Source organism: Pseudomonas sp. MRSN 12121, from assembly GCF_000931465.1.
In the GTDB taxonomy this organism is placed as follows: domain Bacteria; phylum Pseudomonadota; class Gammaproteobacteria; order Pseudomonadales; family Pseudomonadaceae; genus Aquipseudomonas.
Genome location: NZ_CP010892.1, coordinates 2,871,935 through 2,928,411 on the forward strand (window position 1 = coordinate 2,871,935; position 56,477 = coordinate 2,928,411).

A 56,477-nucleotide genomic window follows, 5' to 3' on the forward strand; every position below is an offset into this window, starting at 1 on the left:
GCGTAGTCCCAGTCACCGAGGCTGGTCTTGCCGCCGCCCTCGGGGTAGGTCACGGCGCTTTCGCGACGGGTATAGATAGCGGCCAGGCCCGTGGTCAGCCACAGGTCGTCGGCGATCTCCAGGTCGTTGCCCACGTGCAGCACGCTGTCCGAACCCTGGTAGGTGAAGTTGCGCATGGCCGTGCCGGGGGCGAAGCCGGCGGTGTTGCCGGTGGGGATGCGCACCTGCTCGCTGGCCCCGGCGTTGGGCAGGTGCTTGGTCACTCGCAGGCCCAGGGTGCTGCGGCTTTCCAGGCCCCACAGGGTGTCGCGGCGCTTGTAGTCGAAGGTGCCGCTGACATCGGTGTAGGCCACCTTCAGGCGGTTCGGGCCTTCGCGCAGGTCCATGGGGTAGTCGTGGTAGGCCAGGCCGGTCTGGATGCTCGAATCGTCGTCGAGGTACCAGGTGGTCTTGTTGCCGATAAAGGTGCTGCCCGGCTGGTCGCGACTGTCGTCGCGCTTCACATAGGCCGGGTTGGCCGCCCGCGGGTCATGTTCGATGGAGCCTTTGCTGACCCGCCCGGCGAGGTCGTTGTCGGTCTGCCGGTGGCGAATGTAGAAGCGGGTTTCCAGGTTCGGGTTGAAGCGATAGCCGAAGTTGGCGACGACGCCCTGGCTGGTGCTGGCGGTGTGGTCCTGGTAACCGTCGGCGCGGGCGTCGGTCAGGGCCAGGTAATAGTCGAAGTCGCCCAGCACCTGCCCGGAGCTGACCTGGCGCTGCTGGTAGCCGAGGCTGCCGGTGGCGTAGCGCACTTGCAGGCGCGGCGCGTCGTAACCGGTGTGGCTGATGTAGTCGATGGCGCCGCCCAGGGCCAGGGCGCCACGGTCGAAGCCGTTGGCGCCGCGCAACACTTCCACGCGTTCGAGCCACAGCGGCTCGAGCAATTCATAGGGCGTGCCGCCGGGGCCGGTCAGCGGCAGGCCGTCGAGCATCGTGTACAGCCCCGAGGCGTGGGCGCCCGGTGCGCGGTTGAGGCCCGAGCCGCGGATCGAAATCTTCACCCCTTCGTTGCCCGCAGACTGGGCATAGACCCCCGGCTGATAGGCCAGCACGTCCTGGTTGCTGGCCACGCGGCCCTGCAGCGGGCGGCGCAGGTCGACCAGATTGCTGCCGCCGGGTACCTGGGCCAGCCGCGCCTCGGCCTCCTCGAGCGCGGCGTCTTCGCGGCTGCGGTCCTCGGCACCGATCAGCACCTGCCCCAGCTCCAGGCCCTCGGCCCAGGCCATGGCCGGACAGACAAGGGCCAGGCCCAGCAAGGCGGAGGGCAGGGGACGGGACGACGACATCGGGAAAACTCCAGGCAGAAAAAGCGGGCGGCGACGAGCACGGGCGGCGATGAACAAAAGAGGCGCTGAAAATAGTGCGCCGAACGTTGCGAGCTATGGACGCAGGAAAGCAGGAGCGAAACACAGGACAATTGGCTTTTTTCCTCGGAGCAGGCCCCGTGGCGGGCGCAGAGCCACGGTCCAGAGCGGTTCGTCCGCTCAGTGAGCGAGGCAACTTCTGCTATTTTGTTGCAAACAAAACCGGCTCTGCTTATCTCTCAGCCAGGGCCTGCCGCGCGTGCCCGTCCTGCCTTTTCGTCCATTGTTCTGGAAGGTACTTCCATGCTGCTTGCCCGCTGGCTGCCTGGCCTGGCCAATCTGTTGCACTACCGCCGCGAATGGTTCCGCTATGACCTGCAGGCCGGGTTGTCGGTGGCGGCGGTGCAGATCCCGATCGCCATCGCCTATGCGCAGATCGTCGGGCTGCCGCCGCAGTACGGCCTGTATGCCTGCGTGTTGCCGATGATGGTCTATGCGCTGGTGGGCAGTTCGCGGCAGTTGATGGTCGGGCCGGACGCGGCGACCTGCGCCATGGTCGCCGGCGCGATCGCGCCGCTGGCGCTGGGCGATCCTGCACGCCTGGCGCAACTGGCGGTGATCGTCACGGGGCTGGTCGGCCTGCTGCTGATCGCCGCCGGCATTGCCCGGGCGGGCTTCATCGCCAGTTTTTTCTCGCGGCCGATCCTGATCGGCTACCTCAATGGGATCGGCCTGAGCCTGCTGGCCGGGCAACTGGGCAAGGTGCTGGGCTACAAGATCGAGGGCGACGGGTTCATTCTCAGCCTGCTGAACATGCTGCGCCGGCTGGGCGAAACGCACCTGCCGACCCTGGCTGTCGGCGTGGCTGCGCTGGCGCTGCTGATCTGGCTGTCACGGCGTTTCCAGAGGCTGCCCGCGGCGCTGGTGACGGTGGTCGTCGCCACCCTGTGCGTGGCCGTGCTGGGGCTGGATCGCCACGGGGTCGCCGTGCTCGGCCCGATCCCTTCGGGCATGCCGCGCCTGAGCTGGCCCGAGACCGACCTGGCCGAGCTGAAAAGCCTGCTGCGCGATGCGCTGGGGATCGCCACGGTGAGCTTTTGCAGCGCCATGCTGACCGCCCGCAGCTTCGCCGCGCGCAATGGCTACACCATCAATGCCAACCATGAGTTCCTGGCCCTGGGCGTGTCGAACCTCGCGGCCGGGGTGTCCAGCGGCTTCGCCATCAGCGGCGCCGACTCGCGCACGGCGGTCAACAGCATGGTGGGTGGCAAGAGCCAGCTGGTGGGCATCATCGCTGCCCTGGTGATCGCCCTGATCCTGCTGTTCTTCACCGCGCCCATGGCCTGGATTCCCCAGGCGGCGCTGGGGGCGGTGCTGCTGATGGCCGGCTGGGGGCTGATCGACGTTCATTCGATGCGGGTGATCCGCACGCTCAGCCGCTTCGAGTTCTGGCTGTGTGTGCTGACCACCCTGGGCGTGCTCGGCGTGGGCGTGCTGCCGGGCATCATCATCGCGGTGCTGCTGGCGATCCTGCGGCTGCTCAAGAGCATCTACCAGCCCACCGACGCGGTGCTGGGCTGGGTCCGCGGCATCGAAGGCCAGGTCGATATCGGCCAATACCCGCAGGCGCGCACGCTGCAAGGATTAGTGGTGTACCGCTTCGACGACGCGATCCTGTTTTTCAACGCCGACTACTTCAAGGCGCGCCTGCTGGAGGCGGTCGAGCGCGAGCCCGAGCCGCGGGCCGTGCTGTTCGTCGCCGAGGCGGTCACCTCGATCGACGTCAGCGGTATCGTCGCGCTCAGGGAAGTGCGCGATACCCTCAAGGCCCGCGGCATAGTGCTGGGCATCGCCCGGGCGCATGGCACCTTCCTGCGCATGCTGGTGCGCTCGGGCCTGGCGCGTGAGATGGAGCAGGGCCTGCTGTTCCCCTCGGTGCGCGCCGGCATCCGCGCCTACCGGATCTGGCGCAACCGCTTGCAACGTGACCCCCGGCAGGCAGAGCAGCGGGTTGCCGGGCACCCGGCGCCAACCGGGACGGCCAGTACCTGAGGAGCGCCGCGAGGTCGGCCCGAACCCTTGGCGAAGAGGAGGTGCGACATGCAACGATTCACCGGCGGCTGCCTGTGCGGCAAGGTACGGTTCGAGGCAGCGGGGCGCCCGTACCGGGTCGGCCTGTGCCATTGCCTGGACTGCCGCAAGCACCATGGCGCGCTGTTCCATGCCGCGGCGATATTCCCCGAGGACGCGGTGACCCTCGAAGGCGAAACCCGCGATTACGGCGGGCGTTGTTTCTGCCCCGAATGCGGCTCGTCGGTGTTCGGCCGCAGCGCCGATGAAATCGAAATCAGCCTCGGCGCCCTGGATGCCCCGGACCAGCTGCGGCCGACCTACGAACTCTGGACCGTGCGGCGTGAGTCCTGGTTGCCGGCGTTTCCACTTGCCAGGCACTACGCACGCGACCGCGATGCCAGCGGTCGCCGCGAGGAGTAGGGGCGTGGCGCCTCAATGAAACGGAAAGATGTAGTTCATCCACGCCGCCATGCGCAAAAGGATCTTGCGCATGATCGCCACGTGGTGGAAGTGCTGGCTGTAGAGCGCCGCCTGGCCGTAGGCGCCGCCGGGCATCAGGGCGGCGTAGGGCTGGTAGTCCGGGTCGGTGATCTCGATGACCACCGGCACCCGCCCCGGCGGTGGTGAGCCGCTGTAGCTCAATAGGGTGCCGGACGGCTGTACCTGGCCTTCGCCGATCACCGCGATGACATTTTTCACCCGGCCCTTGAACACCTTGCCGGGGATACCGTCGAAGGCGATTTCCGCCTCGTCCCCCGGGACCAGGCGCAGCAGGCTGTTCTGCCGCATCCAGGCGGCGAAGTACTGGCTTTCCTGGGGCACGAACACCATCGACGGGCGCAGCGGCAGCTTGCTCGCCATCATCCCCGGGCGCAGCGACACATGGGTGACGAAGCCTTTGCTCGGCGCGCGGACCACGGTGTTGTCCAGCTCGAACTGGGCGTTGTCGATCTGCGCCTGCAGGCTGTCCACCAGGGCAATCGCGGCTTCCTGCTCGCGGCGGGTGCCGAAGTTGCGCCTGATCAACTCATTGATCCGGTACAGGTCGCCCCGCGCGGCCACCTGCTGGGCCTTGAGCGACTTGAGGCGGTTCTCGAACGGTTCGGGGTCGATGCGAAACAGCACGTCGCCGGGTTCCAGCGGCGTGTTGCCGTGCACCGGCACCTCGATCACCTTGCCGGTGACCACCGGGATCACCGGCACCGAGACGAAGTAGGAACGCGCCACCTCGGAGTAGGGGTGGTTGTAGTTCATCAGGAATATCAGCGCGCCGATCAGCACCACACCGCCGAGTACCGCGGTGGGCACCGTCCATTTGTTCAGGGGGATGCGGAAGATCTTGAAGATGGCGACGCAGATGGCGGTGTAGGTGAGGATCAGGAGCAGGTCCATGGCTTATCTCCTGCCATCCGCGGGCGGCGCGGGCCGGGGTTTTCCTTCAAGGTGCTCGACGCGCCGGCGCAGCTCGGCCAGTTCCTGCGCCAGTGCCTGTTCCGCGGGGATCCGCGCCTTGGCGCCAAAGCCCCAGCCCCGGTCCTCGCGGTAGACCATGGCCCAGATCCACAGGAACGGCCACAGCGCATGGAGGGTGAACAGGCTGACCCAGCCGGCCGCGTGAATGGCGTCCTGGTGCGGATGATTGCGATGGACGGCGATTTCGTAGGGGATGTCGTGCAGGACGATGATCCCGTAGAACAGGACGATCGCCGCGAAGATCAGAATGCCCAGTGCAATGTAATCGAGCATGATTTTCCTCCCGGAAGTGTTCAGCTCGCCTGCAATAGCCCATGAAAGGTTGCGGCCGGTTGGCGCGTCGGCGTTTCAATGGCTGGGCCTCACGAAATCCATACTAGTTCAACTTCGTTCATCTGCATGGCGGCCCGTGGGCGGCGGAAAACGGCGCAGCTGCACCCGGCCGGGCGGCGGTTTATGATCGCCACCTGTCGTCCTTCAGAGCGAGCCGATCATGTCTTTGCAAGCGGATCTTCCCCAGCTGCGCGCCGGCATCATGGAGTTCCCCGTCTGGCACGCCCGCGGTGGCACGTCCACCGGCCTGATCCTGGCGCGCGAAACCCTGCCCGAGGACCCGCTGCTGGTCGAAGAGCTGCTGCGCCACCTGATGGGCGTGCCGCTTTGCGGCGAGCTGCCGGGCAATAACCAGATCACCGGCCTGGGCCGCGGCGGGCCCACCAGCAACAAGGTGTTCATCGCCGAGCGCCGGCCCGGCGAGTCGCGCATGATCAGCACCCTGGCGCAACTGGCGGCGGGCAAGAGCGCGATCGACTGGAGCGTCAACTGCGGCAACATGTCGGCGGCCCTGCCGCTGTATGCCCTGGAGCGCGGCTGGCTGAGCGCGGACGCGGACAGCGCACAGATCGAGATCTTCAACAGCAATACCCAGACCACCCTGAGCGCGCGCGTGGCGTTCAAGGACGGCCGGCTGCTGAGCGATACGCGTATCCCCGGGGTCAACGGCGTGTTCCCCGGGGTCGACCTGTTTCTCAGCGACCCGGTGGGGGCCAAGACCGGAAAGCTGTTTCCCACCGGGCAGCGTGTCGACCTGCTCGACGGCGTGCGCGCCACCTGCCTGGACGTGGCGGTGCCGATGGTCATCGTCCAGGCCGCGGACCTGGGCAAGAGCGGCCTGGAAACCCCGGCGCAGCTGGACGCCGACAGCGAATTCAAGGCGCGCTTGATCGGCCTGATGGTGCAGGGCGGCCTGCGCATGCAGTTGCGCAACCGCAGCGGCGCCTTGATGAGCGCCGAGGAGCTGCAACGCAGCGAAACCCTGCCGAAGATCTGCATCGTCAGCCCGGCCCAGGGCGCGGGCGACATCAATACCCGTTACTTCACCCCGCAGAACGCCCATCCCTCGCTGGCCGTCTCCGGCGGCTGTTGCCTGGCCGCCGCCTGCCTGGCGCCAGGCACCGTGGCCCACGAGCTGCTGAAGCATCCCAGGCCGCTGGGCCGCGCCATGGCGGAATACCCGGTGTCGATCGAAAACCCGGCGGGGCTGCTGGACACCTTGATCACGGCCTGTGAGGAAGGCGATTCGATGCGGATCGCCGCGGCGGCCTACCGGCGCAGCGCGCAGATCCTGCTCAAGGGCCGGGTGCCGCTGTACAACGCTTCGGCGCCGCTGTTCGAGGCGCTGCGGGGCTGACGCCGGTGCCGTGCCAGCCGCTCAAGCCAGGGCGCGGTATTCGCTGGGGGTGACCCCGAAATCGCGGCGAAAGGCCCGGCTGAACGCCGCTTCGGATTCATAGCCCAACTGCTCGGCGATCTGCGACACCCGCAGGCTGGAGGTTTGCAGGCGCTGCCCGGCCAGTTGCATGCGCCAGTGGGTCAGGTAGCGCATCGGCGATTGGCCCACCAGGCGGGCGAAGCGTTGGGTCAGGCTGGTGCGCGATTGCTTGACCAGGCCGGCCAGGCGCTCGACGCTCCAGGAGGCCCCTGGCTCGGCGTGCAGCAGCGCCAGGGCCTGGCCGATCAGCGGGTCGCGCAGGGCGGCGATCCAGCCGCCGATGCCTTGCGGGGCATGGGCCAGCCAGTGGCGCACGGCCCAGATGAACATCAGGTCGATGATCCGCGAGAGCATGATGGCGCTGCCGATCGACGGGTTGCGCACTTCTTTCTGCATCGCCGCCACCGTCAGCGCCAGCCATTCCCGGGAGCCGATCGGGTCGCTGCGGTCGGCGCTCTGGCAGCTGACATGCAGCAGGCTGGGCAAGCCCTGGATCAATGCCTGGCCACAACCGCCCTCGAAGCGGAACAGCCCGCTGGTGATCCGCGGCATGGAATCCGGGGCGGCGCCTTGCAGCTGGTGGCCCTGGCCGTGGGAGACGAACAGGATGTCGCCGGGGGCCAGGAGTGTGGTCGCGCCGTCGTCGAGCCGCAGGTGGCAAGTGGCGTCCTGGATTACATGGAAGCGGGCGACGCCCGCCGCTTGCTGCAACACCTGGCCCGCTTGCAGGCGGGTTTCGCCGAGCAGTTCGCCCTGCATCCGGGCGATGCTGAACACCTCGAAAAACACATCGGCGCTCGGGTGCCTGAGGTCGGTGGGGGCGCTGGCGGCATCGAGCGGCGCGCTCTGGCGTTTGGGCACAGTCTTAGGTTTTTCGGTCATGGTCGGTCGGCACCGTCCCCTTCGATAATGAGCGCGTCCGAGCATAAGTCAGCACGGGGCGGGGCGTCTCCTGCCGCGTCGTCGACGAGCGAGCTGCAGGACCCGGCAGTACCGCCGCCAGCGGCGTGCGGTCTTTATCCAGACAGAGGATTCAAGCGCATGAGTGATCAGCCTACGATTGTGTTGGTGCACGGTTTTTGGGGCGATGCGGCCCATTGGAGCAAGGTGATCGTCGAGTTGGCGCGCAAGGGCTACAGCGCGATCCGCGCGGTGGAGATGCCCTTGACGTCGCTGGCCGACGACGCCGAGCGAACCCGCAAGATGATTGCCCAGGTCGATGGCCCGGTGTTGCTGGTGGGGCATTCCTACGGTGGGGCGGTGATTACCGAAGTGGGCGACCAGCCCAACGTGGTCGGGCTGGTGTACATCGCCGCCTTCGCCCCGGATGCTGGGGAAAGCCCGGGCGCCATCACCCAGCAGCATCTGCCCGCGGCGGCTGCCAACCTCGCCCCCGACAGCGACGGCTACCTGTGGCTCAAGCCCGAGGCCTTCCACGAGAGCTTCTGCCAGGACCTGGGCGCTGATGAAGCGCTGGTCATGGCGGTGACCCAGAAGGCGCCGCTGGCCAGCACCTTCGGCGACACCATCAGCGCGCCGGCCTGGAAGAAAAAGCCGTCCTGGTACCAGATCTCCAGCGACGACCGGATGATCCACCCGCGCAACCAGCAGTTGATGGCCGCGCGGCTCAACCCGCGCAAGACCCTGACCCTGGCCAGTTCCCATGCCTCGTTGGCCTCGCGGGCGGCGGAGGTCGCGGCCTTTATCCACGAGGCCGCCAGCGCCACCGCCCAGGGCTGACTACGCCCTTGCACGGGCCCCGCTCGCGAGCGGGGCCTGCGCCGTTACAGCGCCAGGTCGACCCACACCGCCGCGTGGTCGGAGCCGGCGTTTTCCTTCTTGTCCAGTTCCGGGTAGACGTCCCAGCGTTGGGGGCGGCTGCCCGGCCACATGCCCTTGCGCCACACGCCGCCGGCGCTGACGGTGGCGAACAGCGCGGGGGACAGCAGCAGGTAATCGATCTTGTTCGCTGCCTTGCAGGTATCGAAGGTGCCGGGGTAGCCGCCGTCGTCGAAGGCTGGATGGACAAAGGCGTCCTTGAGGTCGGTGTCTTGCAGCAGCGGTGCCAGCGGCGCGCTGTCGGGGGTGTCGTTGAAGTCGCCGACCACGGCGATGTAGCGCTCGCCCCGGGCCACCAGTTCCTGGTAGATGGCCTTGATCCGCTCGGCCTGGGCCTGGCGTTTTTTCGCCGAGGCCGCCAGGCTGCCGAAGCCTTTGCTCTTGAGGTGGTTGACCAGCACGATCAACTGCCGCTCCGGCTGTTGTGGCGCCGGCAGCGGGATCTGGAACTGCGCGCAATCGCGGGAAAAGATCAGCTCGCCGTCGGCCGCGGCATCGTCCACGTGGCTGCGCAGCGTGCCGATGGGGTAGCCCGCGGCGGTCATCAGGCCGACATCGATGCCGCGGGTGTCGTTGCCGTCGATCAGCATCACATGCTTGAACGTCGGCCCGCCCAGGCCGCCGATGATTTCCGTGTTGAAATCGCGCAGGGCCGGGCGGCTTTCCGCCTCGACCACCGCCAGCACGTCGGCCTTCAGGTCGATCATCACCCGTGCGGTATTGCGCATGGCCTCCAGGTCCACCGGCGCTTCGATCAGCTCCAGCGAACCGACCCACTCGGTCCGGCCATTGGCGACGATTTCCAGGCCACCGGCCTTGGGTCGCTTGACCAGGCTGCCGCGGTTCTGCCGCAGGATCACGAAGGGGCCCCGGTCCGATGCGGCCAGCCCCAACTCGGTCAGCAGGCTGACCATCCGCACCTTGTCCTGGGCGCTGTAGGTCGGCTCGCCGAGCAACTGGTTGAGCCGGGCGAAAGCTTCCAGCACCGGCTTGCCTTCGGCCCAGCCTTCCAGGTTCATGGCCTTGGCCCGGTTGAACAGGTTTTCGACGTTGTAGGTCGCGAGTCTCATCGTGCTTTTCCTTGGCGTGAGGGACGTGAGTCGCCATTACAGCCGATAAAAATGACCGAATGCCGACAGTCCCCGGGCGGGCAAAGGGCCATCGGCCGGGGCCGGTTCCGTCGGTCAGCCGGGCCTCGGGTGCCTGTGGGTGTGCACGCTATAGTGGCCGGGAGCCGAATAGACGGGAGGCAGCATGCGCCAGATCGTTACCAGGGAACCGTGGTGGGCGGCACCGCCGAAACCGGGCCAGGACGAGTCTGAGTTGGAGTGGGGCTGGCTGGTCACCTACAGCGAGGGGGAGCCGCGCTTCGAATTCGTCAGGCAGCGGCCGTCGGACCAGGAGATCCGTCACCGCAAGAGCTGCCGGGTCACGCCCGCGGCCGAATAGCCCGCTGGTCCGGATACCGGCAGGGGCGGTCTGTCGCCGAGCACATCCGGACGACCGGGCAGGACGCCAGCGGCCGCCGGGTCGATAGTGAAGTGACACGCGGGCGGTCGATTCCATGACGCGCCGGCGTGTTCCTGCCATTCGCGAAGCGGAGGTCGTCATGCCGAAATTTGTCATCGAACGCGATATCCCCGGCGCCGGAGCGCTGTCGGCCGAGGCGCTGCAAGGGATCTCGCAAGCGTCCTGCAAGGTGCTCGGCGAGCTGGGGCCGCAGGTGCAGTGGCTGCACAGCTATGTCACCGGCGACAGGATCTACTGCGTCTATATCGCGCCGAACGAGGAACTCGTCAGGGAACATGCCCGGCGGGGCGGGTTTCCGGCGAATCGGGTGGCGCAGGTCACCTCGATCATCGATCCGACGACCGCGGAGTAGTACCTGCCGATCGTGGCCGGTTCAGAAGGTCGGTGGGGTAATCACCCAGATCACCACCGCGTCGACCTCGCCGGGGTTGCCGTAGCGGTGGGGCTCCTGGCTGGAGAAGCTGAAACTGTCGCCTTCGCCGAGCAGGAAGTGGCGCTCGCCGACCCACAGCTCGAAGCTGCCGGACAGCAGGTAGCCGGCTTCCTCGCCCTCGTGGCTGTAGCTCTGCTGGCTATAGGTGCCCGGGGGAAAGCGCGAGTGGAGGATTTCCAGCTGGCGGTTGGGTTGCGGGGTCAGCAGTTGATCGACGATGCCATCTTCGTAGTGCACGCTCAGGCGGCTGTGCTTGCGCACCACATAGCCGTTGTCCTCGGGCGCGGTGCTGGCCTCGCTGGCGAAGAACCACTGGATGGTCACGCCCAGGCTGCGGGCGATATTGAACAGCGCCGGAATGGACGGGTAGGCGAGGTTGCGTTCCAGCTGGCTGATATAACCGGCGGTCAGCTCGCTCGACTGGGCCAGGGCGGCCAGGGTCATGCCCCGGCGCTTGCGCAGGCCGCGGATCCGCGTGCCGAGAAAGTGCGGCCCTGCGGCGCCGCTCGCGGAGGCGGGCGCGCTGCTGGCCGGCGGCGTGGTGCTGCTGTTGCTCATGGCGTGCTCCGAACCGGGAAGGGGGCCGGGCGCGTCTATGCGCCGGCCTGGACCTGAAGGCCCCGGAGTATAAACAGGCTCAAAGCTGCCACGCGACTTTCAAGCCTTCATAAATCGCTTCCTCGGCGGTGCGCGGCGCCAGGCAATCGCCGATGCGGTGGAATTCCACCTGGCCCTGCAGCTCGGCGCCGAGGCTGTCCAGCGGCTGGTGGCCCTGGCAGAGCACCAGGGTGTCGACGTCTTCCAGCAGCATCGGTTCGCCGCTGGCGGTGTGTTGCAGGTACACGGTGTTGTCGTCGCAGCCGTACAACCGGGCGTAAGGGGTGATGGCGATGCCCAGCTTGTGCAGCTCGCCGGCCAACTGGTCGCGCACGTAGAGCGGCAGGTTTTCCCCGCAGTGGGTGCCGTTGACCGCCAGCCGCACCTGATGCCCGGCGCGGGTCAGTTGTTCGGCGATGCCGGGGCCGATCCAGTCGCAGCGCCAGTCGACCACCACCACCGAACGCCCCGGCTTCACCTCGCCGCGCAGCACCTGCCAGGCGTCCACCACCTGCAACTCGCCGCCGCGCTCGAAGGGCGGCCAATAGGGTTGCGCGCCGGTGGCGACGATCACCACGTCGGGGCATTCGCGCTGCACCAGGGCGAGGTCGACCCGGGTGTTGCGCACCACGCGCACGCCAGCGCGTTCCATTTCCCGCTGCAGGTTGGTGCTGGCGCCGCCGAATTCGCTGCGCCGCGGCAGCAGTTGCGCGAGCAGGACCTGGCCGCCGAGCTGCGCGCCGGCTTCGTAGAGGGTCACCCGATGCCCGCGCTGCGCCGCCACCGCCGCGGCTTTCATCCCGGCCGGGCCGCCGCCGGCGACCATCACCCGGCGCGGCTTCAGGCTTGGCTGGAGGGCACCGAACACCAGCTCGCGGCCGGTTTCCGGGTGCTGGATGCAGGAAATCGGCAGGCCCTTGTGGAAGTGCCCGATGCACGCCTGGTTGCAGGCGATGCAGGCGCGCACATCCTCGGCGTGGCCGGCCTCGGTCTTGTTCGGCATCTGCGGGTCGCAGATCAGCGCGCGGGTCATGCCGCAGACGTCGGCCTGGCCACGGGCGAGGATCAGCTCGGCTTCCTGGGGCTGGTTGATCCGCCCGGTGACGAACAGCGGGATGTCCAGGCGCGCCTTGAAGGTCGCCGCTTCCCGGGCCAGGTAGGCCGGCTCGATCGCCATCGGCGGCACGATGTGCACCGCGCCACCGAGGGAGGCGGACGTCCCCGCGACGATATGCACGTAGTCCAGCCCGGCCTGCAGCGCCTGCACCGCGGCCAGGGATTCGTCCTCGGTCAGGCCTTCGGGGTCGCGCTCGTCGGCGCTGATGCGCAAGCCGACGATGAACTGCGCGTCGGTGCTGGCGCGGATCGCCGCGATCACTTCGCGGACAAAGCGCAGGCGCTGCTCCAGGTCGCCGTTGTAGCCGTCGTCGCGGCGGTTGACCCGCGGGTTGAGGAACTGCGCCGGCAGGTAGCCATGGCTGGCGACCACTTCCACGCCGTCCAGCCCGGCCTGGTGCAGGCGGCGGGCGGCGGCCGCGTAGCCGGCGACTATTTCGTCGATCATCGCCTGGTCCAGGGCGCGGGGCATGACCCGGAAGCGCTCGTTGGGCACCGCCGACGCCGAGTAGGCCACCGCCAGCAGGCCATCGCTGGACTCCATGATCTCCCGCCCGGGGTGAAACAGCTGCGACAGCACCAGCGTGCCGTGGGCGTGGCAGGCCTGTGCCAGGCGCCGGTAGCCGTCGATGCAGGCGTCGTCGGTGGCCATCAGCACGTGCGAGGTGTAGCGCGCACTGTCGTGGACCCCGGCGACCTGCAGCACGATCAGGCCGGCGCCGCCTTCGGCCCGTGCCCGGTGGTAGGCGATCAGCCGTTCGTTGACCTGGTTGTCGGTGGGCATTGAGGTGTCGTGCCCGCTGGACATGATGCGGTTCTTCAGGCGTTTGCCGCGGATCTGCAGGGGCTCGAAAAGGTGGGCGAAGGCAGGGCTTGGGGTCGACATGCAGGTACTCCAGCGGGCCGGAGCCGAAGGGTTCGGCGTTATTGTTTTGCGCTATAAAAATTTACCCTTAGTAAAAAATCAACTTGTTTTTTTACTTGGCCTTGCAGTAGCTTCGATCCGCGCCCCCCATGCGGGGCGAACCTCATAACAATAAAAAAGGGCCGCCCCGGCACCTCGCCCGAGCGGCACCGCGACGAGGAATCCCTGATGAAATCCAAAATGCTCAAGCACGCTGCCTGCGCCTTGTCACTGTCCCTGCTGACCAGTCTCGGCAGCGCCCGGGCGGCGCCGGACATGGTGGTGGTCGGTTACGGCGGCGCCGGGCAGAAGGCCCAGGACGTGGCGTTCTTCCAGCCTTTCAGCGCCAGCGATGGCAGTCGGTTGATCCAGAGCGAGTACAACGGCGAGATGGCGCGGATCAAGGTCATGGTCGACACCGGCAGCGTCGACTGGGACCTGGTGCAGATCGAAGGCCCGGACCTGATGCGCGGCTGCGACGAAGGCCTGTACGAGCGCCTGGACTGGCAGGCGCTGGGTGGCAGCGCGCAACTGATCACCGATGCCGCGCAAGCGTGCGGCTCGGCCGCCCTGGTGTGGAGCGTGGCCATTGCCTACGACACCGACAAGCTGGCCCCGGGGCCGGCGTCCTGGGCGGACTTCTGGGACGTGAAGCGCTTTCCCGGCAAGCGCGGCCTGCGCAAGCGCGCGGTGTACAACCTGGAGTTCGCCTTGCTGGCGGACGGGGTGCCGGTGGACCAGGTGTACGCCCAACTCGCCACGCCCCAGGGGGTCGACCGCGCCTTCGCCAAGCTCGATCAGCTCAAGCCCTACATCCAATGGTGGGAGGCCGGGGCGCAGCCGGCCCAGTGGCTGGCCGCCGGCGATGTGACGATGACCTCCACCTACAGCGGCCGTGTCGCCCAGGCGGCCCAGGCCGGCAGCCACCTGGCGCTGGTCTGGCCGGGCAGCCTGTACGGCATGGATTACTGGGCGATCATCAAGGGCTCCCGGCATGCCGGGCAGGCCAAGCGCTTCATCGCCTTCGCCAACCGGCCCGAGGCGCAGGTCAAGTACGTCGAGCAGATTCCCTACGGGCCGACCAATACCGAGGCCGCGGCCCGGCTCGACCCGCGCCTGGCGCAATGGGTGCCCACCGCCCCGCAGAACCTGGCGGGTGCGCTGGCGATGGACGTGGCGTTCTGGGTCGACCACGGCGAGGAGCTGGAGGAGCGCTTCAACGCCTGGGCCAGCCGATAGGCACCGGCGCTGGCGGTGATCGCCGCTGGAGGCGCCGGACGCTGTTGCTGTACAGTCGTTCAGCGCCGCCCCCCATCGATTGCCCCGAGGAGATTGCCCCATGAACCAGGAAGCGCGTTTTTCCCGAATGGAACCGGAACTGCGCAAGGCCAACCTGATCGAGTCGACCCTGACCTGCCTCAAGCGCCACGGTTTCCAGGGCGCGTCGATCCGGCGGATCTGCGCCGAGGCCGGGGTTTCGGTGGGGCTGATCAGCCACCACTATTCGGGCAAGGACGAACTGGTGGCCGAGGCCTACCTGGCGGTCACCGGGCGGGTCATGAGCCTGTTGCGCGAAGCCATGGCGCAGGCGGCGCCGAATGCCCGCCAGCGGCTGTCGGCGTTCTTTCACGCCTCGTTCAGCGCCGAGCTGCTCGACCCGCAACTGCTCGACGCCTGGCTGGCCTTCTGGGGCGCGGTGAAGACCGCGGAGGCGATCAACCAGGCCCACGAACATTCCTATGGCGAATACCGCAACGAACTGAGCCGGGTATTGGGCGAGCTGGCCGCCGAGGAGGGCTGGGAAGATTTCGACGCCGACCTCGCCGCCATCAGCCTCAGCGCCTTGCTCGACGGCCTGTGGCTGGAGTCGGGGCTCAACCCCGGGACCTTCACCCCGGGCCAGGGCATCCTGATCTGCGAGGCCTGGGTCGACGGCCTGCAGGCCGGCGCCCGCCAGCGTTTCCGGCGCCAGACAGAGGGCTGTTGATCGATCGTTCAGTAGTGGCTAACCTCAGGGCGCCGATGCGGTAGAACACCCACAATAAGAAACATCCAGGACAACCATCGATGACTCCTCGGGTATTGATCGTCGACGACGATCCGCTGATTCGCGAACTGTTGCAGGCCTATCTCTCCCAGGAAGGTTACGAGGTGCACTGCGCCGAAACGGCGGAGCTGGCCGAAACCTTCCTCGCGGCCCATGTGGTCGATCTGGTGATGCTGGATATCCGCCTGCCGGGCAAGGACGGCCTGACCCTGACCCGCGAGCTGCGGGTGCGCTCGGAAGTGGGGATCATCCTCATCACCGGGCGCAACGACGATATCGATCGTATCGTCGGCCTGGAATGCGGCGCCGACGACTACGTGATCAAACCCCTCAACCCGCGCGAGCTGGTGTCCCGGGCGAAGAACCTGGTGCGCCGGGTGCGCCATGCCCGGGCCGAGCAAGCGCCAGCCGCGGTCGCGCGCCCGGTCAAGCGGTTCGCCGCCTGGTCCCTGGACACCGACCGCCGTCGCCTGATCGACCAGGCGGGCGGCGAGACCCTGCTGACCCACGGCGAGTACCAACTGCTCAGCGTGTTCCTGCGCAACACCGGCCATACGCTGAGCCGCGACCAGCTGATGGACCAGATCCGCAACCGCGAATGGGTGCCCAACGACCGCTCCATCGACGTGCTGGTCGGCCGTCTGCGGCGCAAGCTGCACGACGACCCGGCCGAGCCGCAGTTGATCATCACCATCCACGGCGCCGGCTACCTGTTTACCGCCAGCGTGGCGGCGTGAACGCCCCGGGGCGCTGGCTGGCGGCGCTGATGCTGCTGGTGGCGGGCACGGGGTCGGCGGCCGAGCGCATCCGCTATTGCGACTATCCGGTATACCCGCCGATTTCCTGGAGCGACGGCCGGCAGGTGCGCGGCCTGGCGCCGACCGTGGTCAAGCGCCTGTTCGGCCAGTTGGGCTACGAGGTGGAGATCGTCGTGCTGGGCAACTGGCAGCGCTGCCTGCTGGATGCCGCCGAAGGACGGGTCGACGTGGTCCTGGCCTACCGCACCGAGGAGCGCGAGCAGAGCATGCGTTTTTCCAGCGTGCCGGTACTGCGCGAGGAAGTCGCGCTGTTCGTCAACCGCCGGCACCCGGTGCGTTTCGAGCGCCTCGACGACCTCGCCGGTTACCGCGGCGGGCTGCTGTTCGGGGAAAGCTACGGGCCGGAGTTCGACCGTTTCGTCGCCCGCCACCACAACATCGAATGGGTCTCCGACAGCCGGCAGAATTTCGGCAAGCTGGTCCGCGGGCGCATCGACTTCATCACCCACGAGCGGCGCACCGGGCAACTGTTCGTCGAACGCCTGCCGGGGGCCGCGGACATCGTCGCCTTGCCCCGGGCGCTGAGCGTCGATTACCTGCGGGTCGCGGTGTCGCGCCGCTCGGCGCTGGCCGCGCGCATGGCGGACATCGACGCGCAATTGCAGCGCCTGGCCGACGCCGGGGACATCGAACGCTGGCTGGACGAAAGCGAGGCGACCTACCGCGACATGCTCAACCTGCCGGCGGACGCGCGATGATCGGCGCGCGCCCCGGTGGCCTGCTGCGCCGCCTGCTGCTGTTCATCTTCCTGTTCAGCCTGTGTTTCACCGTGCTCGCCAGTAGCGTGCAGCTGTACTTCGAATACCGCCGGGAAATGCGCGAGATCGACGCGCGCATGGCGCTGATCCGCGACGGTTACCTGGCCAGCCTGGAGCGCAGCCTGTGGGACCTGAACCAGGAACAGCTGAACGTGCAGCTGCGCGGCCTGGTGGACTTCTCCGACGTGGCCCGGGTGCGCCTGAGCAGCCCGGATTTCGACCTGCTGCAAGGCACTGCCGAGCCGCTCGGGCCGCTGCGCGTGGAGCGCTTCGAGCTGGATTACCAGCCGCCCAGCGGTGGCCCGCGGCACCTGGGGCAACTGGAAGTCAGCACCGACCTGGGCGCGGTGCACCGGCGGCTGTACGCCACCGGGCTGACCAGCCTGTTGTGGATGAGCGTGTTTCTCTGCGGCCTGGCGGTGGCGCTGTCGGGGCTGTTCTACCGGCTGGTGACCCGTCACCTGCAAGTGATGGCCGAGTTCGCCCGGCGCATCGCCGCGGGCCAGTGGGACGAACCGCTGCACCTGGACAAGCGCGGCGGCGCGGACGAAATCGACACCGTGGCGCATGCCCTGGACGACATGCGCCGGGCGATCCTCAGCGACATCCATCGCCGCGAAGCCGACCGCCTGGCCTTGCAGGACAAGCGCGACGAACTGCAGAAACGGGTCGAGCGGCGCACCGCCAGCCTGATGCGCGCCAAGGACGAGGCCGAAGCGGCCAACCTGGCCAAGTCGCGCTTCCTCGCCACCATGAGCCACGAGCTGCGCACGCCGCTCAACGGCATTCTCGGCATGGCCGAGCTGCTGCGCGGCGCGCGCCTCGACGAGCGCGACGGTAAACGTCTCGAAGCCTTGTACAAGGCGGGCGAGGGCCTGCTGACGATTCTCAACGAGGTGCTGTATTTCGCCCGGCTGGAGGAGGGCGAAAGCCATCCGGAGGCGGTGGATTTCTCCGTGGCGCAACTGATCGACGAAGTGCTCACGCTGCTCGAGCCCAATGCGCTGGCCAATGGCACCCAGGTGCAGCGCCAGCTCGATCCACGGCTCGCCGGGCGGCTGCACGGCGCCGAGCAGTTCCTGCGCCAGGTGCTGAGCAATCTGCTGGCCAACGCCATCAAGTTCACCCGCGCCGGGCAGATCCGCGTCGCGGTCGAGGTATTGCCGGGCAGTGCCTGGGCGGGTGGCCAGCGCTTGCGCCTGAGCGTGACCGACAACGGCATCGGCATCGCCCCGGCGATGCAGGAAAAGATCTTCGAGCGCTTCGTCCAGGCCAGCGAGGACGTGGCCCAGCGTTATGGCGGCACCGGGCTGGGGCTGGCCATCAGCAAGCATCTGGTGGAGTTGCTCGACGGGCGCATCGGCGTCGACAGCGAGGTCGGGCGCGGCAGCTGTTTCTGGTTCGAGCTGGACTTGTCGGCCGCCCAGGGCAGCGCTGCCGAAGTGCAGGCCGAGGGCCCGGCGGGGGGCCTGGATATCCTGGTGGTCGAGGATGTGGCGCTGAACCGCGAGGTCGCCAGCGGCCTGCTGGAAAGCGACGGGCATCGGGTCTGGCTGGCGGAAGAGGGCGAACAGGCCCTGGCGTTCTGCCGCCGCCAGCGTTTCGACCTGATGCTGCTGGATGTGCACCTGCCGGGCATCAGCGGCGTCGAGCTGTGCCAGCGCATCCGGGCCGGCGACGGGCCCAATCGCGACTGCCGGATCTTCGCCCTGACCGCCAGTGTGCAGCCGGCGCTGGTACGCAGTTACCTGGATGCCGGCATGCAAGGCATCCTCGCCAAGCCGCTGAAACTGCAAAACCTGCGCCAGGCCCTGGCCGGGCAGGCGCCGGTGAGGGAAGCGGTCCGGGACGACGCCAGCCTCGACTGGCCATTGCTGGAAACCCACCGCGCGCTGCTCGGGACACAGAAGCTCAACGGCCTGCTGGCGGTACTGCGCGACGCCGTGGCCCAGCAGCGCCCGGCGCTTGCACAGGCCATGGCGGCCGACGACTGTACCGAGGTCGCGCACCTGGCCCACCGCCTGGCCGGCAGCAGCGCGTCCCTCGGGCTGTGCGCCCTGGCCGAGGGGCTGCGAACGCTGGAGCGCGCGGCGCTGGCCAACGACGAACCGGCGGTGCGGGCCATGGCCGAGGCGGTGGACGCGCAGTTGCAGCAGGCGCAACGGACCCTGGCCCGGCTGCTGGACGCCTGACGTACAAAATCCTTACGACTTTTTACATCTTCGATCTTTCGGTTCAACGCGAACTTACATGGCTTTCCAATAATCGCTGCAACCGCGCCGGACGCGGTCTTCGAAGCTTATTGGAGATAATAATAATGAATGGCCGTAAAGCTGACCTTTCCCCGCGCCATGACGTCCTGTCATCCGCCGCGCACCTCACCGACCGCTGAGGTGCCGACATGAGCGAATCTATCGAACGCAAAGGCATCCACCTGACCCGGGCCCTCAAGAGCCGGCACATTTTCATGCTGTCGCTGGGCGGGGTGATCGGCACCGGGCTGTTCATGGGCTCGGGGGTGATCATCAACCAGGGCGGCCCGCTCGGGGCGATCCTGGCTTACCTGGTGGCGGGGTTCCTGATGTACCTGGTGATGGTCTGCCTGGGCGAGCTGTCGGTGCAGATGCCGGTGTCGGGCTCGTTCCAGACCCACGCCACCCGGTTCATCGGCCCGGCCACCGGCTTCATGATCGGCTGGGTGTACTGGATGAGCTGGGCCACCACCGTGGGCCTGGAGTTCACCGCGGCCGGGATGCTGATGGAACGCTGGTTCCCGGGCGTGCCGATCTGGTACTGGTCGGCGCTGTTCGTGGTGGTGCTGTTCGGCATCAACGCCCTGGCTACCCGGGCCTTCGGTGAGGCGGAATACTGGTTTTCCGGGATCAAGGTGGCGGCGATCCTGGGCTTCATCGTGGTCGGCGTGCTGGTGATCTTCGGCGCGATCCCGCTCACCAGCGGCGCGCCGGCGCCGATGTTCGGCAACCTGGTTGGCGATGCGCTGTTCCCCAACGGCCTGTCGGCGGTGTTCGCGGTGATGATGACCGTGGTTTACGCCTTCCAGGGCTGCGAGATCATGGGCGTGGCGGCGGGGGAGACCGACCAGCCGGAGAAGAGCATCCCGCGCGCGGTGCGCAACGTGGTGTTCCGAGTGCTGATTTTCTATGTGCTGGCGATCGTGGTGCTGTCGGCCATCGTGCCCTGGCAGCAGGCCGGGTTGATGGAGAGCCCGTTCGTCCAGGTGTTCGACATGGTCGGCATTCCCTATGCCGCCGACCTGATGAATTTCGTGATCCTCACCGCGATTCTCTCGGTCGGCAACTCGGGCCTCTATGCCTCGACCCGCATCCTCTGGGCCATGTCCAAGACCGGCATGGCGCCCCAGGGCCTGTCGCCGCTGAGCAAGCGCGGCGTGCCGTTGCGGGCCCTGGGCATCACCCTGTGCTTCGCGCTGATCTCGCTGATGACCAGCTTCGTCGCCGCCGACACCCTGTTCATGGTGCTGATGGCCGTGAGCGGCATGTCCGGCACCGTGACCTGGATCGTCATCGCCCTGGCGCAGTACAAGTTCCGCCGCGCCTACCTGCGCGACGGCGGCAGGCTCGAAGACCTGAAGTACCGCGCGCCGTGGTTCCCGGTCCTGCCGCTGCTGTGCATTGCCCTGTGCTGCTCGCTGTTCGTGTTCCTGGCCATGGATGAGACCCAGCGCCCGTCGCTGTACTGGGGCTTCGGCTTCATTGCGATCTGCTACGGCGCCTACTACCTGGTGCAGCGCAAACGGGCGCTGCCGCTGGCACCGAGCGTACCGGTGTAGGCCGGGCAACCCACACACAACGCGACAGGCGACTGTCGCGTTTTTTTTCGTGGGTACCCGTAGCCGCTGCCGAGCCCCAGCGAGGCAGCGATCGGCCCGCAGGGCCGCCAAACCTGGCCCCGCGCAGGATCTGGAAAACGTGGTGCCTGCCTGGCGAGTCCTGCGGCCTCGATCGCAGCCTCGCCAGGGCTCGGCAGCGGCTACAGGGGACGGGTTCCGGCAGGTGGTTTCGCGGTGTTTTTGGCATCGATGCAAATCGATTCCGCGGGCTGACGCGCTTTGTGTAGCCGCTGCCGAGCCCCAGCGAGGCTGCGATCGGCCCGCAGGGCCGCCAAACCTGCCACCGCGCAGTATCTGGAAAAAACGCGGTGCCTGCCCGGCGAGTCCTGCGGCCTCGATCGCAGCCTCGCCAGGGCTCGGCAGCGGCTACAGGGGGATGGGGTTCCGGCAGGTGGTTTCGCGGCGTTTTTGGCATCGATGCAAATCGATTCCACGGGCTGACGCGCTTTGTGTAGCCGCTGCCGAGCGCAGCGAGGCTGCGATCGGCCCGCAGGGCCGCCAAACCTGGCGCCGCGCAGGATCTGGAAAACGTGGTGCCTGCCCGGCGAGTCCTGCGGCCTCGATCGCAGCCTCGCCAGGGCTCGGCAGCGGCTACGGGGGATGGGGTTCCGGCAGGTGGTTTCGCGGCGTTTTTGCCATCGATGCAAATCGGTTCTTGCGGCTGCCATGCCTTGTGTAGCCGCTGCCGAGCCCCAGCGAGGCTGCGATCGGCCCGCAGGGCCGCCAAACCTGACGCCCGCGCAATATCTGGAAAAAACGCGGTGCCCGCCCGGCGAGTCCTGCGGCCTCGATCGCAGCCTCGCCAGGGCTCGGCAGCGGCTACGGGAGTGGGGTTCCGGCAGGTGGTTTCGCGGCGTTTTTGGCATCGATGCAGATCGGTTCTTGCGGCTGACCTGCCTTGTGTAGCCGCTGCCGAGCGTAGCGAGGCTGCGATCGGCCCGCAGGGCCGCCAAACCTGGCGCCCGCGCAATATCTGGAAAAACGCGGTGCTCTGCCTGGCGAGTCCTGCGCCCTCTGTAGCCAGTTGTACAAAGTTGTAACGCAGTCTCGGGACTCTACGCCGCTACCGAAAAATACCTTAATAAAAACAATCGGATAGCGAATTTTTTTGGCTGTTACAAGGGCCCGGTCCGTCGATTGTTTCCTTGCTGAACACTCGTTTAGTATCGCTCCCAAGTCGTCTTCACCTCACGCCAAACACAATAATTCGAGGCCTTACATGACCACTTCATCGTCACTGCTCAGCCGGGTCGAGGCAGGCGTCGCCTGGATCACCCTCAACCGCACGGCGCAGCGCAATGCGCTGGACATTCCCACCCTCAAGCAACTCCACGCCTTGCTGGACGACAGCAACGCCGACCCGGCGGTACGCGCCGTGGTGCTGACCGGCAGCGGTCGCAGTTTCTGCGCCGGCGCCGACCTTGCCGAATGGGCCGAGGCCGAGGCCCGGGGCGCCCTGGAAAGCTACGGCTGGACCGAAACCGCGCATGCCCTGATGAGCCGCCTGTACAGCCTCGACAAACCCACCATCGCCGCGATCAACGGCACCGCGGTGGGGGCCGGCATGGACCTGAGCCTGTGCTGCGACCTGCGCATCGCCGGGCAATCGGCGCGCTTCAAGGCCGGCTACACCGGCATGGCTTATTCGCCGGACGCCGGCGCCAGCTGGCACCTGCCACGCCTGATCGGCACCGAGCAGGCCAAGCGCCTGCTGTTTCTCGACGAGCTCTGGAGCGCCGAGCGCGCCCTGGCGGCGGGGCTGGTCGGCGAGGTGTGCGCCGACGAGCAACTGCTGGCGGTCGCCGGCGAGCTGGCCGCGCGCCTGGCCAGTGGCCCGACCTTCGCCTTCGCCCAGACCAAACGCCTGATGCGCGAAGGCGGCGACCGCAGCCTGCCCGAGCAACTGCGCGCCGAGCTGGCCGCCGGGCTGCTCTGCGGGCGCAGCGCCGACGGCGCCGAAGCCTTGCGCGCGGCCACGGAAAAACGCCTGCCGAATTTCATCGGCCGCTAACCCCGACCCCACTAAAAAAAACCACAGGTAGCGCCATGAATTTCCAGCTGACCCAGGAACAAGAAATGCTGGTGGACGCGGTTCGCAGCTTCGTCGCCAAGGAACTGTTGCCCCATGAAGACGCGGTGGACCGCGCCGACGAAGTCGCGCCGGAACTGGCCGCGCAGATTCGCGGCAAGGCCATCGCCGCCGGTTTCTACGCCTTCAACATGCCCGAGGAAGTCGGCGGCGGTGGCCTCGACTACCTGTCCCAGGCGCTGATCGAACGCGAACTGGCGAAGTGCTCGTGGGCCCTGCATGTGTTCGTCGCGCGGCCCTCGAAAATCCTCATGGCCTGCACCGGCCAGCAGATCGACGACTACCTGCTGCCCTGCATCCAGGGCGAGAAGATCGACTGCTTCGCCCTCACCGAGCCGGGCGCCGGTTCCGACGCCAATGCGATCAAGACCCGTGCGGTACGCGACGGCGGCGACTTCGTGCTCAATGGCGGCAAGCACTTCATCAGCCATGCCGGGCACGCCGATTTCGCCATCGTCTTCGCGGTGACCGACACCTATCAGCACAACGGTCGCCCACGCAACGCCGTGACCGCCTTCCTGGTGGACCGCGACACCCCGGGCCTGACCATCCGCCGCGGGCCCAAGTGCGTGAGCAACCGCGGTTACCACACCTTCGAGATGTTCTTCGACGACTGCCGCGTGCCAGCGTCCAAGGTGCTCGGCGAGGTCGGCAAGGGCTGGGAAGTGGCCAACGCCTGGCTCACCGCCGGGCGGGTGATGGTCGCCGCTAACTGCGTTGGCCAGGCCCAGCGGGCGCTAGACCTGTCGCTGCAATGGGCGGCGGACCGCCGGCAGTTCGGCCAGCCCATCGGCAGTTATCAGGGCGTGTCGTTCAAGCTGGCCGACATGGCCACGCAGATCCGCGCCGCCGAACTGCTGACCCTGCACACCGCCTGGAAAATGGACCAGGGCAGCATGACCGACGGCGAAGCCGGCATGGCCAAGCTGTTCGCCAGCGAAGTGCTGGGGCGGGTGGCCGACGAAGCGGTGCAGATTTTCGGCGGCATGGGCCTGATGGACGAAGGGCCGGTGGAGCGCATCTGGCGCAACGCGCGGATCGAGCGGATCTGGGAAGGCACCTCGGAGATCCAGCGCCACATCATTTCCCGTGAACTGCTGCGCCCATTGCTGCGTTGAGCGGCCGGAGAACGCCATGTCCCAGACTCTTCGCGACAATCTCAAGCGCCTGCTCGCGCCGCGCCACCTGGCTTTCGTCGGCGGCCGCGGCATGGCCCGGGCCCTGCGGCGCTGTGCCGAGGGCGGCTATTGCGGCCCGATGTGGCTGGTCAACCCGCAGCACGACAGCCTGGAAGGCGTGCCGTGCGTGCGTAGCGTGGCCGAGCTGCCCTGTGGCCCGGACGCGGTATTCGTCGCCACCAACCGCGAGCTGACCCTGGCCTGCGTCGCCGAACTGGCGGCCAAGGGCGCGGGCGGGGCGATCTGCTACGCCTCGGGGTTCGCCGAGACCGGCGCCGAAGGCCAGGCCCTGCAACAACGGTTGCTGGCGGCGGCCGGCGACATGGCCTTGCTCGGCCCCAACTGCTACGGCCTGCTCGACTACCTGCACCGCTCGGCGCTATGGCCGGTGGCCCACGGCGGCCAGCCGGTGGAGCGGGGCGTGGCGGTGCTGACCCAGAGCGGCAACTTCGCCTACAACCTGTCGATGAGCGATCGCTCGCTGCCGGTGGCCTACATGGCTTCGGTGGGCAACCAGGCGCAACTGGGCATCGCCGAACTGATGGACGTGCTGCTCGACGAGCCGCGGGTCACCGCCATCGGCCTGCACCTGGAGGGCCTGAAGAACGTCCCCGGGTTTGCCCGGGCGGCCTACAAGGCGCTGCAGCGGGGAATTCCGATCGTGGCGCTGAAAACCGGGGTGTCGCAGATCGGTGCCGAACTGGCCCTGAGCCACACCAGTTCGCTGTCCGGTTCCGATGCGCTGTACGACAGCCTGTTCGCCAGGCTCGGGGTGATCCGCGTCAGCGGCCCGGTGAGCTTTGTCGAGACCCTCAAGGCCGCGGCCTGCGGCCGGCTGCCCGGCGGCAACAGCCTGGTGGCGCTGGCCTGCTCCGGCGGCGACGCCGGGTTGATCGCCGACTACGCCGAGCGCAACGACTTGCGCTTGCCCGGGCTCGATGCCGGCCAGCGCGACGAGCTGGCCACGGTCCTGCCGACCTACGCCAACCTGGTCAATCCGCTGGATTTCACCACGGCGATCTGGGGCGACGCCCAGGCATTGGAACGCATGCTCGACAGCGCCCTGCGCAGCCCGGCGGATGCGGCGATGCTGGTGCTCGATTACCCGGCCGAATTCACGGGCGAGCGCCCGGAGTGCGACCTGCTGCTGGAGCTGTATTGCGCGGCGCTGGTGCGCCATGGCAAAGGCGGTTTCGTCACCTCGGCCTTTCCCGAGCTGTTGCCGCGCGCTGCCCGCGAACGCCTGCATGCCCAGGGCGTGGCAGCGTTGCAGGGGGTGGAGGAAGGGCTGGCGGCGTGGGGGCGGATCGCCGGCTATTCGCAGCGTCGCCAGGCGCTGCTGGACCTTGGCGAAGCGGCCCTGGTGCCGCTGTGCCCGCCGGCCTTGCCGGGCCGCGGGCGGTTGCTCGACGAGTGGCAATCGAAACAGGCCCTGCAGGCTTTCGGCCTGACGGTGCCCAAGGGCGTGCAGAGCACGCCGGACGAGGCGCTGGCGGCCGCCGAGGCGCTGGGCTACCCGCTGGTGCTCAAGGCCCTCAGCGCGCAACTGCCGCACAAGACCGAAGCCGGCGCCGTGGCGCTCGACCTGCGGGACACCGCGGCCGTCGACGCGGCCCTGGGGCAGATGCGCGCGCGCCTCGCCGCCCTGGCGCCGCCGGTGGCGTTCGACCGGGTGCTGCTGGAACCCATGGCCAGCGCGCCGCTGGCCGAGCTGATCGTCGGCATCAAGCGTGAGAGCGATTTCGCCCTGGCGCTGGTGATCGGCGCCGGCGGGGTGCTGGTGGAATTGCTCAAGGACAGCCGCTGCCTGCTGCTGCCGACCACCCCCGGGGCGATTCGCGCCGCCGTGCTGGAACTGCGCAGCGCGCCGTTGTTGCAAGGCTTTCGCGGGCGCGCCGCGGCGGACCTCGATGCCCTGGTGGCGGCCATCGGCGCGGTGGCGGACTACGCCTGCGAGAACGCCGGGCAACTGCTCGAACTGGATGTGAACCCACTGTTGGTCGGTGCCCACGGCACCGTCGCGGTCGATGCGTTGATACGCCTCGGCCACGCTTGAGGAGAGGACCATGCACGACACTACCTTGACCGGCGGCCAGGCCCTGGTGCGCCTGCTCGCCAACTATGGCGTCGATACCGTGTTCGGCATTCCCGGCGTGCACACGCTGGAGCTGTACCGCGGCCTGCCCGGCAGCGGCATCCGCCATGTCCTGGCCCGGCATGAGCAGGGCGCGGGTTTCATGGCCGACGGTTACGCCCGGACCAGTGGCAAGCCGGGGGTGTGCTTTGTCATCACCGGCCCCGGGGTGACCAACGCCGCCACCGCCATCGGCCAGGCCTATGCCGACTCGATCCCGCTGCTGGTGATTTCCAGCGTCAACCACACGGCCAGCCTGGGCAAGGGCTGGGGCTGCCTGCACGAGACCCAGGACCAGCGCGCGATGACCGCGCCGATCACCGCGTTCTCGGCGCTGGCCCTGAGCACCGAGGACCTGCCCGAGCTGATTGCCCGGGCCTACGCGGTGTTCGACAGCGAGCGCCCGCGGCCGGTGCACATCTCGGTGCCGCTGGACGTGCTGGCCGCGCCCGTGGCCCGCGACTGGAGCCATGACGTGGTACGGCGGCCGGGCCGCGGCCTGCCCGCCGCCGAGGGGCTGGATCGGGCGGCGGCCCGGTTGTACGGGGCGAAACGGCCGATGATCATCGCCGGTGGCGGGGCACTGGGCGCGGCGCAGGAGCTGCACGCGCTCAGCACCCGGCTGGCCGCGCCGTTTTTCAGCAGCGTCGCCGGCAAGGGCCTGCTGGCGCCGGAGGCGCCGCTGAATGCCGGGGCGACCCTGTGCGTCGAACCGGGCTGGCAACTGATCGGCGAGGCCGATGTGGTGCTGGCGGTGGGCACCGAGATGGCCGACACCGACTTCTGGCGCGAACGCCTGCCGCTCAACGCCGAGCTGCTGCGGGTGGACATCGACCCGCGCAAGTTCAACGACTTCTACCCCTGCGCCGTGGCCCTGCAGGGCGATGCGCGCCAGACCCTCGCGGCCTTGCTGCAACGCTTGCCGGCAACACCGCGCGACGCCAGTGCGGCCAGCGCCGCGGTGGCGCGCCTGCGGGCGGCGGTGCGCGACACCCTGGGCCCGTTGCAGTCGCTGCACCGGGCGATCCTCGAACGGGTGGCCGTCGAGTTGCCGTCGCAGGCCTTTATCAGCAGCGACATGACCCAGCTGGCCTACACCGGCAATTACCTGTACCCCAGCCGCGCCAGCCGCAGCTGGTTGCACCCCACGGGCTACGGCACCCTGGGCTATGGCCTGCCGGCGGGGATCGGCGCCACGTTCGGCGCGCCCGGGCGGCCGGGCCTGGTGCTGGTCGGCGACGGCGGGTTCCTCTACACCGCCCAGGAGCTGGCGACCGCCGTCGAGGAACTGGACAGCCCGCTGGTGGTGCTGTTGTGGAACAACGACGCACTGGGGCAGATCCGCGACGACATGCTCGACCTGAACATCGAGCCCATCGGCGTACTGCCGCGCAACCCGGATTTCGCCGCCCTGGGCCGCGCCTTCGGTTGCACCGTGGCGCAGCCGCGCAGCCTCGACGAACTGCAAGCCGAGTTGCGCCAGGGCTTCGCTCGCGACGGCGTGACCCTGATCGAACTCAAGCACGCCTGTGCCCGCTGACCCACCCATTTGCGAGGAATGACTGCCATGCGTTTTTCCGATCTGACCCAACGAATCGCCGGCGACGGCGCCGCTGCCTGGGACATCCACTACCGGGCCCTGGCGCGTCAGGAGCAGGGCGAAGACATCCTGCTGCTGTCGGTCGGCGATCCGGATTTCGACACCCCGGTGCCGATCGTCCAGGCGGCGATCGACAGCCTGCTGTCCGGCCATACCCATTACAGCGAAGTGCGCGGCAAGCGCGCGCTGCGCGAGAGCATCGCCCGGCGCCACGGCCAGCGCAGCGGCCAGGCGGTGAGCGCCGACCAGGTAACGGTGCTGGCTGGCGCCCAGTGCGCGTTGTTCAGCGTCGCCCAGTGCGTGCTCAACCCGGGCGACGAGGTGATAGTCGCCGAACCGATGTACGTCACCTACGAGGCGGTGTTCGGCGCCTGTGGCGCGGTGGTGGTGCCGGTGCCGGTACGTTCGCAGAACGGCTTCCGGGTCCTGCCGGCGGACGTTGCCGCGCGCATCACCCCGCGCACCCGCGCCCTGGCCCTGAACAGCCCGCACAACCCCTCGGGCGCCAGCCTGCCGCGCGCCACCTGGCAGGCCCTGGCCGAGCTGTGCATCGCCCATGATCTGTGGCTGATTTCCGACGAGGTCTACAGCGAGCTGCTGTTCGAGGGCGAGCACGTCAGCCCGGCCAGCCTGCCGGGCATGGCCGAGCGCACGGCGACCCTCAACAGCCTGTCGAAGTCCCATGCCATGACCGGCTGGCGGGTGGGCTGGGTAGTGGCGCCGCCGGCGCTGGCGGCGCACCTGGAAAACCTGGCGCTGTGCATGCTCTACGGCTCGCCGGACTTTATCCAGGACGCCGCGGTGGTGGCGCTGGACAGCGGCCTGCCGGAACTGGCGGCGATGCGCGAGGCGTATCGCCAGCGCCGCGACCTGGTCTGCGAGTGCCTGGCCGATTGCCCCGGCGTGCGGGCGCTGAAGCCCGATGGCGGGATGTTCGTGATGGTCGATATCCGCCAGACCGGGCTCAGTGCCCAGGCTTTCGCCGACCGCCTGCTGGAGCGCCATGGCGTCTCGGTGCTGGCCGGCGAAGCCTTTGGCCCGAGCGCGGCCGGGCACATCCGCCTGGGCCTGGTACTGGGCGCGGCGCCACTGCGCGAGGCCTGCCTGCGCATCGCCCGTTGCGCCCGCGAACTGCTGGAGGCGCCAGCCCATGCATGACTACCCGCGATTGTTTATCGACGGCGCCTGGCGCCAGCCTTCGGGGCAGGGCGTGGCCGAGGTCTTCAACCCGGCCACCGAGGCCGTGGTCGGCCGGGTGCCGCTGGGCGACGAGCGCGATGTCGAGCGCGCCGTGGCCGCCGCGCGGCGGGCCTTCGACGGCTGGTCGCGGACCCCCTCCAGCGTGCGCGCCGGCTATATCCGCGCGTTGGTGGAGCAGTTGCGCCAGGGGGCCGACGAGATGGCCGCGCTGATCACCGCCGAGCTCGGCATGCCGGTGCAGTGGTGCCGCGCGGTGCAGGTCGACGGGCCCATCGTCGGCCTGGAACAGTACGTCGTACTCACCGCGCTGATGGACGAGGTGCGCGAGGTCGGCAACTCCCTGGTGGTCCGCGAGCCGGTGGGCGTCTGTGCCTTCATCAACCCCTGGAACTACCCCTTGCACCAGCTGCTCGGCAAACTCGCGCCGGCCCTGGCGGCGGGGTGCACGGTGGTGGTCAAGCCGAGCCAGGAAACCCCGCTACATGCCTTCCTGCTGGCCCGGATGATCGAGGCCACGGGCCTGCCGGCCGGGGTGTTCAACCTGGTCAGCGGGCCGGGGGCGAAGGTCGGCGAAGCGCTGGCCCGGCACCCGGACGTGGACCTGCTGTCGTTCACCGGCTCCACCGGCGCCGGGGTGCGCGTGGCCCAGGCCGCCGCGCCTTCGGTGAAGCGGGTGTGCCTGGAGCTGGGCGGCAAGTCGCCGCTGCTGATCGGCGAGGACGCCGACCTGGCCGCGGCGGTGCGCTATGGCGTGCAGGACGTGATGATCAACTCTGGCCAGACCTGCACCGCGCTGACCCGCATGCTGCTGCCGGCCCGGCGCTATGCCGAGGCGCTGGAACTGGCGGTGGAAGAAACGCGCCGCCTGGTGCTGGGCGACCCGCTGGACCCGCGCAGTTTCCTCGGGCCGATGTGCTCGGCGGCCCAGCGCCGCACCGTGCAGGACTACCTGCGCCTGGGCCGGGAGGAGGGCGCGCGGCTGTTGTGTGGCGACGAGCCGTTGGACGGTTTCGCGCGTGGCCATTACCTGCGGCCGGCGCTGTTCGCCGACGTCGACAATCGCATGCGCATCGCCCAGGAAGAAATCTTCGGCCCGGTGCTGTGCCTGATTCCCTATGCCGACGAGGCCCAGGCCGTGGCCCTGGCCAACGATTCGCCGTTCGGCCTGTCCAGCGCTGTCTGGGCGGCGGACGCCGGGCGCGCCCTGGGGCTGGCTCGACAACTGCGCGCCGGGCAGTGTTTCATCAACGGCGCGGCGTTCAATTACCAGGCGCCCTTCGGTGGCTACAAGCAGTCCGGCAACGGTCGCGAATGGGGCGAGGAAGGCCTGGCCGAATTTGTCGAGATCAAGGCGATCCAGTGCTGAGGCACCCCCAAACTCTTGCAATCTGTTCAAGGAACCCCTTCATGAATGTACTGATCGTCCACGCGCACCCCGAGCCGCAATCCTTCACCGCCGCCCTGCGCGACCAGGCGCGGGCGACCCTCGAGGCCCAGGGCCACCAGGTGCAGGTCAGCGACCTGTACGCGATGCAGTGGAACCCGGTGGCCAGCGCCGCGGACTTTTCCTCGCGGGAGAACCCCGACTACCTGGTGTATGCCCTGGAGCAGCGCCTGGGGGTGAAAAGCCAGTCGATCGCCGCGGACATCCGGCAGGAGCTGGACAAGCTGTTGTGGGCCGACCTGCTGATCCTGAATTTCCCGATCTTCTGGTTTTCCGCGCCGGCGATGCTCAAGGGCTGGATCGACCGGGTGCTGGTGTCCGGGGTGTGCTACGGCGGCAAGCGGTTCTACGACCAGGGCGGCCTGGCCGGCAAGAAGGCGCTGGTCAGCGTGACCCTGGGCGGGCGCGAGCACATGTTCGGCGAAGGCGCGATCCATGGCCCGCTCGAAGACATGCTGCGGCCGATCCTGCGCGGCACCCTGGCCTATGTCGGTTTCGAGGTGCTGCAACCCTTCGTCGCCTGGCATGTGCCGTACATCAGCGAGCAGGCCCGGGGCGAGTTCCTGGAGCGTTACCGCCAGCGCCTGGAAGGGCTGGACGCCGAGCGGCCGCTGGTGTTTCCGCGCCTGGCGCAGTTCGACGAGGCGCTGTACCCGCTGGCGTGAGTGCCCGGCAGCCGGTCGCCCGGGTTTGCCGGGAGGGCCGGGCAGCTGCCAGACTGGCGCTCCTGTCACCTCCCGCGGAGCGCTTGCATGGCTGCCTCTTTCCCGCCGTCGCCGTTGCTGTCGACCACTCACCTGGGCGTCGCGCTCAGGCGCTGGCGCCTGTTGCACCGGGTCAAGCAGGAGCATGCGGCGCAGTTGTTCAAGGTCGCCCAGTCGACCATTTCCCGTTGGGAAAACGGCGTGCAGGCCATGGAGCCGCCGGAGCAGGCGCGGCTCGAACAATTACTGGCGGCCCGCCTGCACGCGGCGGCCGACCAGGCCCTGGCGCGGCTGGTCAACGACAACCCGCGGCCCGTGCATTTGGTGTGCGACCTGACCCACCGCCTGCTGGCTTGTTCGCCGGCGCGGGCGGCGCAGTTCTCGGTGCCGCTCGGCGAGCTGCTGGGCGAATCGCTGTGGCGCTTTTGCACGGCCGAGATCGTCCGCCAGGAGGCGGCGCTGGACGATCTGGGCTGGCGCAGCCTGCTGGCGCCGCCTTCCCTGGAGTTCGTCAGCGGGGCCAACGATTGCGCCATCGTGCCGATCCATCAGAGCCTCTGCCGCTGGACCCGCCTGACCCTGTCCGACGGCACGGCGGCGCGCCTGGTGGAAACCCTCTGACGAGTTCCCGGGCCCGGTGCGCATATTTTATCCGTGGACCCGCGGCAAGCCGCTGCCTAACCTTGTGCCTTCGATGATCGCCGGCCGCGCTGTGGCGCCGGCGCCCGACAGCAGGAAACCGCGTGATGACTGACGAAACCCTCAACGGCAAACTGGCGTTCCTGCGCGAAGCGGAACGGCTCAAGGACGTGCTGCGCAGCGCCCACACCTCCGGCGGCCGCCAGGAAAGCACCGCCGAACACAGTTGGCGCCTGTGCCTGATGGTGCTGGTTTTCGAGCAGGAACTGGCCGGCCTGGACCTGCTGAAACTGCTCAAGCTGTGTGTGATCCATGATCTGGGCGAGGCGATCCACGGCGATATCCCGGCGGTGAGCCAGGCGGCCCATCCGCACAAGAGCGAGCAGGAACGCGCCGACCTGTTGCAGTTGACCCGTAGCCTGCCGCCCTCGCTGCGCGCGAGCTTGCTCGGCTTGTGGGAAGAATATGAAGCCGCCGCTACGCCAGAGGCGCAGGCGGTCAAGGCGCTGGACAAGCTGGAGACCCTGCTGCAACACAATCAGGGGCGCAACCCGGACGATTTCGACTACGGCTTCAACCTGGGTTACGGTCGCCGCTACACCAGCGCCACGCCGCTGTTCCAGGCGCTGCGCGAACGGGTCGACGAAGACACCCGGCAGCGCCTGCGGCAGCAGGCATCGAACCAAGCCTGAAGCCCGCAGCGGCTGAACCTTTTCATCGTTTGCAACGAGGCCACATGACTGTACGGATTCGACCTGAACATCCTGGCGACATCGCCGCCATCGAAGCCCTGACCCGCGAAGCCTTCCTCACCGAGGCGCATTCGAGCCATACCGAGCAGTACATCGTCAACGCCCTGCGCGACGCGGGCGTGCTCAGCCTGTCGTGGGTCGCCGAGCGCGACGGCGCGGTGATCGGCCATGCGTCCCTGTCGCCGGTGACCCTGAGCCAGGGCGAACCCGGCTGGTACGGCCTGGCGCCGGTCTCGGTGCTGCCGGCGTATCAGGGGCAGGGCGTCGGCTCGGCGCTGGTCCGCCAGTTGCTGGCGCAGCTCCAGGCCCAGGGCGCGGCCGGCTGCGTGGTGCTGGGCGACCCCGGCTATTACGGTCGTTTCGGCTTCCTTGCCCACGCCGGGCTGACGCTGCCGGGCGTGCCGGCGGAGTACTTCCAGGCGTTGTCGTTCGGCGCTGCCGTGCCCCGGGGCGAGGTGAGCTTCCATCCGGCGTTCGCGGCCCAGGCTCCCGATTGAGCCGGGGCGCGATAGCGCTTGCAGGCAAACAGGGCCGCCCTCGGGGCGGCCTTTTCATGCTCGGGCTGTGTCGCGCTATCGCAGTGTGGCGTCTTGGCAGTTGCAGGCTCGGCTATGCTGCACAGTCGACGGCCGGTCCACGGCCGATGTCCCCACCTTGAGCATCAAGAGCGCCATGAGAACCTCCACCCAGCAGATGTTGCTCCGCGAAATCGCCGACTGGCGCCACCGCGGCCTGATCGATGCCGAGTCGCAGCAGCGGCTTGGCGCCTTGTACGAACGCCCCGAACACCGCTTGTCCACGGTGCTGCAATGGCTGGGGATCGGCGCCGTATTGCTGATCGGCATGGCGGTGCTGGGCGGGCTGGGCCTGCTGGCCGGATCGGTGCTGGTGGGCGCCGTGCTGTTCTTTGCCGCCGGGGCCGGGCTGTGGCTGCTCGGCGCCAGGCTGGCCCGCGATCCGGCGCGGCGCATGCCGGTCACCGGGGTGGCGATCCTCACCATCGGCCTGATCCTGATGGGCGCCAGCCTGTTGCTCGGCAGCGCCGACAGCGAGTCCGGCGAGTTCGGCAACGTGCCGCTGGCCTTGCTGGCCACCGCGGCGCTGAGCATCGCCACCGCCTACGGCTATCGCCTGCGCTGGCCGTTGCTGCTGGGCTTGCTGTGCCTGTTCCATGGCCTGGGCTCGTGGGAGCGGTATGGCGGCTCCGGCAGCTACTACTTCGATATCCAGGACCCGCGGTCGATGGCCGTGATCGCCGCGCTGACCGCGGCCCTGGGGCTGTGGCACCAGCAGGCCGAGGACGGTGCCTTGCGCCGCTTCAGCGGTTTCGGGCGGCTGTACGTGATCTTCGGGCTGCTGTATTTCAACTGCTCGCTGTGGTTCCTCAGCCTGGAGGATCCCTACCACCAGACCCTGACCTGGACCCTGTTGTTCACCCTCGGCGCCATCGCCCAACTGGTGATCGGCGCACGCTTCAAGCATCCCGGCTTCACCGGCTTCGGCGTGGTGTTCCTGGGCATCGACCTGTACACGCGCTTTTACGAATACGCCTGGGAACACCTGAGCGCCGCGCTGTTCTTCGCCGTGGCCGGGGCGGTCGGGATGCTCCTGGGCTGGTTGTTCGAACGCACCGCGCTGCGCGCCGGGGAGGCTGGCCAATGAGCCCGGATCGACGCAATCGCCAGGTGCGCAACGCCCTGGACCAATGGCTACGCGACGGCTTGATCGACACCCCGGCCCACGCGCGGCTCGCCGCGCTGTACCCGCTCGGTCGCTGGGACTGGCGGTCCCTGGGGCGCTGGTTCCTGACCTTCGGCGCCATCAGCCTGGCGGCGGGGTTGCTGATTTTCCTGCATGAGCACCTGACGTTCACCTTGCCGAAACTGGCGGCCGGCCTCGGCGTGCTGATGGTCGGGTTGTTTGGCGCCGGACGCTGGTCGCTGGGCAAGCGATTGGCGCTGCTCGGCGCGGCCCTGGAGCTGCTCGGCGGCTTTGCCCTGATCGGCCTGAGCCTGGTGCTGGGGATGATCTACTCCGACGGCTCGGGCAACTGGCCGGCGCTGCTGCTCGTCGACCTGCTGCTCCTGCTGGCGCTCAGCTACCTGTTGCACAACGCCTTGCTGCTGACCTTGTGCAGCGTGTTGTTCTTCATCTGGTTCGGCGGGCGCAGCGGTTATGAGTCGGGCTGGGGCGCCTACTGGTTCGGCATGAACTATCCGCTGCGGTTTCTCGGGGCGGCGCTGGCCATGGCCCTGTTCGGCTTTGTGCACCTGTGGGGCGAGGCGCTGTGGCTGTCCCGTTATCGCGGTTTCGCCAAGGTGTGGATTTCCGCTGGCCTGTTCATGGCGCAGATGTCGTTGTGGTTGCTGTCGCTGTTCGGCAGCTACGACCTGATCGACGGCCCCTGGCACCTGGCCGAGGCCGGCGAGCTGGTGTTGTTCAACGGCCTGTGGGCGGCTTTCAGCCTGGGCCTGCTGGCGCTGGGCATCCGCCTGCGGTTTTCCATGCTGGTGGGCTACGGCGCGACCTTCTTCATCATCCAGCTGTACACGCTGTTCTTCACCCAGCTGGCCGAGACGCTGGGCTGGTTCGTCAGCCTGCTGCTCGCGGGCGGCAGCCTGCTGGGGCTGGTGGTCTGGCTGGAAGGGCAGCGGCAGAAACGCCGCGGTGCGGCGGCGCAGGCCGGGCAATCCGCGTAGCGGGCGGGTGGCCCATGCCCTGGGTGCCAGGGCATGGGCAGGCGACGGTCGTCAGGCCGTCAGGCGTTTTTCGATATCCCGATAGGTTTCGCTGTCGGTGGCGGCCAGCAGTTTGCGGCCGTCCTTGAAGGTGGCGATGAAGGTCACCTCGGTTTCCTTGCCGGCCATCAGGTAGCCGGCAATGGCACCCACCGGGCCGAGCAGCATGGCGCCGGCGATGCCGTAGCCGATGGCGTCCCTGTTGGTGATGCTGTCCTGTGTCGCGATTTCCAGGCGCTTGAAGGCCGAGGTCTTGACCTCGACCCCGGGGGAAGGGTTGGTCGCGGTGGCCAACCGGAAGACTCCCTGACGGTACTCACCATTCCCTTGTAGAAAATCACCAGCCAATACGTTGATCGTTGCCATGTTGAATATCCTTGTTCAAGCATTGCGGAACTGACCATACAGCGCTGCCCGGCACCCTCCGTCAATGAGGGGGCGATGAAGGGCGTTACCGCTGATCGGGGATGTTGCGATTCACAGCTTCGGCCTGGAGTGTAGCCCCGGGATTGATCCAGGTCAGTGCGCTGGTCGGCCTGTGCTACCGCTCGTCCGGTCGGCCAGGCGCGGCTTGTGGCGCTGTTCTGGGCACCGCTGGCGGTGGCGCGAATGGATGTTAAGAAATGTTAGATTGAAAAAATACTTCACATAATCCGTTCATTGGTGGATGATCGGTCGCAACCTGTAGGACAACCCCATAACAAGAGATCACAGGACTACCCACATGCCCATCCAGGTCGTCTCGCCTCATCTGCCCGGCGCTGCGTTCGCCCGGCCTCGGTTGCCCGAACCCCTTCGTCTCGTGCGGCCCGCCGCCTGCGTCAAGCCGCTGTCTTCCCCTGGAGTCCCCCATGAATAACAAGAATGTCGGTGTCATCGGCCTGGGCGCGATGGGCCTGGGCATTGCCCGCTCGCTGCTGCGCGCGGGCTTCAATGTGCATGCCTGCGATGTGCGCGAAGCGGTCACCCAGCAGTTCGCCAGCGAAGGCGGGGTGGCCTGCGCGTCGCCGGCACAGATGGCCGAGGCCTGCGAGGTGATCGTTACCGTCGTGGTCAATGCCGAGCAGACCGAAACCGTGCTGTTCGGTGAAGGCGGGGCGGTGGCGGCCTTGCGCCCGGGCAGCCTGGTGATCGGCTGCGCCACCGTGGCGCCGACCTACGCCGTGGAGCTGGGCCAGCGCCTGGGCGAGCAGGGCCTGCTGTACCTGGATGCGCCGATCTCCGGTGGCGCGGCCAAGGCCGCCGCCGGCGAGATGACCATGATGACCTCCGGCCCGGCTGCGGCCTATGCCCAGGCCGAAGCGGTGCTGGCCGGCATGGCGGGCAAGGTCTATCGCCTGGGCGACGCCCACGGCCTGGGTTCCAAGGTCAAGATCATCAACCAGCTGCTGGCCGGGGTGCACATCGCCGCGTCCGCCGAAGCCATGGCCCTGGGCCTGCGCGAAGGGGTGGACGCCGATGCCCTGTACGAAGTGATCACCCACAGCGCCGGCAATTCCTGGATGTTCGAGAACCGCGTGCCGCACATTCTCAAGGCCGACTACACGCCGCTGTCGGCGGTGGACATTTTCGTCAAGGACCTGGGCCTGGTGCTGGATACCGCCCGCGCCAGCAAATTCCCGCTGCCGCTGTCGGCCACCGCGCACCAGATGTTCATGCAGGCCTCCAGCGCCGGCTTCGGCCGCGAGGACGACTCGGCGGTGATCAAGATTTTCCCGGGCATCGACCTGCCGACCGCCAAGCCAGAGCCTGTCTGAGGAGCGTTTCATGACCCATTCCACCGCACGCCCGCTGCTGGGCTGCATCGCCGACGACTTCACCGGCGCCACGGACCTGGCCAACATGCTGGTGCGCGGCGGCATGCGCACGGTGCAGAGCATCGGCATTCCGAGCCGCGAAGTGGCGGCCGGGCTCGACGCCGACGCCATCGTCATCGCCCTCAAGTCGCGCACCCTGCCGGTTGCCGAGGCGGTCGAGCAATCCCTCGCCGCGCTGGACTGGCTGCGCCAGCAGGGCTGCGAGCAGATCTTCTTCAAGTACTGCTCGACCTTCGATTCCACCGCCGCCGGCAATATCGGCCAGGTCAGCGAGGCCCTGCTCAAGGCCCTCGGCAGCGACTTCACCCTGGCGTGCCCGGCGTTCCCGGAGAACGGCCGGACGATTTTCCGCGGCCACCTGTTCGTCCAGGACCAGTTGCTCAACGAGTCGGGCATGCAGCATCACCCGCTGACGCCGATGACCGACGCCAACCTGGTGCGCGTGCTGCAGGCCCAGACCCGGCACCCGGTCGGCCTGCTGCGCTACGACAGCATCGCCGCGGGTGTCGCCGCGGTGCGGGCGAAGATCGCCGAACTGCGCGAGCAGGGGATCGGCATGGCCGTCGCCGATGCGCTGTCCGACCAGGATCTCTACACCCTCGGCGAGGCCTGCGCCGACCTGCCGCTGCTCACCGGCGGCTCGGGCCTGGCCCTGGGCCTGCCGGGCAATTTCCGCCGGGCCGGCAAGCTGCGCGCGTTCGACGCGGCGGCGCTGCCGGTGGTCGCGGGCGGCGAGGTGGTACTGGCCGGCAGCGCCTCGGTGGCGACCATCGGCCAGGTCGCGGCCTGGCTCGAGGCCGATCGCCCGGCGCTGCGCATCGACCCCCTGGCCCTGGCGGCCGGCGAGCCGGTGGTGGCGCAGGCCCTGGCCTTTGCCCGCGACAGTGGGCAGACCGTATTGATCTACGCCACCAGCACCCCGGCCGAGGTCAAGGCGGTGCAGCAACAGCTCGGCGTCGAGCGTGCCGGCGCCCTGGTGGAGAACGCCCTGGGCGCGATCGCCGCGGGCCTGCGCCAGAGTGGCGTGCGGCGCTTCGTGATCGCCGGTGGCGAAACCTCCGGCGCGGTGGTCAAGGCCCTCGGGGTCAGCCTGTTGCAGATCGGCGCGCAGATCGATCCTGGCGTGCCGGCCACGGTCAGCAGTGCCGCCGAGCCCTTGGCCCTGGCCTTGAAGTCCGGCAATTTCGGCAGCCGCGACTTTTTCGCCAAGGCCCTCGCGCAACTCGCGGCGGGTGCCCAATGAGCCGCGCCGCCAGCAAGGAACAGGCGCTGCGCGAAGAGATCTGCGACGTCGGCGGCAGCCTCTACCAGCGCGGCTACACCGTGGGCAGCGCCGGCAACATCAGCGCGCGCCTCGACGATGGCTGGCTGATTACCCCGACCGACGCCTGCCTCGGTCGCCTCGACCCGGCCGCCATCGCCAAGGTCAACCGGGCGGGGGAGTGGGTGTCCGGCGACAAGCCGTCCAAGACCCTGGCCCTGCATCGCCAGGTCTACGACCGCAACCCGAGCGTCGGCGGGGTGGTGCACACCCATTCCACCCACCTGGTGGCGCTGACCCTGGCCGGCGTCTGGCAGCCGGACGACATCCTGCCGCCGCTGACGCCGTACCAGGTGATGAAGGTCGGGCACATTCCGCTGATCGGCTACCAGCGTCCGGGCTCGCCCAGGGTCGCCGAGCAGGTGGCGCAACTGGCCAACCGCGTGCGCGGGGTGATGCTCGAGCGCCTGGGACCGGTGGTCTGGGAAAGCTCGGTGGCCAAGGCCAGCTATGCCCTCGAAGAATTGGAAGAAACCGCGCGCCTGTGGCTGATGAGCCACCCCAGGCCGCGACCGCTGGACCAGGCAGCCCTGGATGAGCTGCGCGAGAGTTTCGGCGCGCACTGGTAGCGCGCCGCTGTCATTCGACAGGCTGAACCGACACGGCAAGCACGCCCCGGGCGCCGCGCGACGGCGCCCGACGGCCCCGGCTTGCCTCTGAAAAAACAATAACAACAGGACATCCCGCATGACGTTTTCCGACTGCAGCTGTTCCGGCTTCACCGGCACCTCTTTCATCCTCGACGGAGGAGCCGCGCAATGAGCCCGCTGATCCTGATGTTGACGGCCGGCGCGGGCATCGCGCTGCTGCTGTTGCTGGTGCTCAAGTACAAGTTCCAGCCCTTCGTCGCGCTGATGCTGGTGAGCATCCTGGTGGCGCTGGTGGCCGGGGTGAAGCCGGCCGACCTGGTGGCGACCATCGAAGGCGGCATGGGCAAGACCCTGGGGCATATCGCGATCATCATCGCCCTCGGCGCCATGATCGGGCGGATCATCGAGCTGTCCGGCGGCGCCGAGGCCCTGGCCAAGTCGCTGATCCAGCGTTTCGGCAACCGCCGCACGCCGCTGGCGCTGACCATCGCCGGCTTCATCATCGGCGTGCCGGTGTTCTTCGAGGTCGGGGTGATCATCCTCATGCCGCTGGCCTACGGCGTGGCCCGCCGGGCGCGCAAGCCGCTGCTGGTGTTCGCCTTGCCGATGTGCGCGGCGCTGCTCACCGTGCACGCGTTTCTGCCGCCGCATCCGGGCGCCGTGGCCGCGGCCAGCCAGCTGGGCGCCGACCTGGGCCGAGTGCTGATGTTCGGCCTGCCGATCACCGCGCTGCTGTGCTACGTCGGCTACCGCGTGGCCGCCCGCATGACCCGGCGTTTCTACCCGATGACCGATGACATCCGCGCCGAAGTCTATGGCCCGCACGTGACCAACGACGACCTGCGCGCCTGGACCAACGGCCAGGCCCAGGACCCGCAACAGGCGCAGGTGGCGGCCTCGCACATGGGCCTGGAGGAATCCACCGGCGCCATCGTCGCCAAGCTGCCGCCGGCACCGGCGCCGGGCTTCGGCCTGATCGTCAGCCTGATCCTGCTGCCGATCGTGCTGATCCTGCTGGGCACCCTGAGCACTTCGCTGCTGCCACCCGAGTCGACCCTGCGTGGGGTGATGACGGTGCTCGGCGCGCCGCTGGTGGCGCTGCTGATCGATACCTTGCTGTGCGCCTGGCTGCTCGGTACGCGCCGCGGCTGGAGCCGCAGCCAGGTGTCGGACGTGATCGGCTCGGCGCTGCCGGGCGTGGCCATGGTGATCCTGATCGCCGGCGCCGGCGGGGTGTTCGGCAAGGTCCTGGTGGACACCGGGATCGGCGCGGTGGTCTCCGACCTGCTGCGCACCACCGGCCTGCCGGTGCTGGCCCTGGGCTTCTTGCTGACCATGCTGCTGCGCGCGGTGCAGGGTTCGACCACCGTGGCCCTGGTGACCACCGCCGGGATCATCAGCCCGCTGATCGCCACCCTCGACCTGAGCGCCAACCACATGGCGCTGCTGTGCCTGGCCATGGGCGGTGGCGGGCTGGCGATGTCGCATATCAACGACGCTGGCTACTGGATCTTCACCAAGCTCGCCGGGCTCAACGTGGCCGATGGCCTGCGCACCTGGACCGTCATCACCACCTTGCTCGGCACCCTGGGCTTCTGTATTACCTTGCTGATCTGGCCTTTTGTCTGAACCTTTGTTCCTGGAGCCACCATGCCGCGTTTTGCTGCCAACCTAAGCATGCTCTACCCGCAACACGAGTTCCTCGACCGTTTCGCCGCCGCCGCGGCCGACGGTTTCGAGGCGGTGGAGTACCTATTCCCCTACGACTACAGCCCCCAGGCGCTCAAGCAGCGCCTGGACGACAACGGCCTGGTCCAGGCCCTGTTCAACGCCCCGCCCGGCGACTGGGCGGCGGGCGAGCGGGGCCTCGCGACCCTGCCGGGGCGCGAGGCGCAGTTCCGTGAGGGCTTCGACCGCGCCCTGGAGTACGCCGCGGTGCTGGGCAATTCGCGGATTCATGTGATGGCCGGCCTGCTGCCCGCGGAAGAGCTACGTGCGCGCCATCACGCGGTGTACCTGGAGAACCTGGCCTACGCCACCGCCGCGGCGGCCAAGGTCGGCGTCACCGTGCTGCTGGAACCGATCAACACCCGCGACATGCCGGGCTTTTTCCTCAACCGCCAGGACCAGGCCCAGGCGATCTGCCAGGAGGTCGGCGCGAGCAACCTCAAGGTGCAGTTCGACTGCTACCACTGCCAGATCGTCGAGGGCGACTTGGCGACCAAGCTGCGTCGCGATTTCGCCGGCATCGGCCATATCCAGATCGCCGGCGTGCCGGACCGGCATGAGCCGGACCTGGGCGAGCTGAACTACCCGTACCTGTTCGCGCTGCTGGACCAGCTGGGCTACGACGGCTGGGTCGGTTGCGAATACCGTCCGCGCGGCGATACCTCGGCCGGCCTGCAATGGCTGCGGGACTGGCGCGCCGTGTGAGCCGCGCGCGGGCCGGCGCTGCTCGATGGCGGCGCCAGCCACTGTAAAACCGCGAGTGCGCAGGAATCTGAAGATTTCTGACCGCGCCGGCCCGGGCTCCCGGGCAGCGGGTACATTGCTTTCCGTCGCCAGGGCCATCACTGGTGCCATCAAGGAGCGGGGGAGCATGCACAAGTCGATATTCGTGGATCAGTCAGGCCTGGACGAGGCGCCCTGTCGCCCGCGCGACCTGCATTGGGAAGAGATCCCCACCGTGACCCTGCAACGCATCGAGCGCGACTACCGGCGCGCCCGGCGGACCACGGCCCTGGGCCAGTGGATCAATATCGCCAGCGTGCTGCTGGTGCTGCTCGGCGCCGCATGCGGGCTCTGGTTGTGGAACCATTTCCGCGCCCCGGAGCAGGGGTTCGGCCTGTGGCAACTGTTCCTGCTGCTGTTCTTCTTCGCCAGCCTGTGTGCGGTGGTGGAGTGGCTGCGACGGATTCGCCGCAGCACCCGGGTCGCCCTCGACGGGCTGAACGAAGACCTGCGCGATATTGCCTGCGTGCTGTGGCTGCGCCAGGCGCGTCGTTGAAACGCGCCCGGCCAGGCGTCAGCCCTTGGCCGGCTTGAGCGTCGGGTCGGACGGCAGCAGCAATTCCACCCCGTGCTTGCGGATCCCGTCCGCGGCGGCCTGGGCCAGGTCGTCGTCGCTGATGATCACGTCGAACTGCTCCAGCCCGGCGATACGGTACATGCTGAAGGTGCCGTATTTCGAGCTGCTGGCCACCAGTACCACCTGCGATGCCGACTGCATCGCCACCTGCTTGACCTCGACCTTGAGTGCCGACGGCGTGGTGATGCCCCGGCGCAGGTCCCAGGAACTGGTGGACATGAAGGCGATATCGGTCACCACCTGGCGCAGGGTCGCCACCGCCAGCCCGCCGACGCAGGAATGGTTGTCGTGATCGAGCTGGCCGCCGGTGTGGATCACCGTCACCTGCGGCGCCTCCATCAGCGCCTGGACGATGCCGAAGTCGTTGGTTACCACGGTCATCCCCGACAGCGCCTTGATGTACGGCACGATCTCCAGGGTGCTGGTGCCGGCGTCCAGGTAGACCGTCATGTCCGCGTGCAGCAGGCGCGCCGCCAGCCGGGCCATCGCCTGCTTCTGCGGCAGCTCGACCACCGCCTTGCTCTGGTGGCTTGGCTCGCTGTGCAACTGGCTGGCGATGCGCACCCCGCCGGTCACCGAATAGGCCCGGCCTTCCTGCTCCAGCAGGGCGATATCGCGGCGCACGGTCATGTGCGAGCAGTCGAACATCTCCATCAGCTGATGCACGCTCAACACCTGGTGCTTGCGCAACTGGCGCAGGATCAATTCACGGCGCTGCTCGGGAATCATCGGGCTGCCGTTCTCGCTGGCGCTGTCCTTGGGGTTGGGCATTGAGGCTCCGGGTCGGCTGGGCACAAGAGGGGGAAAACTGGCGGACATAGTAGCGAATCTGTGGGAGATGGACGAGGAGCACACACGGGCTCGGCTTCGTGGTTTCCCGGCAATCCGCAGCGCCACCATCGCGGGCATGTGCGATCTGCTTCTGTAGGAGCGAGGCTTGCCCGCGATGAACGATAACACGGTCGATCGGACGTTCCGCAGGACGCCCGGCTATGCAATGATCCACGCTGCCCGGGCCCCGGGCGAATCTTTATGGCGATACAGGAAGAACATGATGTTCGGAACAAGGAATTGGCTGGCTTTCATTCTCGGTGCGTGCCTGACGACTTCGGCCCTGGCGGCCACCGAGGGCCAGCGCCCGCCGGTCGGCGAGCGGGTACTGGCGTTCAGCGGCGAGCAGGGGCTCCAGGTCTGGACCCTGCGTTATGGCGAGCGCAGCGAGCAGCAGGCGCTGGTGCAGGTCGGCGGCATCGACCACGACTGGGACAAGCGCATCCAGAAAATGCAGGTCGAGAAGACCAGCAAGGACACCCGTTACTCCACCGAGGTGGACGGCAAACCCTTCGTCGCGCTGATCGTGCGTGGCAACAGCGGCGAGCTGTACCTGCCGGGCGAAGGCCGCGAGCTGCCCCTGCACTATGACCAGGCGCTTTCCGAGCAGGGCAACGCCCAGTATTTCCTCACCGACTACCTGCAACAGCCGGCGGCCAAGTAGGCACTTGAACGGCAACCGCCCCATGCGCTGGTCGCGCGGCGGGTGGTTGCCGGGGAGCGGTTATGGAGCCGAAACATGTCGAGCATCTGCTCATCAGCGTCGAGCCTCATGAAAGGCGCATGAGCCACTGGGTATATGCGCCCAAGGTGGTGGATACGCGTGATGGTCGGGTGCTGCTGGACTTGGGAGGCGGGCCTTGGGACCTGGTGTCCACGGCCCAGTCGGCGACCGCGGTGGAACTGCTGTTGCGCCAGTACCCCGGAGATCGCGAGGCGGTGTGCCTGAGCATTTGTCTGGCCGATAACAGCCTGTGGCTGGGCAACTGCCGGGTCGCCGCCGGGGATATCCCTGGGGCACTGGAAAGGGCGCAGGCCTGAAATCGGCCTGTGCGGTGAGTCAGATATTCCGCGGCGTGGCCATCGCGCGGTCGTTCAGGAAAGGTCGGACGACCGTTGGTAAGCCTGCTGTTCTTTCTTCTGCCAAATGGCATTAGGATTCTTGCCATGTGTCAAAAGTCCGGGAGATGACCATGACGGCAGCGGCAAAAAAAAACGCGACGGCAAAACCTTCGACCCAGGTCGCGCCAGCCAAGGCGGCCTCGCCGAAAAAAGCCAAGGCCGCTAGCCTGCGCGAAGGGCAGGCGGTTTATGCCCTGCCTTCGCCCATGGTGCGGGGGTTGCTGCCGGGCACCGACGCCGATGACCCGATGGCGGTCTTCCGGGCGACCCAGGCGGGGTTCTCCCTCGGCTCGGTGATCGATCTGGTGGAGTCGGTCGAGGCCTTCAAGCGCTACAACGTGCTGGCGAAGATCGTCGGTTTTTCCGAGCGCACCCTGGCGCGGCGGCTGAAGCACCAGGACCAGTCCCTGACCCCGGAACAGAGCGCCCGCGCCTTGCACTACGCCCAGGTGCTGGAGAAGGCCGAGGCGGTATTCGGATCCCGCGCGCTGGCCGAGGACTGGATGACCCAGCCAGCGCTGGGCCTGGACGGCGAAGTGCCGATCGACCTGCTGGCCAACGCGGTCGGCTATGAACTGGTGACGGACTTCCTGCACCGGCTCGAGTTCGGGGTCTACTGATGCTCAACGATCCCCTGGCCCCGTCCCTGCATTTCTGGCGCCTCGACCAGGCCCGGCACGCCGCGACCTGGAACAGCGGGATCGGCGCCGAAGGCAGCGGCGGGCGCTGGAACCCCAAGGGCCTGCAAGTGGTGTACGCCAGCCTGGACGCCTCGACGGCGATCCTGGAAGTGGCGGTGCACAAGGGCTTCAAGGCCCTCGACTGCCTGCCCCATACCCTCACCGCGGCCCGGGTACTGGCCCCATCGAAAATCCACACCGTCCACCCCGAAGACATCCCCAACCCCAACTGGCTGGTCCCCGGCACCCCCAGCCACAGCCAGCAAGCCTTCGGCGCCCGCCTGCTGGAACAGCACCCCTTTGTGCTGATCCCCTCCAGCGTGTCGCGCCACAGCTGGAACCTGCTGATCAACCCCTTGCTGGCCACGGGGTTGTACGAGCTGGTGCTGCAGGAGCGTTTTGCGCTGGATGGAAGGTTGAGTCCGCCGGAGGGGTGAAGGGGGCGTGCATCAAGTACCGGCCCCTGGGTGTCCCATACTCTCTGCGTCTGACGTTGGAAAGAGACTTTTGGGCTCTTCAGTTCAGAACTGTCCTACAGCCTGTTTGTAGCCATTTGGCGTAACGTTCCACCGCCAACTGCTGACAATTTTGCCTCCATCCTGATGGGGGCATTTTTTTGGGCAATGTGGACGCGGACAGGATCCCAATGAGCTGTTCACGCACTAAGCCTGGCCAGCGGGGGGCTTATTTACCTCTCTCGATACGCAGGCCAACTCACGCTGCCCTTGGGCGGCATGTACAACTTCAAGGAAGGCCCAGAGTGAAATACACCGTAGAGGAAGGGCAGCACCTGGCTGCCAAATTCATGGCGAAGCACGCGGCACGTCCCATAAAAGGCACTTACGACCTTGCCACGCTAGGTGCCAGAACCCGTCTGGGGGGCGAAGTCGCCACGGCCAGCTCCAGTATAAAAGTCAGCGGCCATCGAAACGCCTGTGTGGGCGATTGGGTACGTTATCCGGACGGCACCGAAAGCAAGATCATCTCCGGTGCCGGCGCTTCACTGACCCACCAGGGTCTCCCGATAGCCATTGTGGGCAGTGCCACCGATAACGGCGACACCATTATCAGCAGCCTGCAAAGCTCCTCGCAGATTCGGGAATACGCCGATGACAATGGCATCCCCGGTTTGCTCCAACCCGGCTTTGAAGTGCCATTCACCTCTAGCGAAAGCAAGACTTCTCGCTGAGGCCTTCCGCCTATGTCTCGACGCTTCATCATGCTCAGGCAAGGAACTGCACAATGAGTGGAAAACCCGCCGCCCGTGTCACCGACCCAACGGCCTGTCCTCTGCCGGGTCATGGCACCAACCCCATCGTCAGTGGTTCTCCCGACGTCATTTTCGATGGCTTGTCCGCCGCCCGGCAAGACGATGTATCCGCTTGCGGCAGTCCGATCGTATCCGGTGTTTCATCGAGTGTTTTCATCAACGGTCAACCCGCTGCCACCCTGGGCAGCGTCGGTGCACACGGTAACGTGATCATCGGCGGCTCGGGTACGGTGATCATCGGGAATATCTTCGTACCGGCTGCCGTCCCTTCCATTACATCGCCGGACACCAGTACCGCGCCTTATTCCGGACGCTTCCAGCTCATAAACCAGGAAACGGGCAAACCTGTTGCCGGGCGAAAGGTCAAGGTTTGGTCCAGTGGCGGTTGGAGCACGCTTGACACCACGGATGCCGAAGGCATGACGTCGTGGGTCCGTCACGTTGCATCGGAGTCGATCCATATCGACCTGGTGCAGGGAGCCGAAGCGTGATCGATCAACCCGGCCTCTCTCAGGGTGGCATGAGCCCGGAAGGCAAGATCAACCCCGTGGGCATTCTGGAACCCAAGCTCGATCCGCAGGACAAAAAGGTATTGTGCTCGGCGATCTGCTACTGCTGCGCCACGCCCAACGTCAGCCATAGTGGCAAGAACCTCAAGCAGGCGTGCGTAGCCCAGCGTCTGGGCGAACTGGATGAAATTCTCCAAGGTCGTAGCCCCTACAAACCCGAGGTCAGCTACGACATGACCAAGAACCCGCCGCAGCCGATTCTGGACAGCCAGAGTGGCAACAGTCCTCATGGCTGGATTCCAGGTTGGATCAGCAAGTACTGGGACGAAGACCCGGAGCATCCGCCGTTCAAGCCGGGTCGAGGTATGATTCGCCGGCCTGATGTGGTGATCGTTAAGGACCCGAAAAAGCCGCCGACCCAGGACAATATCAAGCAGGTGGTGGAGATGAAGTTTCCGCCTGATCCACCGGATAGAAAGCAGGCAATGGCCTACGAGAAGATCGCTGGCGATGAACGCAAGCTCGTCGAAATGAAATCTACCGATTGTGACTGTAGCCAGGAAAACCAGCAGTCCAGGGTTCCGGTGGAACAATTGGACTGGGCTGCGGCTATCGCTGGTGGCGTGATGTTTATCCTGACGCGCGGTCGTTCCCCTCGGCCCATGATCCCAGCCTATTAATTCGGAGGAAGTCTTATGGAACAGGAGTTCAATTTGGCTGAGGAGCTGGCCAAACAACCCCATCTGCTGGAAGTGCCCGGCAACCTGCTAATGAAGGGCGGCCCCGAGGACTATATTGGCGCCGTACTCTGCCTACGGGGCACGCTCTACTTCAAGCAGGCCCATACCCCTCTGGTGCGCGAGGCACTGTGCCAATGCTTCGACGCGTTCAAGCGACTGGCCGAGCCTTATCTCACCTGGCTATGGCGTGAGGAACCGCCAGAGGGCAAGCCGCTGACGGCGTACTGTGATGCAAAACCATTGCGCGACATGCTGGCCAATATGGATGAGGATTACCCGCTGAGCTTTTACTACACCAGCGGCAAGCAATCCAATGATGCGAGCGCTTGGTACTTCGATATTTTTGGCCAAGCCGCTTGGCAAGCAAAGATAGGGGATGACCTTAGCGTTCTGGAATTCTCCGTGCCACTTCTCTATCAGGAACAGCAGCCACTGAGATTCTTGCAACTGTTCCTGGACTTCGCACGGCGACTGAATCCAGAGCAGGGCTATGCTGGCCATGCCTACAACCTCTCGATAACCAACCGGGACGATAATCAGCCGACTGAGGCTTTTATGGCGGCGCGCATGCCTGGCCTGGATATCGGCACTGCGGGATTGCTGGCTAATCGTCCGCAGTTCAAACCCATCAGGATCAAGACCGTCAGTTGGCTAACCGTACTCGACCAGGAACGCCTGGACCTCGTTGGGGGGCTGGACGCTTTGCGCGCCCAACTGCTCTCCAGCCATTTTGCTTTCTACGATTACGGTGCTGGCGTAGTGATCCAGGCCGGTGCCTACCCCTACCTCGGCGGCGATGCCGAAGACCCGCGACCCGCCCCCTACGTACTGCTGAACCATGTCCTCAAGGGCATCCGCTACGAGACCGTGGGCTCGTTGCACGGCGGCTCTCACGACGGCGAACTGCGCCTGGTCGGCTGGTCGGCCGATCAGTGGCTCAAACGCCTGGATGTGGATGAGAATGAGATAGCTGGCTGGCGTGCCAAGCTGCTGACTGACGAACCCTGTCTGAACGCTGCGAACACCCTGGTAGAGCGCCTTTAGTGCTCAGGATGCATTGCTGGCGTGGCCTCTTATGCGCGGGGAAGGTAGTAGAGAAAACGGGTGAAATCATGGGTGAGATCATCTACGAGACTGACAAGTGAGTTTGCTGAGTGGTATTCACGTAGGGTCCTGAGGTGCGGATATAAACTGCCGCGCCTTTGTTATTGCTGCGTATCGAGGGCGGGACTGTTTTTGATCGTTGCTGCAAAGGCAGGGATCGCCTGACTCTGCTACAGACGCAATCATATGGCACCAGTCCCTGACGCCCATCAGCGCTGCCTGTCACTGCCATTTCGTCCTTTCAACCCTCAATCTCGCCATTACGAATCGCCATCCTGACCGCTTGTGCGGTGGTCGCCACGCCCAGGCGTCGGCGGGCCGAACGCAAGTGGTTTTCTATCGTGCGTTCCGACAAGCCCAGGGTGGCCGCGATATCCGCTTGCCGCCGCCCGGCGGCTGTCCATGCCAGCACTTCACGCTCTCGCTGCGAAAGGTTTTTCAGCGCCTCGCCCGGGGGCGCTTCGAGCAACCGGCGCGCGGAGAAAAAAGCCGCGGTCGCGATGAGGCTCAAGCCGAGGCGGACCCGTGGCGATCCGTCCACCGCTTCGCCGCCCAGGCTCATGGCGCCTTCGAGCCCCTGCGGCCCGAACACCGGCACCTGCAATCCCTGGACCCCCGGGCCGCCCGGAGCACGAATCACCTGATAACGTTCCTCGCCTTGTTTTTGCTCCTTTCGCCAGAAGAAGGCCTCGCGCGCGTTGAGAATGTGGCGGGTGACCGGGCAACGCCGCACGTAGGTCTCGGCATCGACGCCGGGGCCGTCGCCGAACCAACGGCCTTCGACCCAATAGATGCGCTCGACCACCTCATCGCTTGCCGACGAAGCGGAAAACAGCACGAATCGATCATAGCCGTAGGGGGTTGCGAACTCCCTGACAGCCTTCTGGATCGATTCGAGCTTGTGCGCCGCCTCTATGTCGAGTGCGGCGCGGATGGCGGCCTCGGCAGGTCCGTTGTTCACCCGGCTGCGACCTCTTTCAACAGTGCGTGCGCTGCCAGCTTGCCCAGGTTGTTGCCCGCCAATGGGCTGTCGCCCGTCAGCAGCTTGCGGTCCTGCAGGGTCGCCCCGGAAATATCCTGATTGACGATCTCCACGCCCAGCGCCTGCAAGCGTTCGCCGAACTTCCAGGTCAGATGCCCCGGCATATAGCCGATATCGGGGGTCTTCGCGTCGAGGCTGTCGGGGAACGCGCAGATCTTGTAGCCGTTGAAGAGGTAGGAACTCTTCGATTCATCGATGCCCGCCGCCAGCAGCGCCGCGGGGCCATGGCACAGGGAGATCACGAATTTGTCATGGGCGACCGCCCACTGCAGGACGGACTTCACCTCGGCACTGTCTGGCAGCCCGATCAGGGCGCCGTGGCCACCGGGTATGAAGACGCCGATGTAGTCCGAGTCTTCGCCCAGCGCCGTCTCAATCACTTCAGCCAGCTTCAGAGGCTGTTTGAACTGTTCACGGTATTTGCCGTAGAAGCCTTGCACCTCGGTGTCTTGCGACGGCATGGCCCAGAACTCGAACTTCACCGGGTTGCCGGACAGCGTCGCGACATCGAAAGCGAAGCCGGCCTTGTCGAGGTGATACATGGGCAGCAGCGTCTCGACCGGGTGATTGCCCGTGGAGAACATCGTGCCGTTGTCGGTCAGCAGATAACGCTCGTCGGCGCCGATCAGCAGGATCTTCCAGCGGCCGCCTTTGTAGGCGTTGGGATAGTCGGCGTCACTGAGATCGGATTTAGGGGAGGTGAACTGGCTCAGCGAATAGGGCGAGGGGAAAAACGCATTGTCCTCTGCCTGGTCCGGGGTAGGGCGCTTGTCGTCACTCTGCGGGGTTGCCATGGTTTTCTCCAATGGGTCGATTGCCGAAACCATGCTAGAGACGCGACCTGGGCCCTGCAATGAGGGATTTCCCTCAATCGATCGGGCTGCGTCCGGGTTCGTCAGGCTTGGCTCCTTTCGTACGCTTTTCCGAAAACCTGTCACTTCAGGGCCATTCTCGGGCAGGCTGCTTCGAGGCTTGCGCAGGCTAGCCCCTATAAATCATTGGTCCGGATCCCGTTATTAACAGGTAGGGGATTTCTATTTGGCTGTCTGAAAAGTCCAACTAATACGCGGGATTTATGGTTTTAACTTGTAAGGGAAATGGCACTTTGTAAGTGCAAGTTTATTTAGGGCTTGTAACTGCCTGCGTATTCCCCAAGGGACTGATGTGATGCAGGAAAGTCGTTTGTCATGGATCCACCTGTGGGCTTTAGTGGGCGTGGAAAAAACTACCACGGGACACTTCCCCACAGCGCGATCCGACCATCGGTGGCTTAAATATAATAAGAAGGCGAACCATGACAGACACCCAGCAAGTGCCGGCCGCGTGCGACAGGACTGGCGATTTTCATAGCGAGAACACGAGCGGCGGGTTGAAGCGGACCCTGACCCCGCGACACCTGAACATGATCGCCATCGGCGGCTGCATCGGCACCGGGCTGTTCGTCGCCTCGGGAGCGACCATTGCCCAGTCCGGGCCGGGCGGGGCGCTGCTGGCGTTCATCGTCATCGGCCTCATGGTGTTCTTCCTGATGACCAGCCTCGGCGAACTGGCGGCCTGCATGCCGGTCACCGGGTCCTTTTCCACTTATGCCGCGAACTATGTCGACGAAAGTTTCGGCTTCGCACTGGGCTGGAACTACTGGTATTCCTGGGCTGTAACTATCGCCGTCGACCTGGTGGCCGCGCAGATCATCATGGCCTACTGGTTTCCCGATGTGCCGGGGTATATCTGGAGTGCGGTGTTCCTGTTGCTTATAGCCGGGCTCAACATGGCCTCGGTACGCCTGTTCGGCGAATCGGAATACTGGTTCTCGCTGATCAAGGTCATCACTATCCTGCTGTTCATCGGCGTCGGCGTGCTGATGTTGTTCGGCATCATCAGCGGCGGCGAAAACGCCGGGCCGCGGCTGTGGTCGATCGGCGATGCTCCGGTGGTCGGCGGCATGGGCGCCTTGATCGGCGTGGCGATGATCGTCGGCTTCTCCTTCCAGGGCACCGAGTTCGTCGGGATCGCCGCGGGCGAAACCCGCAACCCGGGCAAGAATGTGCCCCGCGCGGTGCGGCAGATCTTCTGGCGGATCCTGCTGTTCTACGTCCTGACCATCCTGATCATCGGCCTGTTGATCCCCTACAACGATCCCAGCCTGCTGCAGAACGGCGTGTCCGATATCCGTGTCAGCCCCTTCACCCTGATCTTCGAGCGGGCCGACATGCTGGGCGCGGCCGCGGTGATGAACGCAGTGATCCTGACCTCGGTGTTGTCGGCGGGCAACTCCGGCATGTATGCCTCCTCGCGGATGCTCTACAGCTTGGCGGTGGAGGGCAAGGCGCCGGCGATCTTCGCTCGCCTGAGCCGTTCCGGCACCCCGCGCTGGGCGTTGGCGGCCACCACCGCAGTGGCCGGGTTGTGCTTCCTGACCTTCATTTTCAGCCCGGGGCAGATCTATAACTGGCTGCTCAATACCTCGGGCATGCTCGGCTTCATTGCCTGGCTGGGCATCGCCCTGAGCCATTACCGCTTCCGTCGCGGCTATGTGCGCCAGGGCCATGACCTGGGGCGCTTGCCTTATGTGTCGAAGTTCTTCCCGTTCGGCCCGATCTTCGCCTTTGTCCTGTGCCTGTGCGTCACGCTCGGCCAGAACTACCAGGCGCTGCTCGGCGACAGCATCGACTGGGCCGGGTTGACCGCCACCTACATCGGCCTGGCGCTGTTCGTGGTCATCTGGCTGGCGCACAAGGTCGTCAGCCGGTCGCGGTTCGTCCGGCTCGACGAGATGAATTTCTCGAAGATCGGCACCCGCTTCGACAGCGAGCAGGAGGCGGAGGCGACGAGCCGCCGCGGCCGGGACCTCGAGCCACGAATCACCCAGGCGCGGAGCTGAGCCATGAGCAGGGATTTTCTCGAAAGCTATTACGAGGCCACGGTGCAGAAGACCGCCTACCCGCGCCTTGGCGGGCGGGTACAGGCCCGGGTCTGCATCCTGGGCGGCGGCCTGGCCGGCTTGTCCACGGCGCTGGGCCTGGCCGAGCGCGGGGTCAAGGACGTGGTGGTGCTGGAGTCCCACACCGTGGGGCACGGCGCTTCGGGGCGCAACGGCGGCTTTGTGTTCGGCGGCTATTGCCTGGGCAATGCCGAATTGCTCAAGACCCTGGGCCGCGACGAGGCGCGGCGCCTGTACCGGCTGACCATCGACGCCGTCGAGCTGATCCGCCGTAGGGTCCGGCAATACGACATCCAGTGTGATCTGGTCGACGAGGGCGTATTGCTGGCCAACTGGTTCAACGACCCGGCGCGCCTGGAAAAGCCGCGGCAGTTGATGAAGGAAGTCTACGGCGTCGACTGGCAGCCGGTGCCCGCTGGCGAGCTCAAGGAACGGCTCAAGACCGAGCGCTATTTCGGCGCGCTGCTGGAGCGCAATGCCTTTCACTTTCACCCGCTCAAATATGTCTATGGCGTGGCCGCGGCGGTGGTCCGCCACGGCATCGCACTGCACGAGCACTCGGCGGCCCTGGCGATCGAGCGCCAGGACGGAAAGTTCCTGATCAAGACCGCGGGCGGCGAAGTGCAGGCCGAGCAGGTGGTGTTCGCCGCGGGTGGTTACGCCCGGGGGCTGTACCGCCCGGTGGAGCGCGCCACGCTGCCGATCGCCACCTACGTGGTCGCCACCGAGCCGCTGGGGGCACGCCTGAAGGACGCGATCGCCTGCGAGTCGGCGATCTACGACACCCGGTTCGCCTTCGATTACTACCGCCCGCTGGCTGACAGCCGGATCCTCTGGGGCGGGCGCATTTCCATCCTCGACCGCGGGCCGCAGGCCATCGCCGGGTTGCTCAAGGCCGACCTGCTGACGGTCTACCCGCAGCTGGCGGATGTGCAGATCGAGTACTCCTGGGGCGGGCTGATGAGCTACGGCCGCCAGCAGATGGCGCAGATCGGTCGCGACGACAACGGCGTGTGGCACGCCGTGGGCTTTGGCGGCCACGGCATGGCGCCCACCACCGTGGCCGGGGAGGTCCTGGCCGATGCCATCGCCAGCGCCTTGCCGATTCCCCAGGGCTTCGGCAAGTTCGGCCTGGTGCCGACCTTCGGCCTCGCCGGCCTGCTGGCGGCCCAGGCGACCTACACCGCCTACCAGGCCCTGGATGCCTACGATGCCCGCAGGCTGAACAAGTGATTGTGCTGCCCGGCCACACAAGGGGTGGCCGGGCAGGCCGGTATCGGCCGCGCGCGGAGCGTAGGGGCGGCGCAAGGTTTCTGGCCCAAATCCCGGAATGAATTTATGCTGGCGGGCAAATTTGCACCCCTTGAAAACTCAAGGCGTGACGCGACGGCGTTCCGAGCGTCTACGACTTGAACAAGTGACGCTGCTGCAGCCCGTATTGGCTCTTGGCATATTGAAATTGGGAGATTGTGTATGGTCATCAAACCCCGCGTTCGCGGCTTTATCTGTGTGACGACCCACCCGGTCGGTTGCGAAGCCAACGTCCAGCAACAGATCGACTACGTCACCGAACAAGGCGCCATCGACGCTGGGCCAAAGAACGTACTGGTACTCGGCGCGTCCACCGGCTACGGCCTCGCGGCCCGTATCACCGCGGCCTTCGGTTGCGGTGCCAACACCCTGGGTGTGTTCTTCGAGCGCGGTAGCGTCGACGGCAAGCTCGGCACCGCCGGCTGGTACAACTCCGCGGCCTTCCACAAGTTCGCCGAAGCCAAGGGCCTGTACGCCAAGAGCATCAACGGCGACGCCTTCTCCGACGAAGTGAAGCGCCAGACCATCGAAACCATCAAGCGCGACCTGGGCAAGATCGACCTGGTGGTCTACAGCCTGGCCGCGCCGCGCCGTACCCACCCGAAGACCGGCGAAGTGCTGAGCTCGACCCTCAAGCCGCTGGGCAAGTCGGTGACCCTGCGCGGTGTCGACACCGACAAGGAAATCGTCAAGGAAACCACCCTGCAGCCCGCCACCCAGGAAGAAATCGACGGCACCGTGGCCGTGATGGGCGGCGAAGACTGGCAGATGTGGATCGACGCGCTGCATGAAGCCGGCGTGCTGGCCGAAGGCGCGAAGACCACCGCCTTCACCTACCTGGGCGAGAAGCTGACCCACGACATCTACTGGAACGGTTCCATCGGCGAAGCCAAGAAGGACCTGGACCAGAAAGTCATCGGCATCCGCAAGGAACTGTCGGACCTGGGCGGCGACGCGCGGGTATCGGTGCTCAAGGCCGTGGTCACCCAGGCCAGCTCGGCGATCCCGATCATGCCGCTGTACCTGTCGCTGCTGTTCAAGGTCATGAAGGAGCAGGGTTCCCACGAAGGCTGCATCGAGCAGGTCTACGGCCTGTACAAGGACAGCCTGTACAACCCGAACCCGATCGTCGACCAGGAAGGCCGCCTGCGCGCCGACTACAAGGAACTGGAACCTGCCGTCCAGGACCGCGTGAAGCAGCTGTGGGATGAAGTCACCAGCGAAAACCTCTACCAGCTGACCGACTTCGCCGGCTACAAGCAGGAGTTCCTGCGCCTGTTCGGTTTCGAGATCGACGGCGTCGACTACGAAGCCGATGTCGATCCGGACGTGAAGATCGCCAACCTGATCCAGCTGTAAGCGAGCTTAACGCTTCACCCACAACGCCCCTCCCTTGAGGGGCGTTGTCGTTTCTGCGGCACCATCGGTCCTTTCACCTGTGCGTCCGGTGCCGAGCGGCGGAATTTGCGGCCTTTGCTTGGCCCGTCGCAACGCTACGAGGCTTGCGCGAGCCAGACGCCATCCCACCCCCCGAGCGCCGGCTTGGCGCCAGTGATCGACCCTCCGGGAAAGTCTTCCGGGAAGAGCAAAGGGCGTTGACATCGGAAAAGGCTCTCTGCATATTTATCCAGTTGGATTGTTTTTTCTTCGGGGTGCATCGGCACCGCGCCTTTGCCGTCGAACTCGCGTTCGTGGCCAGGCCCGACATCCGACCCTGGGTCTGTGCACCACCCGCCAATAACAAGAAAAGGTAACAGGAATGGACCGATTGCCCGGCAGCCTGGCGTTCAGCGTCAAAGGCTGTTTTCACTCTCCTGCAGCGAAGGTTGTGGGTTTCCCGCCCGCTCGATCGGCGCGAAGCGCTGGTCGCCAGGGAGCCCTGAACGAAGTCAAGCGTGATTGCCACCTGTTGAAGAAAGGCCCGTCGGGTTCAAGCGAGGAGCGGCGGCAATGTCCAGCCCGGTAGCTCACTCGGACGCCATGGTTTATCTGCCGGGCGGAACATTCAGCATGGGCTCAGAGCGTTTCTATCCCGAGGAGCGGCCCGTTCGCAAAGTCAGGGTCGATCCGTTCTGGATCGACCCAACCCCGGTGACCAACCGCCAGTTCGTGGCGTTCGTGGCCGCCACCGGCTACCGCACCTTTGCCGAGAAAGCCCCCGATCCTGCCGACTATCCGGGCATGCCGGCAGAGATGGCGAAGGCCGGATCCCTGGTTTTCAGCGCGCCGTCCCAGGCTGTCGACTTGAGCCATGTGGGCCAATGGTGGCAGTTCCGGTTCGGCGCCTGGTGGCGCGAACCCCTGGGCAACGGCAGTTCGATCATCGGCCTTGAGGATCACCCGGTCGTGCATATCGCTTATGAAGATGCCCAGGCCTATGCGGCCTGGGCAGGCAAGGCGTTGCCGACCGAAGCCGAGTGGGAATACGCCGCGCGCGGCGGGCTGGAGGCCAGCGAGTTTGCCTGGGGCGATAGCCTGGCGCCCGACGGCGCAATGCTCGCCAACTACTGGCAGGGCCGGTTTCCCTGGGAGAACCTGCGGCATGACGGCTGGGAGCGTACCTCACCCGTGGGGGCTTTTCCGGCCAACGGGCATGGCCTGTTCGACATGATCGGCAACGTCTGGGAGTGGACCGCCGACTGGTTTCGATTGAATGACTCCCAGCCCGCGCCGAGTTGCTGTGTGCCGGCCAATCCGCGAGGCGGGTGCGAGGAAGACAGTTACGACCCGGCAACACCCGGCCTGCGTATCGGACGCAAGGTCCTCAAGGGAGGATCGCATCTCTGCGCGGCGAACTACTGCCAGCGCTATCGTCCCGCTGCGCGTATTCCACAGCCCCTGGATACCACGACGAGCCATGTCGGCTTTCGTTGTGTCCGGCGGACCTGATCTCCAGCCCCGACCATGAACAACGGGGGGGCGTACGTTTTGCCCACCCGATCGATCCCTGTCTGGCCATGTACCGGCCCCTGATGAGTGAACACAAGCATGCCCTTTATCGATCGCCGCGGTTTTCTGCAACTGGGGTCTCTCCTGCTGGCTTCTTCCCTGACGGGGGTA

Annotated in this window: 54 protein-coding genes (2 of these 54 running past the window's edge); 43 read left to right on the forward strand and 11 right to left on the reverse strand. The window is 66.8% G+C overall.

Annotation, left to right across the window (positions count from 1 at the left end; translation table 11 throughout):
• Positions 1-1,325 carry the 5' portion of a TonB-dependent receptor domain-containing protein gene (locus TO66_RS13185; protein WP_044462728.1) on the reverse strand. It extends 802 nt beyond the left edge of the window, so the window shows 1,325 of its 2,127 coding nt (coding positions 1-1,325); it begins with the start codon at positions 1,323-1,325; its stop codon lies off the left edge, out of view.
• Between the two features lie 321 nt (positions 1,326-1,646).
• Here TO66_RS13185 and TO66_RS13190 point away from each other — a divergent pair, with 321 nt between their 5' ends.
• On the forward strand, positions 1,647-3,395 hold the full coding sequence (locus TO66_RS13190; protein ID WP_044462729.1) for a SulP family inorganic anion transporter: 1,749 nt from the start codon (positions 1,647-1,649) through the stop codon (positions 3,393-3,395).
• A 48-nt stretch (positions 3,396-3,443) separates the two neighbouring features.
• Complete coding sequence (locus TO66_RS13195) at positions 3,444-3,836, forward strand: GFA family protein (RefSeq protein WP_044462730.1); 393 nt, start codon at positions 3,444-3,446, stop codon at positions 3,834-3,836.
• 12 nt (positions 3,837-3,848) lie between these two features.
• Here the strand turns inward: TO66_RS13195 and TO66_RS13200 are convergent, their stop codons facing one another.
• Together TO66_RS13200 and TO66_RS13205 are read right to left on the reverse strand one after the other, a co-directional pair.
• The gene (locus TO66_RS13200) at positions 3,849-4,808 is read right to left on the reverse strand and encodes an HlyD family secretion protein (RefSeq protein ID WP_044462731.1); all 960 of its coding nucleotides are present in this window, start codon (positions 4,806-4,808) and stop codon (positions 3,849-3,851) included.
• Positions 4,809-4,811: 3 nt separating this feature from the next.
• On the reverse strand, positions 4,812-5,162 hold the full coding sequence (locus TO66_RS13205) for a DUF3302 domain-containing protein (protein WP_044462732.1): 351 nt from the start codon (positions 5,160-5,162) through the stop codon (positions 4,812-4,814).
• A 220-nt stretch (positions 5,163-5,382) separates the two neighbouring features.
• Here TO66_RS13205 and TO66_RS13210 point away from each other — a divergent pair, with 220 nt between their 5' ends.
• Entirely contained in the window at positions 5,383-6,579 is a 1,197-nt protein-coding gene (locus TO66_RS13210) for a PrpF domain-containing protein (RefSeq protein ID WP_044462733.1), read from the forward strand.
• 21 nt (positions 6,580-6,600) lie between these two features.
• Here TO66_RS13210 and TO66_RS13215 read toward each other — a convergent pair whose 3' ends face one another.
• Positions 6,601-7,542, reverse strand: a complete 942-nt coding sequence (locus TO66_RS13215; RefSeq protein ID WP_044462734.1) for an AraC family transcriptional regulator — start codon at positions 7,540-7,542, stop codon at positions 6,601-6,603.
• A 159-nt stretch (positions 7,543-7,701) separates the two neighbouring features.
• On the opposite strand from TO66_RS13215, the gene TO66_RS13220 reads away from it, so the two are divergent.
• Entirely contained in the window at positions 7,702-8,400 is a 699-nt protein-coding gene (locus TO66_RS13220; protein WP_044462735.1) for an alpha/beta hydrolase, read from the forward strand.
• Positions 8,401-8,444: 44 nt separating this feature from the next.
• On the opposite strand, the gene TO66_RS13225 is transcribed toward TO66_RS13220, so the two are convergent.
• Positions 8,445-9,569 (reverse strand): endonuclease/exonuclease/phosphatase family protein, encoded by a 1,125-nt coding sequence (locus tag TO66_RS13225; protein ID WP_044462736.1) that lies wholly within the window; start codon positions 9,567-9,569, stop codon positions 8,445-8,447.
• A gap of 184 nt (positions 9,570-9,753) precedes the next feature.
• Between TO66_RS13225 and TO66_RS13230 the strand changes: the two genes are divergently transcribed.
• Positions 9,754-9,948: a hypothetical protein gene (locus tag TO66_RS13230; protein ID WP_044462737.1), complete on the forward strand. Its 195-nt coding sequence runs from the start codon at positions 9,754-9,756 to the stop codon at positions 9,946-9,948.
• Between the two features lie 160 nt (positions 9,949-10,108).
• The gene (locus TO66_RS13235; RefSeq protein ID WP_044462738.1) at positions 10,109-10,381 is read left to right on the forward strand and encodes a DUF4242 domain-containing protein; all 273 of its coding nucleotides are present in this window, start codon (positions 10,109-10,111) and stop codon (positions 10,379-10,381) included.
• A gap of 21 nt (positions 10,382-10,402) precedes the next feature.
• On the opposite strand, the gene TO66_RS13240 is transcribed toward TO66_RS13235, so the two are convergent.
• Complete coding sequence (locus TO66_RS13240; protein WP_044462739.1) at positions 10,403-11,020, reverse strand: cupin domain-containing protein; 618 nt, start codon at positions 11,018-11,020, stop codon at positions 10,403-10,405.
• A 79-nt stretch (positions 11,021-11,099) separates the two neighbouring features.
• A complete protein-coding gene (locus TO66_RS13245; protein ID WP_044462740.1) occupies positions 11,100-13,061 on the reverse strand; it encodes an FAD-dependent oxidoreductase in 1,962 nt (653 codons plus the stop codon).
• Positions 13,062-13,268: 207 nt separating this feature from the next.
• On the opposite strand from TO66_RS13245, the gene TO66_RS13250 reads away from it, so the two are divergent.
• From TO66_RS13250 to TO66_RS13335, 18 genes are all read left to right on the forward strand, one after another.
• Positions 13,269-14,318: an ABC transporter substrate-binding protein gene (locus TO66_RS13250; RefSeq protein WP_044462741.1), complete on the forward strand. Its 1,050-nt coding sequence runs from the start codon at positions 13,269-13,271 to the stop codon at positions 14,316-14,318.
• A 100-nt stretch (positions 14,319-14,418) separates the two neighbouring features.
• Positions 14,419-15,066, forward strand: a complete 648-nt coding sequence (locus TO66_RS13255; RefSeq protein WP_044462742.1) for a TetR family transcriptional regulator C-terminal domain-containing protein — start codon at positions 14,419-14,421, stop codon at positions 15,064-15,066.
• 80 nt (positions 15,067-15,146) lie between these two features.
• A complete protein-coding gene (locus TO66_RS13260; RefSeq protein WP_044462743.1) occupies positions 15,147-15,863 on the forward strand; it encodes a response regulator in 717 nt (238 codons plus the stop codon).
• A 29-nt stretch (positions 15,864-15,892) separates the two neighbouring features.
• The gene (locus tag TO66_RS13265; RefSeq protein ID WP_044466020.1) at positions 15,893-16,642 is read left to right on the forward strand and encodes an ABC transporter substrate-binding protein; all 750 of its coding nucleotides are present in this window, start codon (positions 15,893-15,895) and stop codon (positions 16,640-16,642) included.
• On the forward strand, positions 16,639-18,894 hold the full coding sequence (locus TO66_RS13270; protein WP_044462744.1) for a hybrid sensor histidine kinase/response regulator: 2,256 nt from the start codon (positions 16,639-16,641) through the stop codon (positions 18,892-18,894). The genes TO66_RS13265 and TO66_RS13270 overlap by 4 nt, the downstream gene beginning before the upstream one ends.
• 209 nt (positions 18,895-19,103) lie before the next feature.
• Entirely contained in the window at positions 19,104-20,513 is a 1,410-nt protein-coding gene (locus TO66_RS13275; protein ID WP_044462745.1) for an amino acid permease, read from the forward strand.
• Between the two features lie 1,279 nt (positions 20,514-21,792).
• Entirely contained in the window at positions 21,793-22,584 is a 792-nt protein-coding gene (locus TO66_RS13280; protein ID WP_044462746.1) for an enoyl-CoA hydratase/isomerase family protein, read from the forward strand.
• A 35-nt stretch (positions 22,585-22,619) separates the two neighbouring features.
• Positions 22,620-23,780: an acyl-CoA dehydrogenase family protein gene (locus TO66_RS13285; protein ID WP_044462747.1), complete on the forward strand. Its 1,161-nt coding sequence runs from the start codon at positions 22,620-22,622 to the stop codon at positions 23,778-23,780.
• Positions 23,781-23,796: 16 nt separating this feature from the next.
• Positions 23,797-25,896: an acetate--CoA ligase family protein gene (locus TO66_RS13290; protein ID WP_044462748.1), complete on the forward strand. Its 2,100-nt coding sequence runs from the start codon at positions 23,797-23,799 to the stop codon at positions 25,894-25,896.
• A 10-nt stretch (positions 25,897-25,906) separates the two neighbouring features.
• Positions 25,907-27,514, forward strand: a complete 1,608-nt coding sequence (locus tag TO66_RS13295) for a 5-guanidino-2-oxopentanoate decarboxylase (RefSeq protein WP_044462749.1) — start codon at positions 25,907-25,909, stop codon at positions 27,512-27,514.
• A gap of 27 nt (positions 27,515-27,541) precedes the next feature.
• Positions 27,542-28,732, forward strand: coding sequence for a pyridoxal phosphate-dependent aminotransferase (locus tag TO66_RS13300; protein ID WP_044462750.1), 1,191 nt, complete (start codon positions 27,542-27,544; stop codon positions 28,730-28,732).
• Positions 28,725-30,140 (forward strand): aldehyde dehydrogenase family protein, encoded by a 1,416-nt coding sequence (locus TO66_RS13305; RefSeq protein ID WP_044462751.1) that lies wholly within the window; start codon positions 28,725-28,727, stop codon positions 30,138-30,140. The genes TO66_RS13300 and TO66_RS13305 overlap by 8 nt, the downstream gene beginning before the upstream one ends.
• Positions 30,141-30,181: 41 nt before the next feature.
• Complete coding sequence (locus tag TO66_RS13310; RefSeq protein ID WP_044462752.1) at positions 30,182-30,883, forward strand: NAD(P)H-dependent oxidoreductase; 702 nt, start codon at positions 30,182-30,184, stop codon at positions 30,881-30,883.
• Positions 30,884-30,970: 87 nt separating this feature from the next.
• Entirely contained in the window at positions 30,971-31,543 is a 573-nt protein-coding gene (locus tag TO66_RS13315; RefSeq protein WP_044462753.1) for a helix-turn-helix transcriptional regulator, read from the forward strand.
• Positions 31,544-31,668: 125 nt separating this feature from the next.
• Positions 31,669-32,253, forward strand: a complete 585-nt coding sequence (locus TO66_RS13320) for an HD domain-containing protein (RefSeq protein ID WP_044462754.1) — start codon at positions 31,669-31,671, stop codon at positions 32,251-32,253.
• Positions 32,254-32,297: 44 nt separating this feature from the next.
• Positions 32,298-32,810, forward strand: coding sequence for a GNAT family N-acetyltransferase (locus tag TO66_RS13325; protein ID WP_044462755.1), 513 nt, complete (start codon positions 32,298-32,300; stop codon positions 32,808-32,810).
• Between the two features lie 175 nt (positions 32,811-32,985).
• Positions 32,986-33,975, forward strand: coding sequence for a hypothetical protein (locus TO66_RS13330; protein ID WP_044462756.1), 990 nt, complete (start codon positions 32,986-32,988; stop codon positions 33,973-33,975).
• Entirely contained in the window at positions 33,972-35,012 is a 1,041-nt protein-coding gene (locus TO66_RS13335; RefSeq protein WP_044462757.1) for a membrane protein, read from the forward strand. Before TO66_RS13330 ends, TO66_RS13335 begins: the two co-directional genes overlap by 4 nt.
• A gap of 51 nt (positions 35,013-35,063) precedes the next feature.
• Here the strand turns inward: TO66_RS13335 and TO66_RS13340 are convergent, their stop codons facing one another.
• Entirely contained in the window at positions 35,064-35,417 is a 354-nt protein-coding gene (locus TO66_RS13340; RefSeq protein ID WP_044462758.1) for a hypothetical protein, read from the reverse strand.
• A 485-nt stretch (positions 35,418-35,902) separates the two neighbouring features.
• On the opposite strand from TO66_RS13340, the gene ltnD reads away from it, so the two are divergent.
• The 6 genes from ltnD to TO66_RS13370 all read left to right on the forward strand — a co-directional run bounded on the left by ltnD (position 35,903) and on the right by TO66_RS13370 (position 41,786).
• The gene (gene ltnD, locus TO66_RS13345) at positions 35,903-36,808 is read left to right on the forward strand and encodes an L-threonate dehydrogenase (protein ID WP_044462759.1); all 906 of its coding nucleotides are present in this window, start codon (positions 35,903-35,905) and stop codon (positions 36,806-36,808) included.
• 10 nt (positions 36,809-36,818) lie between these two features.
• Entirely contained in the window at positions 36,819-38,111 is a 1,293-nt protein-coding gene (otnK, locus tag TO66_RS13350; RefSeq protein WP_044462760.1) for a 3-oxo-tetronate kinase, read from the forward strand.
• The gene (locus TO66_RS13355; protein ID WP_044462761.1) at positions 38,108-38,758 is read left to right on the forward strand and encodes an aldolase; all 651 of its coding nucleotides are present in this window, start codon (positions 38,108-38,110) and stop codon (positions 38,756-38,758) included. Before otnK ends, TO66_RS13355 begins: the two co-directional genes overlap by 4 nt.
• Before the next feature lie 189 nt (positions 38,759-38,947).
• Entirely contained in the window at positions 38,948-40,408 is a 1,461-nt protein-coding gene (locus TO66_RS13360) for an SLC13 family permease (RefSeq protein WP_044462762.1), read from the forward strand.
• Positions 40,409-40,429: 21 nt separating this feature from the next.
• Positions 40,430-41,212, forward strand: a complete 783-nt coding sequence (gene otnI / locus TO66_RS13365) for a 2-oxo-tetronate isomerase (RefSeq protein ID WP_044462763.1) — start codon at positions 40,430-40,432, stop codon at positions 41,210-41,212.
• Between the two features lie 166 nt (positions 41,213-41,378).
• The gene (locus TO66_RS13370; protein WP_044462764.1) at positions 41,379-41,786 is read left to right on the forward strand and encodes a hypothetical protein; all 408 of its coding nucleotides are present in this window, start codon (positions 41,379-41,381) and stop codon (positions 41,784-41,786) included.
• Positions 41,787-41,804: 18 nt separating this feature from the next.
• Here TO66_RS13370 and TO66_RS13375 read toward each other — a convergent pair whose 3' ends face one another.
• Positions 41,805-42,638 carry a DeoR/GlpR family DNA-binding transcription regulator gene (locus tag TO66_RS13375; protein ID WP_044462765.1) on the reverse strand — a complete coding sequence of 278 codons (834 nt, stop codon included), beginning with the start codon at positions 42,636-42,638 and terminating at the stop codon, positions 41,805-41,807.
• A gap of 283 nt (positions 42,639-42,921) precedes the next feature.
• Between TO66_RS13375 and TO66_RS13380 the strand changes: the two genes are divergently transcribed.
• The 8 genes from TO66_RS13380 (at position 42,922) to TO66_RS13415 (ending at position 48,063) form a co-directional block, all read left to right on the forward strand.
• Positions 42,922-43,362, forward strand: a complete 441-nt coding sequence (locus TO66_RS13380; protein WP_044462766.1) for a hypothetical protein — start codon at positions 42,922-42,924, stop codon at positions 43,360-43,362.
• A 119-nt stretch (positions 43,363-43,481) separates the two neighbouring features.
• Positions 43,482-43,739, forward strand: a complete 258-nt coding sequence (locus tag TO66_RS13385) for a hypothetical protein (protein ID WP_256243517.1) — start codon at positions 43,482-43,484, stop codon at positions 43,737-43,739.
• A 152-nt stretch (positions 43,740-43,891) separates the two neighbouring features.
• Entirely contained in the window at positions 43,892-44,440 is a 549-nt protein-coding gene (locus TO66_RS13390; protein WP_044466021.1) for an antitoxin Xre/MbcA/ParS toxin-binding domain-containing protein, read from the forward strand.
• Complete coding sequence (locus TO66_RS13395; protein WP_044462768.1) at positions 44,440-44,937, forward strand: RES family NAD+ phosphorylase; 498 nt, start codon at positions 44,440-44,442, stop codon at positions 44,935-44,937. Before TO66_RS13390 ends, TO66_RS13395 begins: the two co-directional genes overlap by 1 nt.
• Positions 44,938-45,260: 323 nt before the next feature.
• Positions 45,261-45,689: a PAAR domain-containing protein gene (locus TO66_RS13400; RefSeq protein WP_177330400.1), complete on the forward strand. Its 429-nt coding sequence runs from the start codon at positions 45,261-45,263 to the stop codon at positions 45,687-45,689.
• Positions 45,686-46,261 carry a PAAR domain-containing protein gene (locus tag TO66_RS13405; protein ID WP_227698297.1) on the forward strand — a complete coding sequence of 192 codons (576 nt, stop codon included), beginning with the start codon at positions 45,686-45,688 and terminating at the stop codon, positions 46,259-46,261. The genes TO66_RS13400 and TO66_RS13405 overlap by 4 nt, the downstream gene beginning before the upstream one ends.
• Positions 46,258-46,959, forward strand: a complete 702-nt coding sequence (locus tag TO66_RS13410; protein ID WP_082061081.1) for a VRR-NUC domain-containing protein — start codon at positions 46,258-46,260, stop codon at positions 46,957-46,959. Before TO66_RS13405 ends, TO66_RS13410 begins: the two co-directional genes overlap by 4 nt.
• 15 nt (positions 46,960-46,974) lie before the next feature.
• Complete coding sequence (locus TO66_RS13415; RefSeq protein ID WP_044462771.1) at positions 46,975-48,063, forward strand: DUF3396 domain-containing protein; 1,089 nt, start codon at positions 46,975-46,977, stop codon at positions 48,061-48,063.
• Positions 48,064-48,364: 301 nt separating this feature from the next.
• Here TO66_RS13415 and TO66_RS13420 read toward each other — a convergent pair whose 3' ends face one another.
• A complete protein-coding gene (locus tag TO66_RS13420) occupies positions 48,365-49,084 on the reverse strand; it encodes a PA1136 family autoinducer-binding transcriptional regulator (protein WP_044462772.1) in 720 nt (239 codons plus the stop codon).
• Positions 49,081-49,959, reverse strand: a complete 879-nt coding sequence (gene hchA, locus TO66_RS13425) for a glyoxalase III HchA (RefSeq protein ID WP_044462773.1) — start codon at positions 49,957-49,959, stop codon at positions 49,081-49,083. Before hchA ends, TO66_RS13420 begins: the two co-directional genes overlap by 4 nt.
• Before the next feature lie 500 nt (positions 49,960-50,459).
• Between hchA and TO66_RS13430 the strand changes: the two genes are divergently transcribed.
• From TO66_RS13430 to TO66_RS13450, 5 genes are all read left to right on the forward strand, one after another.
• Positions 50,460-52,046: an amino acid permease gene (locus TO66_RS13430; protein WP_044462774.1), complete on the forward strand. Its 1,587-nt coding sequence runs from the start codon at positions 50,460-50,462 to the stop codon at positions 52,044-52,046.
• Between the two features lie 3 nt (positions 52,047-52,049).
• Positions 52,050-53,339 (forward strand): FAD-binding oxidoreductase, encoded by a 1,290-nt coding sequence (locus TO66_RS13435; RefSeq protein ID WP_044462775.1) that lies wholly within the window; start codon positions 52,050-52,052, stop codon positions 53,337-53,339.
• A 240-nt stretch (positions 53,340-53,579) separates the two neighbouring features.
• Positions 53,580-54,776: an enoyl-ACP reductase FabV gene (gene fabV / locus TO66_RS13440; protein ID WP_044462776.1), complete on the forward strand. Its 1,197-nt coding sequence runs from the start codon at positions 53,580-53,582 to the stop codon at positions 54,774-54,776.
• Between the two features lie 591 nt (positions 54,777-55,367).
• Positions 55,368-56,306 carry a formylglycine-generating enzyme family protein gene (locus TO66_RS13445; protein WP_080925971.1) on the forward strand — a complete coding sequence of 313 codons (939 nt, stop codon included), beginning with the start codon at positions 55,368-55,370 and terminating at the stop codon, positions 56,304-56,306.
• Between the two features lie 99 nt (positions 56,307-56,405).
• Positions 56,406-56,477, forward strand: partial view of a sulfatase-like hydrolase/transferase gene (locus tag TO66_RS13450; RefSeq protein WP_044462777.1) — the 5' end (the start) only. 1,839 nt of this gene lie beyond the right edge of the window; only the first 72 of its 1,911 coding nucleotides appear in the window; its start codon is at positions 56,406-56,408; its stop codon lies beyond the right edge, outside the window.

Coding starts and splice junctions, on each gene's coding strand:
- TO66_RS13190 (WP_044462729.1), top strand. CDS start 1,647: ATGCTGCTTGCCCGCTGGCTGCCTGGCCTGGCCAATCTGTTGCACTAC.
- TO66_RS13385 (WP_256243517.1), top strand. CDS start 43,482: ATGAGCCACTGGGTATATGCGCCCAAGGTGGTGGATACGCGTGATGGT.
- TO66_RS13230 (WP_044462737.1), top strand. CDS start 9,754: ATGCGCCAGATCGTTACCAGGGAACCGTGGTGGGCGGCACCGCCGAAA.
- TO66_RS13380 (WP_044462766.1), top strand. CDS start 42,922: ATGTTCGGAACAAGGAATTGGCTGGCTTTCATTCTCGGTGCGTGCCTG.
- TO66_RS13310 (WP_044462752.1), top strand. CDS start 30,182: ATGAATGTACTGATCGTCCACGCGCACCCCGAGCCGCAATCCTTCACC.
- TO66_RS13235 (WP_044462738.1), top strand. CDS start 10,109: ATGCCGAAATTTGTCATCGAACGCGATATCCCCGGCGCCGGAGCGCTG.
- TO66_RS13270 (WP_044462744.1), top strand. CDS start 16,639: ATGATCGGCGCGCGCCCCGGTGGCCTGCTGCGCCGCCTGCTGCTGTTC.
- TO66_RS13315 (WP_044462753.1), top strand. CDS start 30,971: ATGGCTGCCTCTTTCCCGCCGTCGCCGTTGCTGTCGACCACTCACCTG.
- TO66_RS13250 (WP_044462741.1), top strand. CDS start 13,269: ATGAAATCCAAAATGCTCAAGCACGCTGCCTGCGCCTTGTCACTGTCC.
- ltnD (WP_044462759.1), top strand. CDS start 35,903: ATGAATAACAAGAATGTCGGTGTCATCGGCCTGGGCGCGATGGGCCTG.
- TO66_RS13340 (WP_044462758.1), bottom strand. CDS start 35,417: ATGGCAACGATCAACGTATTGGCTGGTGATTTTCTACAAGGGAATGGT.
- TO66_RS13210 (WP_044462733.1), top strand. CDS start 5,383: ATGTCTTTGCAAGCGGATCTTCCCCAGCTGCGCGCCGGCATCATGGAG.
- TO66_RS13225 (WP_044462736.1), bottom strand. CDS start 9,569: ATGAGACTCGCGACCTACAACGTCGAAAACCTGTTCAACCGGGCCAAG.
- TO66_RS13430 (WP_044462774.1), top strand. CDS start 50,460: ATGACAGACACCCAGCAAGTGCCGGCCGCGTGCGACAGGACTGGCGAT.
- TO66_RS13290 (WP_044462748.1), top strand. CDS start 23,797: ATGTCCCAGACTCTTCGCGACAATCTCAAGCGCCTGCTCGCGCCGCGC.
- TO66_RS13325 (WP_044462755.1), top strand. CDS start 32,298: ATGACTGTACGGATTCGACCTGAACATCCTGGCGACATCGCCGCCATC.
- TO66_RS13390 (WP_044466021.1), top strand. CDS start 43,892: ATGACGGCAGCGGCAAAAAAAAACGCGACGGCAAAACCTTCGACCCAG.
- TO66_RS13355 (WP_044462761.1), top strand. CDS start 38,108: ATGAGCCGCGCCGCCAGCAAGGAACAGGCGCTGCGCGAAGAGATCTGC.
- TO66_RS13195 (WP_044462730.1), top strand. CDS start 3,444: ATGCAACGATTCACCGGCGGCTGCCTGTGCGGCAAGGTACGGTTCGAG.
- TO66_RS13375 (WP_044462765.1), bottom strand. CDS start 42,638: ATGCCCAACCCCAAGGACAGCGCCAGCGAGAACGGCAGCCCGATGATT.
- TO66_RS13305 (WP_044462751.1), top strand. CDS start 28,725: ATGCATGACTACCCGCGATTGTTTATCGACGGCGCCTGGCGCCAGCCT.
- TO66_RS13445 (WP_080925971.1), top strand. CDS start 55,368: ATGTCCAGCCCGGTAGCTCACTCGGACGCCATGGTTTATCTGCCGGGC.
- TO66_RS13205 (WP_044462732.1), bottom strand. CDS start 5,162: ATGCTCGATTACATTGCACTGGGCATTCTGATCTTCGCGGCGATCGTC.
- TO66_RS13320 (WP_044462754.1), top strand. CDS start 31,669: ATGACTGACGAAACCCTCAACGGCAAACTGGCGTTCCTGCGCGAAGCG.
- TO66_RS13215 (WP_044462734.1), bottom strand. CDS start 7,542: ATGACCGAAAAACCTAAGACTGTGCCCAAACGCCAGAGCGCGCCGCTC.
- TO66_RS13435 (WP_044462775.1), top strand. CDS start 52,050: ATGAGCAGGGATTTTCTCGAAAGCTATTACGAGGCCACGGTGCAGAAG.
- TO66_RS13395 (WP_044462768.1), top strand. CDS start 44,440: ATGCTCAACGATCCCCTGGCCCCGTCCCTGCATTTCTGGCGCCTCGAC.
- otnK (WP_044462760.1), top strand. CDS start 36,819: ATGACCCATTCCACCGCACGCCCGCTGCTGGGCTGCATCGCCGACGAC.
- TO66_RS13200 (WP_044462731.1), bottom strand. CDS start 4,808: ATGGACCTGCTCCTGATCCTCACCTACACCGCCATCTGCGTCGCCATC.
- TO66_RS13220 (WP_044462735.1), top strand. CDS start 7,702: ATGAGTGATCAGCCTACGATTGTGTTGGTGCACGGTTTTTGGGGCGAT.
- TO66_RS13280 (WP_044462746.1), top strand. CDS start 21,793: ATGACCACTTCATCGTCACTGCTCAGCCGGGTCGAGGCAGGCGTCGCC.
- TO66_RS13275 (WP_044462745.1), top strand. CDS start 19,104: ATGAGCGAATCTATCGAACGCAAAGGCATCCACCTGACCCGGGCCCTC.
- TO66_RS13285 (WP_044462747.1), top strand. CDS start 22,620: ATGAATTTCCAGCTGACCCAGGAACAAGAAATGCTGGTGGACGCGGTT.
- otnI (WP_044462763.1), top strand. CDS start 40,430: ATGCCGCGTTTTGCTGCCAACCTAAGCATGCTCTACCCGCAACACGAG.
- TO66_RS13300 (WP_044462750.1), top strand. CDS start 27,542: ATGCGTTTTTCCGATCTGACCCAACGAATCGCCGGCGACGGCGCCGCT.
- TO66_RS13335 (WP_044462757.1), top strand. CDS start 33,972: ATGAGCCCGGATCGACGCAATCGCCAGGTGCGCAACGCCCTGGACCAA.
- hchA (WP_044462773.1), bottom strand. CDS start 49,959: ATGGCAACCCCGCAGAGTGACGACAAGCGCCCTACCCCGGACCAGGCA.
- TO66_RS13295 (WP_044462749.1), top strand. CDS start 25,907: ATGCACGACACTACCTTGACCGGCGGCCAGGCCCTGGTGCGCCTGCTC.
- TO66_RS13245 (WP_044462740.1), bottom strand. CDS start 13,061: ATGTCGACCCCAAGCCCTGCCTTCGCCCACCTTTTCGAGCCCCTGCAG.
- TO66_RS13240 (WP_044462739.1), bottom strand. CDS start 11,020: ATGAGCAACAGCAGCACCACGCCGCCGGCCAGCAGCGCGCCCGCCTCC.
- TO66_RS13360 (WP_044462762.1), top strand. CDS start 38,948: ATGAGCCCGCTGATCCTGATGTTGACGGCCGGCGCGGGCATCGCGCTG.
- TO66_RS13255 (WP_044462742.1), top strand. CDS start 14,419: ATGAACCAGGAAGCGCGTTTTTCCCGAATGGAACCGGAACTGCGCAAG.
- TO66_RS13265 (WP_044466020.1), top strand. CDS start 15,893: ATGCTGCTGGTGGCGGGCACGGGGTCGGCGGCCGAGCGCATCCGCTAT.
- fabV (WP_044462776.1), top strand. CDS start 53,580: ATGGTCATCAAACCCCGCGTTCGCGGCTTTATCTGTGTGACGACCCAC.
- TO66_RS13260 (WP_044462743.1), top strand. CDS start 15,147: ATGACTCCTCGGGTATTGATCGTCGACGACGATCCGCTGATTCGCGAA.
- TO66_RS13370 (WP_044462764.1), top strand. CDS start 41,379: ATGCACAAGTCGATATTCGTGGATCAGTCAGGCCTGGACGAGGCGCCC.
- TO66_RS13330 (WP_044462756.1), top strand. CDS start 32,986: ATGAGAACCTCCACCCAGCAGATGTTGCTCCGCGAAATCGCCGACTGG.
- TO66_RS13415 (WP_044462771.1), top strand. CDS start 46,975: ATGGAACAGGAGTTCAATTTGGCTGAGGAGCTGGCCAAACAACCCCAT.